Raw genomic sequence first — 57,671 nt, 5'->3', positions numbered from 1 at the left:
ACCCCCTGGTCCTCGCCCACGCCCGCGCGCTGCTCACCTCCAGCACCGAGGGCGTCACCGCGTACGAGGACCTCAGCCTCTACGAGCCCGACCGCATCCTGGAGGCCGCGGGCCGCACCCTCGACCTCTCCCGGCCCACGGCCCTGATCCTCAGCGGCATCCTCGGCCACGTGGACGGCTACGACCGGGCCCGCGACCTGGTCCGCGCCCTGCTGTCGGGCCTGCCCGCCGGCAGCTACCTCTGCGTCAACGACGGCTCCCGCGGCACCGACCCCGCCTACGAGGCGGCCCAGGACGCCTACAACGAGACCGGCGCGGTCCCCTACTTCCTGCGCCCCATCGAGCAGATCGAGGGCTACTTCGAGGGCCTGGAGCTCGTCGAGCCGGGTGTGGTCTCCGTCCCGCTGTGGCGCCCCGAGCCGGGCACGCACCCCCAGCCGATCGGCCAGCACGGCGGCCTGGGCCGCAAGCCCTGACCCGCACCCCTGGCCGCCCCCAGGAAACCCGGCGACGGGAAAGCCCCCGCGAGTCATGTCCTCGCGGGGGCTTCCTTCCTTCCGCCCGCCGCCGTGAAGGGTGAGAAGACGATCACGAGGCGGGGCGCCTGCCCACCACCTTATTGCACATTGCTCGCAATTGCAGGATGGCATGAAGAAGGCCCCCGCGCGTCTCGCGCACGAGGGCCTCTCCGGGGCGACGGACGAGCGGTCAGGCGGAGCGCCTCCGCTGCCACCCGTACCCCACGACCCCCAGCGCCACCGTCATCGCGCCCGTCGAGTACACCTGCACCCGCGTCCCCGGCTCCCGCAGCATCAGCACGAAGACGGCGGCCATGCCCGCCAGGGCGACCCAGGTCAGGAACGGGAACGCCCACATCCGGACCGTGAGCTTCTCGGGGGTCTCGCGCTCCAGCCGGCCGCGCAGCCGCAGCTGGGAGACCGCGATGAAGATCCAGACGACCAGGATCACCGCGCCGATCATGTTCAGCAGCCAGGGGAAGACGTCGTCCGGCCGCCAGTAGCTGAGGACCACGCAGCCGAAGCCGAAGACACAGGAGGCGAGGACGGCGGGGCGCGGGACCCCGCCCGGCGCCCGGCCCAGCGCCTTCGGGCCGTGCCCCCGCTCCACCAGCGAGTACGCGATGCGCGAGGCACCGTAGACATTGGCGTTCATCGCGCTGAGCAGCGCGGCGAGCACGACCACGTTCATCACCTGGCCGGCGCCCGGGATGCCGAGGTGGTCGAGGGCGGCGACGTACGGGCCCTTCTCGACGACCGCCGCGGAGTCCCAGGGGACCAGGGTGACGATGACCGCCATCGAGCCGATGTAGAACAGCGCGATGCGCCACATCGCCGTCCGGACCGCGCTCGCCACGCCCCGCACCGGGTCCTCGGACTCGGCGGCGGCGATGGTGACGGTCTCCAGGCCGCCGTACGCGAAGACGGAGGCGAGCAGGCCGACGACCAGGCCTTCGGTGCCGTTCGGCAGGAGGTCGCCGAGGTTGTCGGTGCCCGGGGAGTCCGTGCCCGGCAGGACGCCGGCGATCGCCAGGACGCCGAGGACCAGGAAGAGGGTGATCGCGGCGACCTTCAGCGCCGCGAACCAGAACTCGAACTCGCCGAAGTTCTTCACGGCGGCCAGGTTCGTCCCGCAGAACACCAGCATGAACAGGGCGACCCAGAGCCACTCGGGCGTGCCCGGCAGCCAGCCGGTGACGATCTTCGCGGCGCCGATGCCCTCCAGGCCGACGGCCGTGCACAGCAGGATCCAGAAGGCCCAGCCGACGGTGAAGCCCGCCCAGGGGCCGAAGGCGCGCTCGGCGTGCGCCGAGAAGGAGCCGGAGGAGGGGTACGCGGCGGACATCTCGCCCAGCATCCGCATCACCAGCATCACGAGGAGGCCGGAGAGGGTGTAGGCGAGGACGATCGACGGTCCGGCGGCGGCGATGCCCGCGCCCGAACCGACGAAGAGACCCGCGCCGATGACACCGCCGAGGGCGATCATCGACAGATGGCGCTGCTTGAGGCCATGGGACAGAGAGGCGTCCGGCTCTTGTGGAGCCTTGACGGTGGTGCTGGGCATGGGCGCGGTTCGTCCAATGCGTGAGACGGGCAAAAACGCCCACAGTCTGGGCGGCCCCGCCGCTTCCACGGAGGGGCCGCCCACGATCCGGAATCGCCCGGTACGGTCCGTGCCTACGCCGCTACGGGCGAGGCCGCCGCCACCGGCGTGTAGTGCGCCGCGTCCCCCTCGATCGAGTAGCTCTCCCTGCCCTCGACACCGACCGGCACGTCACCGGCGACCGTCACCCGGTGCAGGCGGCGCGGCCGGCGGTCGTAGTTGTCGACGGCGTAGTGCTGGGTGATCCGGTTGTCGAAGAGGACCAGCTGGCTCTCCGACCAGCGGTGGCGCAGGACGTTCTCCGGCCGGACGACGTACGACTGGAGCAGATCGAGCAGCTTGCGGGACTCGCCGACCGACAGGCCCACGATCCGCTGCGCGAACCCGCCGATGAACAGCCCACGCTCACCGGTCAGCGGGTGGACCCGCACGACCGGGTGCGCGGTGCGGTACGTGATGGACGTGAACCGGGCGCGCTGGGCGGCCCGCTCCTCGTCGATCTCCTCGGTCGGCACCGCGTAGTCGTAGTCGTTGCTGTGCTCGGCCCACAGCGTGTCCGCCAGCCGGCGCAGCGGCTCCGGGAGCTGCCGGTACGCGGCGGCCGAGCTGGCGATCAGCGTCTCGCCGCCGTACGGCGGGAGCGTGATGCTGCGCAGGGTGCTGGCCTGCGGCGGGTTGAGGACGAACGTGACGTCGGTGTGCCAGTGGTTGGCGCTGCCCTGCTCGCTGTCGACGGGCAGCACGTTCGGGGCGCCGTCGACCGCGGCGACGGTCGGGTGGGCGGTGGTGAGGTCCCCGAAGTGCCGGGCGAAGGCCTGCTGGCCCGCGTCGTCGAGGCGCACGTCGTCGAAGACCAGGGCCTTGTGGACGTTCAGTGCCTCGCGCAGCGCGGCGACCGTGTCCGCGTCCAGCGGCTCGGAGAGGTCGACGCCGAGGACCTGGGCGCCGATGTGGGCGGTGACCTTGCGGATGTCGAGTGTCATGACCTGGACCTTTCAGACGAGGGCAGCGGTGTGCTGGTTGACGGGGCGGGGGAGGCCGTAGCGCTCCCGCAGGGTGCGGCGCGGGCCGTACTCGGTACGCAGCAGGCCGCGGGCGCGCAGGATCGGGACGACGTGGTCGACGAAGGCGTCGAGGCCGGAGGGCAGGACGGCGGGCATGATGTTGAAGCCGTCGGCGGCGCCCTGTGTGAACCAGGTCTCGATGGCGTCGGCGACCTGCTCGGGCGTGCCCGCGAAGGTGAGGTGACCGCGCCCGCCGCCGAGTCTGCCGATCAGCTGCCGTACGGTGAGCCGCTCGCGCCGGGCCAGCTCCACCACCAGGGTGTAGCGGCTCTTGGCTCCCTCGACGGCGTCCTCGGGCGGCAGATCGGCCGGGAGCGGGCCGTCCAGCTCCAGTGTTCCGGCGGGCAGTTGCAGCAGCCGCTCCAGGTTGGCCACGCCGTGGGTGTGCACGATGTGGTCCTCCAGCACCTGCTCCTCCGCCCGCGCCTCGGCCTCGGTCGAACCGATCACCGGCACGATGCCGGGCAGCACCTTGAGGTGCTCGGGGTCACGGCCGGCCGCCGCCGTGAGCGCCTTGAGGTCGGCGTAGAAGGCCTGTGCGTCGCCGAGGGTCTGCTGCGCGGTGAACACCGCCTCCGCGTACCGGGCCGCGAACGCCTTGCCGTCCGCCGAGGAGCCCGCCTGCACCAGCAGCGGGTAACCCTGCGGCGAACGGGGCACGTTGAGGGCGCCCTCGACACTGAAGTACGTGCCCTTGTGCCGGGGCGGGTGGATCTTGGAGTCGTCGCCCCAGACGCCGGAGGCCTTGTCGGCGAGGATCGCGTCGTCCTCCCAGCTGTCCCAGAGCTTCAGGGCCACGTCGAGGAACTCGGCGGCGCGGGCGTACCGCTCGGCGTGCGCCGGTTCCGCGTCGAGACCGAAGTTGCGGGCGGCCTCCGCGCCGGCCGTGGTGACGATGTTCCAGCCCGCCCGGCCGCCGCTGACGATGTCCAGCGAGGCGAACCGGCGGGCCAGGTTGTAGGGGGAGTTGTAGGAGGTGGACGCGGTGGCGATCAGACCGATGTGCTCGGTCGCCGTCGCGAGTGCGGTGAGCAGCGTGAGCGGCTCCAGCGCGCCGGCCGGGCGCTGCGCGACGCTGCCCCACAGGTGCGGGCCGTCGGCGAGGAAGAGCGAGTCGAAGGTGCCGCGTTCGGCGGCCCGGGCCAGCCGGACGTAGTGGTCCAGCTCCACATGGGCGTACGGGTCGCTCTCGGGGAGCCGCCAGGAGGCCTCGTGGTGACCGGTGTTCATCAGGAAGGCGTTGAGGTGGAGCGTGCGGGGCATGCGGTGTCCTTGGAGGGTGACGAGGGGCGCCGGCCGGTATCACTCAGCCCGTCTGGGGGTGCCCCCTCTGGGGGAGGTTGAGGACGAGGCCCGTTCAGGGCCGAAGCGGGGGTTCGGGGGCGGCGGCCCCCGGGGGACGGCGGCGGCCGACGGTCACCGGATGTCCTCGGTCACCCCGAGCGCCGCCAGCAGCCGCGACCGGTACTCGCCGCGCGCATGCGCGTCGCGGTCGACGGTCAGGTCGAGACCGATCCGGCCGTGGTCGAGGACGAGGATCCGGTCGGCGAGCGCGATCGCCTCGTCCACGTCGTGGGTGACGAGCAGCACGGAGGGCCGGTGGCGCTGCCACAGCTCCCGCAGCAGGGCGTGCATCTTGATCCGGGTGAGCGCGTCCAGTGCCCCGAACGGCTCGTCGGCCAGCAGGAGTTCGGGCTCCCGGACGAGCGAGCGGGCCAGCGCGGCGCGCTGCGCCTCACCGCCGGACAGCTCGTTGGGCCAGGCCCGCTCACGGCCGGCGAGCCCCACCTCGGCGAGGGCCGCCCGCCCCTTCTCCTCCCCGCCCGTCCCCAGCAGTACGTTGTCCAGCACCCGGCGCCAGGGCAGCAGCCGGGAGTCCTGGAAGACGACGGACACCCGCTCCGGAGCCGTGAGCTTCCCGTGGCCCGCGACCTCGTGGTCGAGGCCCGCGACCGCCCGCAGCAGGGTGGACTTGCCGGAGCCGCTGTGTCCGAGGAGGGCGACGAACTGTCCGGCGGGGATGTCGAGGTCGATACCGTCGAGGACCGTGCGTCCCCCGAACGACCGGGTGAGGCCGCGCAGTTGGACGGCCGGACGGGTCAGCTGCTCAGTGTGCGGCGCCACGACAGCACCCTCCGTTCGACGAGACGGACCGCGCTGTCGGAGATCAGGCCGAAGACGCCGTAGATGAGGAGGCCGACCAGGATGACGTCCGACTGGCCGTAGTTCTGGGCCTGGAACATCATGTAGCCGAGGCCGCTGGTGGCGTTGATCTGCTCCAGGACGACCAGGCCGAGCCAGGATCCGGTGACACCGAGCCGGAGTCCCACGAAGAATCCGGGCAGCGCGCCGGGGATCACGATCTCCCGGATGAACCGGACCCTCGACAGGCCCTGCACCTCGGCGAGTTCGACGAACCGGTGGTCGATGCCGGACAGCGCTGCATGCGTGTTCAGATAGATCGGGATGTAGACGACGATCGCGATGATCGCGATCTTGAAGGTCTCGCCGATGCCCAGCCAGAGGATGAACAGCGGGATCAGACCCAGGGTCGGGATCGCCCGGTTGAGCTGTACCGTCCCGTCGATCAGCGCCTCCCCGGTCCGGCTGAGCCCGGACGCGAGGGCGAGCGCCACACCGGCGGTGAGGCCGATCGCGAAACCGTATCCCGCGCGTTCCAGCGAGGTGACGATGTCGGTGGGCAGGGTCCCGTCGGTCCACAGGCGGACCCCGGTGTCCAGCACGGTCCAGGGCGAGGGGATCGCGCCGGGGTCCAGCCGGCCGGCGGCGGAGGCGCCGGCCCACAGGACGAGCACCACGAGCGGGCCGACGAGCCGGGCGGCGGGAAGGCGTTTGCCGGGGGCCAGTCCGCGCCGGCGTTTCCGGGAGGGTTCGGGAGGGGCGGCGACCGGGGCGGCCGCGGTCACGGTCGTTGTCATGGCGGTCACTTCCGGTACTCGGCGGTCACGGTCGTTGTCATGGCGTCACTTCCGGTACTCGGCCGGCACGGCCTCGGCGGCGAGGGCCTCGAAGCGGTGGTCGAAGAGGGAGGACACGTCGAACTTCTTCACGAAGCCGCCCTCCGCGAGCAGATCCGCGGTCTCCTGCTCCCAGGCGATGGCCTCGTCCCAGCTCGGCGGGAACAGCGGCTTGTTGGCGAGCGCGGTGATCGCCTCGGCCTGGGCGAGGGTCAGGTTCTGCGTCCCGACGTAGAACTCCTTGTTCCAGATGTCGGGGTTCTCGTACTGCCAGACCTGGCCCCGCGCCCACTGCGGGATGTACGCGGCGACGGCGGCGGCCTTCGCCCGGTCGTTCAGCACGGACACCGGCGCCCACAGCAGGTTGAGCAGGTCGACGACGTCGGTGGTGATGGTGCGGGCGCCCTTCGACGCGTACTGCTGGAGGTAGGCGGGCGCCTGGCTGTTGCCGAGCGGGGCGATGTCGACCTGCCCGGACTGGAGCGCGGTGAGGAACTGGTTGCTGGTCAGCGGGACGAGCTTCACGTCGTCGTACGCCAGGCCCGCCTGCTTCAGCGCCCGCAGCAGGACGACACCCTGCGCCTGTCCCTGGGAGAACGCGAGCCGCTTTCCCTCGAAGTCCGCGACCGAACGGATGTCGCTGCCGGGCTTGGTGGCGAAGAGATAGTTCGGCTTACGGGTGACGTTGATCGCGACGATTTTCGCGTCGAAACCCTGGTAATGCGCCTGGATCGGCGGAATGCCGGCGTTGTTGGCCAGGTCCAGGGATTTCGCGCGGAAGGCGTTGATGACGTCCGGTCCGGCGCCGATGTTCAGCCAGCTCGACACCGTGAAAGGCAGTTCGGGCAGTTTCGCCAGCTTGAACTGGAGTTGCTGGACGTTCTGGAAGGAGGCGATCTTCAGGCTGGTGCCGGCCGGCACCTTGCCGGCGAGCGGGGCGGAGGAAGCGCCCTTGGCGCTCGTGGCGGCGCTGCTCTCGGCGCAGCCGCTGAGACCGGCGACGCCCGCCGCGGCACCGAGCACAGAGGTGAGGAAAAGCCGACGGTCATAGGTCGAAGGCATGGAGAACCCCTAGGGGGAAGCGGTGAAAAAAGGCAGGCGTAATTCCGGGCAGCGCCAAGGGAATTCACGCGTGAGAAGACAGGCAGAAGGGTGCGCTCCCGGCGCACCGGGGCGTCAGCAACAGAGAGTGCGACAGCTCATGGAACGATGGTCCTGTTCTCGTGCGGGGCCTGTCAACATTCGGAGTTTCTGAATTAATTCGGGTCGGGGGACACGGTGAGCGGATCGCGGTAGAGGACGTCCAGGGCCACCGCACCGCCCGCCACGGCCAGCACGGAGTCCCCGAAACTCGTCGGCACCACGGACCGTGCCCGCTCGGCCCCGACCTCCTCCCGCAGCGCGGCGAGGCAGTCCTCCCGGTGGAGGACACCGACCTCGGTGACGACGACCCGCTCCGGATTGAGGACGTCCAGCAGCAGCCCCGCCGCCCGCCCCGTCATCCGCGCCCGCTCCCGCAGCAGCCGCGCGGCCACCGGGTCCCCGGCGTCCGCCGCGGCGAGGACGTGCATCGGGTTCACCCCGTCGACGATCCCCGCCTCCCGGGCCCGCCGGCACAACGTCCGCTCGCTCAGTTCCACCTGGAGGCAGCCCACCCGCCCGCAGTCGCACGGCTCCGTCCCGCCGGCCAGCGGCAGATGCGCGACGGCCCCCGACTGGGAGCGGGGGCCGTGGTGCACCTCGTCATGGGTGGCGAACGCCGCGTCGACCACGTTCCCGACGAACAGATGCAGCACACTGCGGCTGCCGCGCGCCCGCCCGAACAGCCGCTCCGCGTTCACCAGCGCCCGCGCGTGCCCGTCCACCCGGACCGGCAGCCCGGTGCCCGCCGCGACGAGGTCCCCCGCCGGCACGTCCCGCCAGCCGAGCAGCGGATGCTCGACCACGGTCCCGGAGTCCCGGTCCACCCAGCCGCCGGCGGCCAGACCGACGCCGAGCGGACGGCCGCGCCCGGAGCGGGCGAGCAGCTCCGCCAGCCCGTCGGCGGCCCGCGCCAGCACCTCGTACGGCTCGGTGCCGCGGTGCTTCAACTCCCGCCGGGCCAGCACCCGGCCGCGCAGATCGAGCAGCGCGACCGTGGTGTACGGGACCGCCACGTGTACCCCGCCGACCACGAACCGCGAGTCGTCCAGGTCGACCGGCACATGCGGCCGGCCGACCCCGTTGGACCGGCGCGGGGCGGCCGACTCCCGGATCAGCCCGAGGCCGCTGAGCCGGGCGCAGTGGTCGGTGACGGCGGCCGGGGACAGCCCGGTGAGCCGGGCGATGGTGGAGCGGGCCACCGGTCCGTGCTCCAGCACGGATCGCAGGACCACACTGGCGCTGGTGCGCCGCCGGTCGCTGTCGGCGACACGGGGGACCGGGGACGTCGTACGGACAGGAAGTGCCGCGGTGCGGGGCATGGTTGACCGTCCTCCAGAACGGGGCCGACACGTCTCGGGAGCCGAGGCGCGCCGGGTCCGCGCCTCAGGCCGGGCGGCGACAGGTGGCCGTGCCCTGGCGTCGCAGGTCGACATAGCGACGCGACGTGAAGTTCCGGGCCTGGGCGGTCATGGCTGGAAGGGTAGGGCAGGAAAGGTGAATCCGACCAGAGCACTAGGATTCCTTTGGTGAGAACACACAATGCCGTCGTCCCGCGGAAAGGTGAGCGAAACATCCCCACCTCAGTGATCGGTGTCACGCCGTACCGGGTGTAACCGGCATCCTTTGTCCGGAGCCGACCAAGGTCACGTTCCCGCCTTTGTCGATCGCTGACGGTGAGCGGCCCGCCGACGCTGGGATAGCGTCGCGGTGTTCCGAACCGTCCCCCTCCCGCGGAGTCCCCATGAGCACCGCCGTCGCCACCCCCGCTCGCACCGGACAGGTCCTCGCCGACCTGATCCCCGCCTCCCGAGTCCGGGACATCGCGCTCGTGCTCGGTGGCGCCGCGCTCACCGGCCTCGCGGCCCAGATCGCGGTCCCGATCCCCGGCTCCCCGGTGCCGGTGACCGGCCAGACCTTCGCCGCCCTCCTCGTCGGCACCACGCTCGGCGCCGGCCGCGGCTTCCTCTCCCTCGCCCTGTACGCGCTGGCCGGCGTCGTCGGTGTGCCGTGGTTCGCGAGCGGCACCTCGGGCGCCGGCGCCGTCTCCTTCGGCTACATCCTCGGCATGATCCTCGCCTCCACGGTCGTGGGCGCCCTGGCCCGCCGCGGCGCCGACCGCACCATGTGGCGGATGGCGGGCGCGATGCTGCTCGGCGAGGCGATCATCTACGCCGTCGGCGTCCCCTACCTGGCCTACGCCGCCGACCTCTCCGCCTTCACCGCGATCGAGGCCGGCCTCACCCCGTTCCTGATCGGCGACGCCCTCAAGGCCGCCCTCGCGATGGGTCTGCTGCCCAGCGCCTGGAAGTTCGCCAAGCGCTGACACACGCTCAGCCGCCGTGCGGGAGGCCCGCCGGGATGATCCCGGCGGGCCTCCCGCGCGTTTTCGAGGTCGTACGGCGCTCAGGGCCTGTCCGGCGGATCATGCCGGAGGCGCGGGGCCTGGCACGCCCTCCCCCAGAGGGGGTACCCCCAGCGGCGTTGTCGTCGGTCGCCGACTCCCCCACGCTCGGCTGCGCTCGCGCGGGGGGGACCCCCATCGCGTCGACGCCCTCCTCCGCCTTGCGGTTGGACGCACCATGCCCCGCTCACGTGCGCTGATCAGGCGCCGCAGGTTTCCTCCGACTTGATCCGCCGGACAGGCCCTGGCCCGCCTCCCCTTCCGGACGCCGGCGCCCGGCCCGCCACAGCCCGGCCGCGCCCGCCGCGAGCAGCGAGACACCGGCCGCGCCCAGCGGCAGCAGGTCGCGTTCGACGCCGGTCCTGGGCAGTTCGCCCGGCGCCACGGGGGTGTTGTCGGTGCCGAGGAGCAGCGGGGTGGCCGGCGCGTTCGGCGACGGGTTCGTCGTACCGAAGGGCACCGGGCCCTGCTGCCAGAACGTCTTCTTCCCGTCCGTGGTCTGGACGGGCAGACAGATCTTTCCGGTCTTGCTCAGATCGAAGGCCGCGTCGACGTCGTACGATTTCGAGGCGCCTGCCGCGAGATTTCCGACGGGGCAGGAGAAACCGCTGTTCGAACCCTCCGGGAGATCCGCTTTTGCGATCGCGGCACACCCCTGGACGCTTTTTACGGTCAGCCCGTCGAAACCGACGACGAGCATCCTGATGTCTCCGCTTTCCTTGGTTCCCTCATTCTTCACCGTGGCGGTGATCGCCGTTTCCTGTGAGCCGTTGTCGACCGAGATCCGCTCGGGCAGCAGCGTGGTCAGCCTCACGCCGGCCGGTGCCTCGTCGACGGCCTTTCCCCCCTTGCCGCTGCCGGGCCCCTCGTCGTCCGCCCCGGCCGGGGCGGAGAGGATCATCACGGCCGAGAAAGATGCCGCGACGAGTGATCCGGTGATGGTCGTCGTACGACGAGAACTCATGTTCGTCCCCCTTGGCTGCGCCTGAATTCGCAGTACTTGAAGAGGTACCACAAGATTTCTCCGCACTATGCTGGTGCGGCATGAATTGGTAGGGCCGGGCAATGGAGGGGGTGTAGCGAATTGCCGGGGAATTCGGAGAGCGGCGGTGTTCCAGGTCTTCTGGTGACGGGGCGCTACCGGCTGGTCGAAAGCATCGGCCAGGGGGGAATGGGGCGGGTGTGGCGGGCGACCGACGAGATGCTCGACCGGCCGGTCGCCGTGAAGGAGATGCGCATCGACGGCCTCGACCCGGAGGACACCCGCACCCGCCGCGAACGCACCCTGCGCGAGGCCAGGGCCACGGCCCGCATCGACCACCCGAACGTCGTCCGCGTCTACGACGTCGTCGACGAGGGCGAACGCCTGTGGATCGTCATGGAGTTGGTGGCCGGCCGCTCGCTGGAACGGGTCATGGCGGAGGACGGCCCGCTGGCGCCGGGGGAGACGGCCCGCATCGGCCTCGGTCTGGTCGCGGCGCTGCGCCAGGTGCACGCGCGGGGCGTCCTGCACCGGGACATCAAGCCGGGCAACGTCCTGGTGGAGGAAACGGGCGGCGGGGAGTCCGGCGGTGAGGGGGCTGGTGGTGGGGGGTCCGGCGGCGGGAGGTCCGGCTTCGGGGGGTCCCGTGCCGGGGCGTCCGGCCCCGGAGAGGCCGGTGTCGGAGAGGCCGGTGTCGGAGGAGCCGGTGTCGGAGCGGCCGGTGTCGGGCGGGTCGTCCTCACCGACTTCGGCATCGCCGCGATCCAGGACGCCAAGGCGCTGACCATGGTCGGCATGCTGGTCGGCTCCCCCGACTACATGGCCCCCGAGCGGGTCTCCGGCCGCCCCCAGGGTCCGCCGTCCGACGTCTGGTCCCTCGGCGCGACCCTCTGCGCCGCCCTGGCCGGCCACTCCCCCTTCTCCCGCGACACCACCCTGGCCACCCTGCACGCCGTCCTCTACGAGGAACCCGTACTCCCGCCCGGCGCGGGTCCGTTGCGGGAGATCCTGGCGCGGCTGCTGGAGAAGGAACCGACGGTCCGGGCGTCCCTGGCCGACGTCGAGGCGGCCCTGCGGCCGGTGGCCTTCCCGGCGCCGCCGCCCGCGCCGACCGCTAGAAACGGCGACGGCGAGTCGGGCGCCGCACCGGAGGAACCCGGTCCGCGGGAGTCTCCGACGCGGGTCCTGCGCACCCCCACCCGGGCGGCCGGACCCTACGATCCCCGGCTGCCGGCCGCATCCGGGGCCCCGGCGGAGGCCGTCTCGGAGATGCGTTCGGAGGCCGGTGCCGAGCCGCCGTCCCCCAGCCCGGCGGGCGGCGGCACCGGGCCGCGCCGCTCCGGTGTCTCCTTCACCCGGGCCGGGGCGGAGACCGAACGCCGGCCCGCGCCGGGCGAGCCGCCGGGCCCCCCGCTCCCCGCGTTCCCCGCCACCGCCCCGACCCGCACCGGTCGTCGCAGGGGAGCCGTCGCGGCCGCGGCCGTCGTCGTCGCCGTGGGCACGGTCGTCGCGGTCGTGCTGGCCCTCGCCCCCGGAGGAGGGGGCGACGAGGACACGGCCGGGGGCACGCCCCAGCCGTCCACGACGGTGTCGACGCCCGGCACGGTCACCCCGTCGTCCACCGTCGAGGGCACCTCCCGGCCCCGGAGCCTGCCGCCGGGCACACACCCCGAGGCGGGCGGGTTCGCGTGGGCGACGCCCCGGGGATGGCAGCGGGACGTGAAGACGGGCGCGGAGGTGCACTACACCTCCCCCGACGGCACCCAGGAGCTGGTCGCCAAGTCCTCGCTGGCCCGCGGCGACCTGATGGACACCTGGGAGACCTCCGAGCACAACGCCCGCCAGGGCGAGGACTACGAGAAGATCCGGCTGGAGGAGACGACGTTCCACGGCCGCCCGGCGGTCCTCTGGGAGTACACCTTCACCCTCCGGGGCACCCGCTGGCACGCCCGGCTCCTCGGCTTCGACGAGCGCGGGAAGTCGTACCAGATCAACACCTGGTACCAGCCGCGGATCGAGGCCGAGGCGCTGAAGATCTACGAGACGGTCAAGGACAGCTTCACCGTGCTGTGAACCCTGTGAACCCTGTGAACCCTATGAACCCTGTGAACCCCTTGAGAGCACATGAAGAAGGGGCCCGCCGATGTCAGGGATACGGCGGGCCCCTCGCACAGGTGACCGGGTGTTACTCGGCGGCGGCGTCCGCGGTCACGGCCTCCGGCGCGGCCGCCCGCTCACGGGGCGCCAGCCGCTGCTTCACGACGGCGACGGCGATGACGAGCGCCGCGACGAGCAGCGACAGCAGCACGGTCGTGCGTCCGCTGCTCTCGCCCTTGGTGTCGGTCAGCATGTAGCCGAGGACGAACACGATCAGCGCGGCCGTCGCCCAGGTCAGGTACGGGTACAGCCACATCCGCACGACCAGCTTCTCCGGCGCCTCACGCTGGATGATCTTCCGCATGCGCAGCTGCGAGAAGCAGATGACCAGCCAGACGAACAGGGCGACCGCGCCGCTGGAGTTGACCAGGAAGAGGAAGACCGAGTCCGGGAACTTGTAGTTGAAGAACACGGCGACGAATCCGAACACCACCGACGCGACGATCGCCGTCATCGGCACACCGCGGGAGGTGGTGCGGGCGAACGCCTTGGGCGCGTCGCCCCGCTCGCCGAGCGAGAAGGCCATGCGGGAGGCGGTGTAGAGGCCGGAGTTCAGGCAGGACAGCACCGAGGTCAGCACGATGAAGTTCATGATCTGACCGGCGTGCGCGATGCCGAGGGAGTCGAGGGCGGCGACGTAGGAGCCCTGCTCCTTGATGGCGGGGTCGTTCCACGGCAGCAGCGTCACGACGACGAAGATCGAGCCGAGGTAGAAGACGCCGATCCGCCAGATGATGCTGTTGGTGGACTTGGTGACGGCCCGCTGCGGGTCCTCGGACTCGCCGGCCGCCAGGGTCGCGATCTCGCTGCCCATGAAGGAGAAGACGACGAGCAGGACGCCGGTGAGGATGGCGCCCGGCCCGTGGGGCAGGAATCCGCCCTCGCCGGTGAGGTTGGCCAGGCCCGCCTTCTCGCTGTCGACACCCGGCAGCACGCCGAACACGGCCAGTCCGCCGATGACGATGAACGCGCCGATCGCCACGACCTTGATCCCGGCGAACCAGAACTCGAACTCGCCGTAGGAGCCGACGGAGACCAGGTTGGTGGCGGTCAGCACCACCATCACGATGAGCGCCCACGCCCACTGCGGTACGGAGGGGATCCACCCTTCGAGGATCGCGGCACCGGCGGTGGCCTCGACGGCCAGCACGACCACCCAGAAGAACCAGTAGAGCCAGCCGATGGAGAAGCCGGCCCACGGGCCGAGCGCCCGGTCGGCGTGCGCGGAGAAGGAGCCCGAGGTGGGGTTGGCCGCGGACATCTCGCCCAGCATCCGCATCACCAGCACCACGAGCGTGCCGACGAGGGCGTAGGAGAGCAGGATGCCGGGTCCGGCGGTGGCGATACCGGAGCTGGACCCGACGAAGAGTCCGGCACCGATGACACCGCCGATGGCGATCATCGACAGATGGCGGTTCTTGAGACCTGCCTGGAGGCCGGAGCGGGGTTCTCCGGGTTCTTCAGGGCCGCGGTCGGCCTTGGTGAGGGTCGGCTGCGAAGTCATGGGGATGGATTTCCTTTGCGCCGTGTAACAAGTCGGTCCAGTGAAACGGAGGCGAAGGGATTCGTGAACCTCTGAATCCGGATCGTTACTTGAGGTTTCCCTGAGGTTCCATGGTGTTGCCCGGGTTTTTCGAGCCGTCCACCCCGCGCTGCTGCCCCGCAACACCCATGTCACACTCATCCCATGCGCGTGTATCTCGGCTCGGACCATGCCGGCTTCGAACTCAAGAACCACCTCGTCGAATGGCTCAAGGCGGCGGGCCACGACCCGGTCGACTGCGGCCCCCACATCTACGACGCCCAGGACGACTACCCGCCCTTCTGCCTCCGCGCGGCGGAGAAGACGGCCGCGGACCCCGACTCCCTCGGCATCGTGATCGGCGGCTCCGGCAACGGCGAGCAGATCGCGGCGAACAAGGTGAAGGGCGTCCGTGCGGCCCTGGCCTGGAGCGAGGAGACCGCGTCCCTCGGCCGCCAGCACAACAACGCCAACGTCGTCGCCGTCGGCGCCCGGATGCACACCACCGAGGAGGCGACGAAGTTCGTCGAGACCTTCCTGGGCACCCCGTTCTCGGGTGACGAGCGGCACATCCGCCGGATCGACATGCTGGCCGACTACGAGACGACCGGCGACCTCCCGGCGATCCCGGCCCACCACCCGCAGCAGGACTGACCGCTCCCGGCGGGGGCTGGACTCCCGGTGGGGGCCGGCCCCCCGGCGGGGCCCGGAAAGGAACACGCATCGTGCCAGAGGGGCACACGATCCACCGGCTGGCATCGGACTACGCCGACCGCTTCGCCGGTATCGCACCACGCGTGACCAGCCCCCAGGGCAAGTTCTCCGACGCCGCCGCGCTCCTGGACGGCGTCGGACTCACCCGTACCGAGGCCCACGGCAAGCACCTCTTCCTGGGCTTCCGGGACGGCGAGTGGGTCCACATCCACCTCGGCCTCTTCGGCAAGGTCGCCTTCGGCGACGCGCCGGCGCCCCCGCCCACGGACACCGTCCGGCTGCGCCTCGCGGGCGACACCGGGTACGTCGACCTCCGCGGCCCCACCACCTGCGCCCTGATCACGGACGCCGAGAAGCGGGCCGTGCACGCCCGCCTCGGCCCCGACCCGCTGCGCGCCGACGCCGACCCCGCCCAGGCCTACGTCCGTGTCTCCCGCAGCCGGGCGACGATCGCCGCCCTCCTCATGGACCAGAAGATCATCGCCGGCGTCGGCAACGTCTACCGCGCCGAGGTCCTCTTCCGGCACGGCATCGACCCCTACCGCCCCGGCAGGGACGTCACCCCCGCCGAGTGGGACGCGATCTGGCACGACCTCGTCGCCCTCATGCGCGAGGGCGTCCGCAACAACCGCATCGACACGGTCCGCCCGGAGCACACCCCGGAGGCCATGGGCCGCCCGCCCCGGGTCGACGACCACGGCGGCGAGGTGTACGTCTACCGCCGCACGCACCAGCCCTGCCACCTCTGCGGCACCGAGATCCGCACCGCCGACCTCGCCGCCCGCAACCTCTTCTGGTGCCCGACCTGCCAGCGGAACTGACGGCACCCCAACCGGCGCCGCCCCCATTGACGGCACCCCAACCGGCGCCGCCCCCATTGACGGCGCCCTGACCGACGGCGCGCCCTGACCGGCGGCGCCCTAGAAGCCGTGCGGCAGCCAGGGTGCCGTCGGTGCCCCGAACCCCACGGCCGCCTCCGCCAGCGCCCCCGGCCGCAACTCCCGCACCCGACCCGCCGCGGCCAGCGCGGCGAGGCTCACGCCGCCCAGGTACGCCGAGCCCAACTCCCGTACCGACAGGGCGAGATCGGCCGCGTCCGCCGTACGCCCGCAGGCCGCCCCCTTGGTGTCGCCGGTCAGCCGCCAACGGCCCTCGTTCCAGGGGCAGAAGGCGTCCTCGACCTCCAGCACCACATCCACCGGCGCCTGGTAGGTGCGCGCCTCCAGCGCCGCGCCCACCTCCACCAGCCGCACGTGCAGGGAGTCCCGCACCCGCAGCTGACAGCGCCGGATGTCCGACACGAGGTACTGCCACGCCTCGTCCAGCGGCCGCCCCCGCACCTTCAGCGAGGTCGTCAGATCGATCCCGAACAGGAACCGCCACAGCGCCGCCTCCGTCACCGGGTCGGCTCCCGCCAGATCCTGGAGCAGCACCTGACCGTTGTGCCCGGCGTCCGTCCACTCCGGACGGACCCGGAAACGGGCGTACCCGGTGACCTCCCCGTCCCGCTCGGCGACCACGCACTGGAGGGCCGACGCGCCGTCCCGCTCGGTCTCCGCCTCCAGCACCCCGAGCCGCTCCCACCCGGGCCGCCGCGCCAGCATCCCGGCCCGCCCGGCCACCGTCCGCGCGTACACGGCCTCGCACGCGTCCAGCTCCGCGACGGGATCGGCGTACCGCAGTCCTACGTCGTCCACGCCGTCCGGCACGGACAGCCGGACCCGGCTCGTGTCGATCTCGGCGTGCAGCCCGAACGTCGCCGCGCCGTACCCGAACCGCCCGTAGATCATGGGCTCGGAGGCGGTGAGGACGGCCAGCGGCTCGCCCCACGCGCGTACGTCGTCCAGCTGCCGCCGCATCATCGCCGTGAGCAGCCCGCGCCGCCGGTGCGTCTGGCTCACCCCGACCATCGTCACGCCGGCCGCCGGTACGGACGCCCCGCCCGGCACGGTCAGCCGGAAGTCGAACGCCCCGGCGGTGCCCACGACCCGCTCGCCGTCCCACGCGCCGACCGACCGCTCGCAGGGGGTCAGCGTCCGCCACAGCTCCCGTTCGTCGGCCGACTCCGCGACCCCTCCGAAGGCCCGCAGCAGGGTGTCGTACCAGCCGTCCCATTCGTCCTGCCGCAGGATCCGTACCTCGGCCGCGGAAGAGGTCGCCCGCCCCGTCGGCCTTGCCGTCGCCCCCGCCGTCGTCGCACCAGTCGTCATGGATCCATGCCTAGCAGCACATTGCGGGGCGAGCCAGGGAATTTCTCTCTCTCGGCGACGCGAGCGCTTTCCGTGAAGTTCACTGTGAAGTTGAAGCTCGGACGGGGGACAAGTGGGACCTCCCGTGCCAAGCGGCGGGTTGGATGGATAGGGTCCCGAACTAATGGCATCAGGACGACAGCGGCGCGCGGAAGCCGAGACGTCGACGGCCCGGTTGAAGCACTGGATGCACCGGGTCCGCACCGGCGTGCGCAGAAGCGCGGTGGACTACTTCCGCGGCGACGGCTCGGACTGGATCGCGCTGGCCCTGCTGCTGCTCACCGTTCCGCTGATCGCCGCGACCACCCTCGCCAACTCGGTGTGGTGCTCCCCGGCCGCCCTGGTCCTGCCCATCGTCGCCGGCGGTCTGCTGCTGCGCCCGTCGAGCCTGCTCGGGCTCTACGCCGCCGCGGCCACCGCCCTGATCGTGGAGTCGGTCCAGCTGGGCCCCTACACGGAGGGCCCGTCGCGGGTGACACCGGGTGTCGTCCTGGTGGTCGCGGCATGCGGTTTCTTCGGTCTGCTCATCGCCCAGTTCCGCAGCCGGGTCGGCGTGCCCTGGCGGCGCGGCGGCACCATGCTCTTCGACCTGCGCGAGCGGATCCGGGTGCAGAGCAAGCTGCCGAAGTTGCCGACGGGCTGGCACCGCGAGATGGCGCTGCGGCCCGCCGGGGGCCAGTCGTTCTCCGGTGACTTCGTCGTCGCGGCCCGCACCAACGGCGGCCGCACCATGGAGGTCGTCCTCACCGACGTCTCCGGCAAGGGCATGGACGCGGGCTCCCGTGCCCTGCTGCTGTCCGGCGCCTTCGGCGGCCTGCTCGGCTCGCTGCCGCCGCACGCCTTCCTCCCGGCCGCCAACGGCTATCTGCTCCGCCAGGACTGGGACGAGGGCTTCGCGACCTCCATCCACCTCGTCCTGGACCTCGACTCCGGGGACTACGAGCTGTACTCCGCCGGCCACCCGCCGGGCCTCCAGCTCAGCGCGGGCAGCGGCCGCTGGGAGGAGAAGGCGGCCGAGGGCCCGCTGCTCGGTGTGTACGAAGGCGCGCAGTTCGACCCCGTGAAGGGGTCCCTGCGCCCCGGCGACGTGCTGATGCTGTTCACCGACGGCCTGGTGGAGACCTCCGACCGGGACATCGTCGAGGGCATCGACCGGCTCACCGGCGAGGCCGACCGCTATGTCGCCGGCGGCTTCCAGGGCGCCGCCTGGCATCTGATCGAGGCCGTCGCCAAGGACGTCAACGACGACCGCGCCCTGCTGCTGGTCTGCCGCGAGGGCCCGACGGCCCAGACGGCCTCGCTCGTCTGAGAGGCGGGTCCGCATGCTCACCCTGGCCGAGGTGGAGTCCCTCGCCCGCACCGCCCACGCGGGCCAGACCGACAAGGCGGGCCGCCCCTACGCCGAGCACCTCCGGGCGGTCGCCGAGGGCGTACGGTCCCGGGGCGGTGACGACGAGCAGATCGCCGCGGCCTGGCTGCACGACGCCGTCGAGGACGACGCCCTGACCGGCGCGTGGCTGCGCGACGCCGCGCTGAGCGACCGGACGAAGGCGATCGTCCTGGCGGTCACCAAGCGGGCCGGGGAGCCGCCGGAGGCGTACGCGGCCCGGATCCTCGCGACCCCGGGCGCGCTGCTGGTGAAGGAGGCGGACCTGGCGCACAACGCGGACCCGGCCCGCCTCGCCGTCCTCGACGGGCCGACCCGGACGCGGCTGACCGAGAAGTACGCCCGGATGCGCGCACTCCTCGGTCTGTCACCGCAGGACGTTCCGTAGGGTCAGGCGCCGACCTTCTCGCGCTGCCCCTGCTCCTGGCCCTGCTCCTGCTCCTGCTCCTGTCCTTGCTCCCGCTTGCCCGCCCGCTCGCGTTCCCGGGCCAGCTCGGCCGCGTCCCGCTTGAAGGCCCACTCCATCCGGGGCTCCATGGCGAACCGGAAGACCCGCTGGACCGGCCGGGTGCACAGCAGGGTCACGGCGGCGGCCACGGCGACGCTGACGGCGATCTCGCCGAGCGGCCGGTGCAGCCAGGCGTGGTCGAACCAGCCGCGGTAGTCGGCGCCCTTGAGCAGGAAGCCGTGCAGCAGATAGCCGTACAGGGTGCCCGCGCCGAGGGCCGTGCACCACAGGGTGCGGCCCGGGACCCAGGAGAAGAAGCAGGCGGTCAGCACCAGGGAGCAGCCGAACAGCGCGAGCTGCATGACGGGCCCGGCCCACCAGGGCGCGGCCAGTTCCTGCGCGGAGTCGCGGTGGTAGAACCAGGCGCCGTTCATCCGCGGCACCGCCCACCAGGCGAAGGCCAGCGCGAGGGCGAACACCGGCACGGCCGCGATCCGCACCGAGCGGCGGCGCACCAGCCGGAAGTGCTCGGGCCGCAGGCCCAGGCCGAGCACGAAGAACGGCAGGAACTGAAGGACGCGCTGGAGGTCGAGGTCGTCGCCGATGGCCGGGCTGACGGAGGCCAGCGCGGCGATGCCCAGGGCCAGCGGCAGCGGGTGGCGGACGATCTTCCACAGGGGGGTGGTGAGCCGCCAGAGGAACAGCGCGACCAGGAACCAGGTCAGGTAGTAGGGGTCCAGGAGGCTGATCTCCTGGCCGGGGGAGTGGTCGACGTACCGCTTGAAGAGCGAGTAGGCGACCTCGAAGAGGACGTACGGCACGGCGATCCCGGTCACCAGCCGCCTGACCTTGCCGGGGCTCGCGTCGAAGCTGCGGGAGAAGAACCCGGAGACGACGATGAACGCCGGCATGTGGAACGCGTACACGACCATGTAGGCGGCCTGGAGCACCCGGCTGTCGCCCTTTAGGGGCTCCCAGGAGTGGGCCACGGCCACCAGCACGATCGCCAGGTACTTCGCGTTGTCGAAGAACGCGTCACGCTGCTTGGACCGTCTGTCCGGGGACTCGGGGTGCTGATCTTTCTGGCTCTCGGAGGAGCGCGGACTAGGCACGGGAGACGAAGCGGCGTGGAACATTTGAGGCACCCTAGCGTTGTCTGTGGCTATGCGTAAAACAGCCGAGGTCATTCTGGCTATTGGCTGCGGGTGCCCCGAGATTTACGGAAGTTGCTGTCCGTGATGTCGCGATTCATCCACACTAAAAGGTACATAACGGCCTCTGGGGATGGGCTGTTGTCGTACCTGTGCCCACAATTCGAATTCCCTGCGGGCGTGTTGTGTGGAGAGGGAAACGAGCTCCCTCAATTCCCTGTGGGAGTACGGTTTCGAATTGCTGTGCGGGGTACGGGTGCGCGGGAGGCCGTGGCAATGATGTGTCACGGGCCGCATAGGGAGGCCGGGTTGGTGGCACGATGGACTCTGGCGGGGGTGCGCAGCACTGCGTCCCCGGGCCGGGAGTGCGGACCGACCGAGGGTGTGTGATCAGTGTGGCCATTTCACTGTCAGTGGTGCTGCTGTTGGCGATCATCCTGGTGGTGCTGATCCGGGGCGGGAACATCAAGGCGGGCCCCGCCATCGTCGCCATCCTGTTCGGCTTCTTCCTCGCCTCCACGGGCATGGCGCCGTCGATCAACCGCTTCCTCGACTCGCTCGCCGACACGATCAACTCGATCAGCTTCTGATCGGCTCCTGATCGGTCCGATCAGAAGCTGATCAGCTCCGATCGGCTCCTGAGGAACGCCGAAGGCCCGGGCGGAGGAGCTGACCTCCGCCCGGGCCCCGGGCGTGTGGAGCGGGCGACGGGAATCGAACCCGCGTAGCCAGTTTGGAAGACTGGGGCTCTACCATTGAGCTACGCCCGCACAGGTGCGCCGCGCGTCGGGCGACCGCGGCACTGCACGCATCGTAGCGGGTCGGCACCCTCGCCCGCACACCCGTTGCGGCCCGCGCCGCCGCCCGCGCCCTCGCGCCCCCGTGCGCTCCATGAAAGCGGCGGTCAGGCGGCCTGTGGCCATGTACCCTACGTGTCGCACCAGACGGGGTGTGGCGCAGCTTGGTAGCGCGTCCGCTTTGGGAGCGGAAGGCCGTGGGTTCAAATCCCGCCACCCCGACCACCTGCGCGATCACGTTGTGCGCCTGGCCGGTGATCGTCTTTTGGGCGGCCCGGCGGCTGCGGTTACTATGCAAGCTGCGCGCCCGTGTGTCCGTGTCCGGCCTGATAGCCCCACGAACACCTCCGGGCGGCGAATCACCGGACCTGTCAGGCTCCGGCGAACACCAAGATGTCAGCCACAAGGAGACCGAACCGTGAAGAGCGCCGTGGAGACCCTGAACCCGACTCGGGTTCGGCTCAGCATCGAGGTGCCCTTCGAGGAGCTCAAGGACAGCCTCGACGCGGCGTACAAGAAGATCAACCAGCAGGTCACGGTGAAGGGCTTCCGTAAGGGCAAGATCCCGGCGCGCGTCATCGACCAGCGGTTCGGCCGCGGTGCGGTTCTGGAGGAGGCGGTCAACGACGCCCTTCCGAAGTTCTACACCGAGGCGGTCAACGAGGCGGAGATCGACGTCCTCGGCCAGCCCGAGGTCGACATCACCGAGCTGAAGGACGGCGAGACGCTGAACTTCACCGCCGAGGTCGACGTCCGCCCCGCCCTGGAGCTTCCCGAGGACTTCTCCTCCATCGAGGTCGAGGTCGACGCCGTCGAGGTGACCGACGAGGACATCGCGAAGTCCGTCGAGCAGCTCCGTGAGCGCTTCGCCTCCACCTCCCCGGTCGAGCGCGCCGCCGAGGACGGCGACGTCGTGACCGTGGACCTCGAGGCCAAGGTCGAGGGCGAGGTCCTCGAGGACGGCGTCGCCAGCGGCGTCTCCTACACGATCGGCTCCGGCGAGCTGCTGGACGGCATCGACGACGCCGTGAAGGGCCTGGAGGCCGGTGGCGAGGCCACCTTCACCTCCGAGCTGAAGGGCGGCTCGGCGGCCGGCAAGGAGGCCGAGGTCACCGTCAAGGTCACCCAGGTCGCCGCCCGCGAACTGCCCGAGCTGGACGACGAGTTCGCGCAGCTCGCCTCCGAGTTCGACACCCTCGACGAGCTGAAGGCGGACAGCCGCAAGCGCCTCGAGAACATGAAGCAGTACGACCAGGCCACGCAGGCCCAGGAGCGCGTCCTGGAGAAGCTGCTGGAGCTGGTCGAGGTGCCCGTCCCCGAGAAGCTGCTCGAGGACGAGATCAACACCCGCAAGCACAACCTGGAGCACCACCAGCTCGGCCAGATGGGCCTCGACCTCGACAAGTACCTGGAGATCCAGGGCAAGACCGCCGAGGAGTTCGACACCGAGACCCGTGAGGCCGCGGTCAAGGGCATCAAGACCCAGTTCGTCCTCGACGAGCTGGTCAAGCGCGAGAAGCTGAACGTCAACCAGGAGGAGCTCACCGAGCACCTCATGCGCCGTGCCGCCTCCTCGGGCATGTCCCCCGACCAGTTCGCCCAGGCGGTCGTCGAGGGCGGCCAGGTTCCGCTGCTCGTCGGCGAGGTCGCCCGCGGCAAGGCCCTGGCCACGGTCGTCGAGGCCGCCACGGTCAAGGACACCAACGGCGAGGTCATCGACCTGGACGACGAGGAGGAGACGGAGGAGGCCGCCGAGGCCGCCACCGAGACCTCCGAGGCCGCCCCGGAGGCCGACGCGGCCGCCGAGACCGGCGAGGAGAAGAACGAGGCCTGAGCCTCGTCTCCGACGCTTGTGCGACGGGCCCCGGAACCCTGTGTTCCGGGGCCCGTCCCCGTTCCGGCCGCTACGCCCCCGGCGAACACCCAGCTCTCCGGGATTCCCCGAAGGGACCCGCGCGTTAGGGTCCATGAATACGAGGGCAGGGGAGTCCCCGTTGCCCCCGGCAGTACACGTGAGACGGCCCGGCGCCGTCGTAAGACGAGCAGGTGGATACGTGACGAATCTGATGCCCTCCGCCGCCGGCGAGCCTTCCATCGGTGGTGGCCTCGGCGACCAGGTCTACAACCGGCTGCTCAACGAGCGGATCATCTTCCTCGGCCAGCCGGTCGACGACGACATCGCGAACAAGATCACCGCACAGCTGCTGCTCCTTGCCGCCGACCCGGACAAGGACATCTACCTCTACATCAACAGCCCCGGCGGTTCGATCACGGCGGGTATGGCGATCTACGACACCATGCAGTTCATCAAGAACGACGTGGTGACCATCGCCATGGGCCTCGCGGCCTCGATGGGCCAGTTCCTGCTCAGCGCGGGCACCCCCGGCAAGCGCTTCGCGCTGCCGAACGCCGAGATCCTGATCCACCAGCCCTCCGCGGGTCTGGCCGGTTCGGCCTCGGACATCAAGATCCACGCCGAGCGGCTGCTGCACACCAAGAGGCGCATGGCCGAGCTGACCTCGCAGCACACCGGCCAGACGGTCGAGCAGGTCACCCGTGACTCGGACCGCGACCGCTGGTTCGACGCGTTCGAGGCCAAGGAGTACGGCCTCATCGACGACGTCATCCCGACGGCCGCCGGCATGCCGGGCGGCGGCGGCACCGGGGCGGCGTAAGCCACGCACGACGGCAGGGCCGCACAGGTCCCCGAGCGGGGACCCGAGCGACCCCCTCCGGCAGGGCCGCCCACCAGGCAGGGGCCGCAAGCCCCGCAGGGTCCCAAGCCTCCGCAGGGTCGCAAGCCCCGTAGGGCCGTAGGGCTCCGCAGGGCCGTAGGGCTCCGCGAAGGCCGTGCAGCCCCCGCGGGTCGGACCGGTCAGGCAGGGTTGTGAGAGCCCCGCAGGGCCTCGCGGCCCCGGCGGGCTCGCGAAGCCCCGCAGAGGGCGCACCGGCCCGGCGGGCCCGAGCGGCCCGGACGGGATCGCAGCGCCCCCGGACGGGCGTCGCAGCCCCGCAAGGATCGCCACGGCCCGCCCGCCGGACCCCGCGAACCCCGCGAGGCCGCCGCACGGCACCTGCAAGGGCCCGCCAGGCCCCCGCAAGCGCCCCGGAGGCCCCACAGGGCTCACGAGGCCCGGCAGCGGCCACCAGGCCCCGCAGAGGCCGCACGGCCCCCGCGGAGTCTCAGGGCCCCGCAGAGGCCGCGAGGCCCCGGCAGAGGTCTTCGGGCCTCGGGCATCCGGACCTCCGGGACCCGAGGGCCCCGGAAGCCGGCCAAAGCCCCGCAGGGACTCGCAAGGACCCGTCCGGACCCCGCCGTCAAACGCTCCGCCCAGCCCCTCCAGCCACCGCCCCAGCCCCTTTTCCAGGAGACACCGTGAACGACTTCCCCGGCAGCGGCCTCTACGCCCGTACGGAGGCCGAGTACACCGGCCCCCGCGCCGAGTCCCGCTACGTCATCCCGCGCTTCGTCGAGCGCACCTCGCAGGGCATCCGCGAGTACGACCCGTACGCGAAGCTCTTCGAGGAGCGCGTGATCTTCCTCGGCGTGCAGATCGACGACGCCTCCGCCAACGACGTCATGGCACAGCTGCTGTGCCTGGAGTCGATGGACCCCGACCGGGACATCTCGGTCTACATCAACAGCCCCGGCGGCTCCTTCACGGCGCTGACCGCGATCTACGACACGATGCAGTTCGTGAAGCCCGACATCCAGACGGTCTGCATGGGCCAGGCGGCCTCCGCCGCCGCGATCCTGCTCGCCGCCGGTACGCCGGGCAAGCGCATGGCGCTGCCGAACGCGCGCGTGCTGATCCACCAGCCGTACAGTGAGACGGGCCGCGGCCAGGTCTCCGACCTGGAGATCGCCGCCAACGAGATCCTCCGGATGCGCGCGCAGCTGGAGGAGATGCTGGCCAAGCACTCCACCACGCCGATCGAGAAGATCCGCGAGGACATCGAGCGCGACAAGATCCTCACGGCCGAGGACGCGCTCTCGTACGGCCTGATCGACCAGATCATCTCCACCCGCAAGATGAACAACAACTCTCTGCGTTGACGCGCGGGGCACTCTCGTCCGTACCCCTTGGCACGGTGTGACACGGTCCACGTGGAAGTGAACCGTGCCAAGGGGGGCCCGAACGGGGGTCCCGGCAAGGTACCGTCGGAATAAGGCAGCACCAGGAGCCGCTGGACTCGAAAGTGTCCAGGCGTCTCCCAGGCGAAGGGGAAGCACACCGTGGCACGCATCGGTGACGGCGGCGATCTGCTCAAGTGCTCGTTCTGCGGCAAGAGCCAGAAGCAGGTCAAGAAGCTCATCGCAGGGCCCGGTGTGTACATCTGCGACGAGTGCATCGATCTCTGCAACGAGATCATCGAGGAAGAACTCGCGGAGACCAGCGAGGTCCGCTGGGAGGAACTCCCGAAGCCGCGCGAGATCTACGAGTTCCTCGAGGGCTACGTGGTCGGCCAGGAGGCCGCCAAGAAGGCCCTGTCGGTCGCGGTGTACAACCACTACAAGCGCGTCCAGGCCGGCGAGAACGGCGGTGGTCAAAGCCGCGAGGACGCCATCGAGTTGGCGAAGTCCAACATCCTCCTGCTCGGCCCCACGGGCTCGGGCAAGACGCTCCTCGCCCAGACCCTCGCGCGCATGCTGAACGTTCCGTTCGCCATCGCCGACGCCACCGCGCTGACGGAGGCGGGCTATGTGGGCGAGGACGTCGAGAACATCCTGCTGAAGCTGATCCAGGCCGCCGACTACGACGTCAAGAAGGCCGAGACCGGGATCATCTACATCGACGAGATCGACAAGGTCGCCCGCAAGAGCGAGAACCCCTCGATCACGCGTGATGTCTCGGGCGAGGGTGTGCAGCAGGCCCTGCTGAAGATCCTGGAGGGCACCACGGCCTCCGTCCCGCCGCAGGGCGGACGCAAGCACCCGCACCAGGAGTTCATCCAGATCGACACGACGAACGTCCTGTTCATCGTGGGCGGCGCGTTCGCCGGTCTGGAGAAGATCATCGAGACCCGGGCCGGTGCCAAGGGCATCGGCTTCGGCGCGACGATCCGCTCCAAGCGCGAGCTGGAGGCCAAGGACCAGTTCGAGGACGTCATGCCCGAGGACCTGGTCAAGTTCGGCATGATCCCCGAGTTCATCGGCCGCCTCCCGGTCATCACCTCGGTGCACAACCTGGACCGCGAGGCCCTGCTCCAGATCCTCATCGAGCCGCGCAACGCGCTGGTGAAGCAGTACCAGCGCCTCTTCGAACTCGACGGCGTGGAGCTGGACTTCGAGCGCGAGGCCCTGGAGGCCATCGCCGACCAGGCCATCCTCCGCCAGACCGGCGCCCGCGGCCTGCGCGCCATCATGGAGGAGGTCCTGATGTCGGTGATGTACGAGGTCCCGTCCCGCAAGGACGTGGCCCGTGTGGTCATCACCGCCGACGTCGTCCACTCCAACGTCAACCCGACCCTGATCCCGCGCGAGGCCCGCGGCGGCCGCGGCCCGGGCGAGCAGAAGACGGCATAGGCGAGCAGCCCGACACACCGAACGAGACATCGAAGGGGCCCCGGTCGACCGACCGGGGCCCCTTCGTGGCCTGCAAAATGGGAGACCGCCCGGCAAATGTGCCGCGGGCGGCCTCTGCGTCTAGCACATGAGCGCGGTTACGCCCACTCACAAGCCCTTATCGCGTGCGCGTTGGTCACGCCGATGCCAATGAGCTTGGTCACGCAGAGGGAGTGGGGTACGGACGTCCCGAAGACGACACTGTGCGGGTAGCCACAGGCAGTGGTCGACTTGGCTCCTACCGCGTACCCGAAGCTGTGCAGGACGCCCGTACATTGTGCGACCGTGGCGGATGCGGGTGTCGCCATCGCCAGAGGGGCGATGGCCCCTGCGATGATGAGCCCGGTGACGGCGATTGCTCGCTTGAGCATGAAGATCTCCTCGATTGTCCAACAGCTCATGACGTCATGATCATGACGGGACGGGAATCTAACAGTCGACCGACGGGATACTCGGGCGTCCCGGAGAACATGGCCGAGAACGAGCCCGCTGGCGCATTCCGGCATCGATGTCCTTCGGGAGAGTCCAGATGCCGTGTCGCTGCGGTCACCGACTTCCGCCGACGACGGCGCGGCCGTCTCCGTCGTACGCATGCGAAAGGGCCCCGGTCGAGCGATCGGAGCCCCTTGGCGGTCGCGGGGTCAGGCCTTGACCCGGACTTCCTCGCGCAGCTTCGTGGTGATGTCGATAGCCGCGTCCTTGGTGATGTTCTTCGTGTTGTCGCCCGGGGACACCATGGCGATCGTGCTGTAGTCGGACCAGACGCAGAACCAGTCGGTCGACTCCTTCTTGGTCAGCGAGTTGGTGCTCTTCGCCGACTGGCATTTCATGAGCGCGCCGTCGATGTCGGCCTCCTCGGGCTGGCCGATCAGCTCGGTCTTGCCCTGGGTGCTGCTCGACGAGCTGGAGGAGTTGCTGTCCTCGAGTTCCTTCTGGATGGCAGCGAAGTACCTGTCCAGGGCCGTCTTGGGGTCCGCGATCTCGCCGTAACCGCCCAGCATCGTGATGCCCTTGGCGGTGAGCAGCTCCGCCTCGTCGGGCAGGTCGGCGGCGTCGGGGTTCTCCGGGTCGTAGTCGCCGAAGTCGGCTGTCGACCATTGCCCGACGACCGCCTTACCGCCCTTGACGCCGCTGGCCGTCAGATACTGGGTGGTGTCCGAGTCGCCGCTCTCGGCGCCTTTGCCGACCTGCTTGTACTCGGTGATCACGGTCGCCGGGGTGTCCAGCTTGTGCGCGCCGTCGTCCTCCAGGCCGCCGCCGCCGCTTCCGCCGAGCACGAGGTACGCGCCCACGCCGATCGCGGCGACGACCGCGACCGCGCCGATGATGATGCCCACCTTCTTGCCGCCACTGCTCGGTGCCGGGGGCTGCGGGACGCCGTAGGGAGGCTGACCGTAGGGGGCCTGGCCGTACGGCGGCTGCTGGCCGTAGGGCGGGGTCTGCGGCGGGACGCCCTGCGGGGGCTGGCCCGGGTAGCCGTAGCCGGGTTGGGGGGCCGGGGGCTGCTGGGGGTAGCCGTAGCCGGGCTGCGGGGCCTGCGGCTGCTGGCCGTACGGGCCGGGCTGGCCGTACGGTCCGGGCTGCTGGGGCTGACCGCCGTACGGGCCCGGCTGGTTGTGACTCATCTCTGGGTTCCCCTCCAGATGCTTATGTGATTTTCACATCCTGGCTCAAAGGCAACACCCGGAGAGCGGCGGGGCCCCCACCGTTACAGAGCAAACACGTTTCGGGACGGCGCCGTGACACCCCTAAACTGGCTCCGTGACCGAGAACGCTCAGCAGCAGCCATCAGCGCCCCACACCGAACTGCCGACCCAGTACGCGCCGGCCGATGTAGAGGGGCCGCTGTACGAGCGCTGGGTAGAGCGCGGTTACTTCGAGGCCGACGCCAAGAGCGACAAGCCTCCGTACACCGTCGTCATCCCGCCGCCGAACGTCACGGGCAGCCTGCACCTCGGGCACGCCTTCGAGCACACGCTCATCGACGCCCTGACCCGCCGCAAGCGCATGCAGGGGTACGAGACGCTGTGGCAGCCCGGCATGGACCACGCCGGTATCGCCACGCAGAACGTCGTCGAGCGCGAGCTGGGCAAGGAGGGCAAGTCCCGCCACGACCTGGGCCGCGAGGCGTTCGTCGAGCGTGTCTGGCAGTGGAAGGGCGAGTCCGGCGGCCAGATCAGCGGCCAGATGCGCCGCCTCGGCGACGGCGTCGCGTGGTCCCGCGAGCGCTTCACCATGGACGAGGGGCTCTCCCAGGCCGTCCAGACCATCTTCAAGCGGCTCTACGACGACGAGCTGATCTACCGCGCCGAGCGCATCATCAACTGGTGCCCGCGCTGTCTGACCGCCATCTCGGACATCGAGGTGGAGTACCAGGACGACGACGGCGAGCTCGTCTCGATGAAGTACGGCGAAGGGGACGACACCATCGTCGTCGCCACCACCCGCGCCGAGACGATGCTCGGTGACACCGCCGTCGCCGTCCACCCCGACGACGAGCGCTACCGCCACCTGGTCGGCAAGGAGATCCGCCTCCCGCTGACCGAACGCTTCATCCCGGTCGTCGCCGACACCCACGTCGACCCGGAGTTCGGCACGGGCGCCGTCAAGGTCACCCCGGCCCACGACCCGAACGACTTCGAGATCGGCCAGCGCCACAACCTGCCGTCCCTGACCATCATGGACGAGCACGCGGTCATCACGGCCCACGGTCCCTTCCAGGGCCTGGACCGCCTGGAGGCCCGCTCCGCGATCGTCGCCGCGCTGCGCGCCGAGGGCCGGATCGTCGCCGAGAAGCGCCCGTACGTCCACTCCGTCGGCCACTGCTCGCGCTGCAAGACCACCATCGAGCCGCGCCTGTCGATGCAGTGGTGGGTCAAGGTCGGCCCGCTGGCGAAGGCCGCCGGTGACGCGGTCCGCGACGGCCGCGTCAAGATCCACCCGCAGGAGATGGAGAAGCGGTACTTCGACTGGGTCGACAACCTCCACGACTGGTGCATCTCGCGGCAGTTGTGGTGGGGCCACCGCATCCCGGTCTGGTACGGCCCGAACGGTGAGGTCGTCTGCGTCGGCCCCGACGACGAGGCCCCGACCGGCGAGGGCTGGCGTCAGGACACCGACGTCCTCGACACCTGGTTCTCCTCCGGCCTGTGGCCGTTCTCCACGCTCGGCTGGCCCGAACAGACCGAGTCGCTCGCGAAGTTCTACCCGAACTCCGTCCTGGTCACCGGCTACGACATCCTCTTCTTCTGGGTCGCCCGGATGATGATGTTCGGCCTGTACGCGATGGACGGCACCCCGCCGTTCCACACCATCGCCCTGCACGGCATGGTCCGCGACCAGTTCGGCAAGAAGATGTCGAAGTCCTTCGGCAACGCGGTCAACCCGCTGGACTGGATGGACAAGTACGGCTCCGACGCGCTCCGCTTCACCCTCGCGCGCGGCGCCAACCCGGGCGTCGACGTCCCGATCGGCGAGGACTGGGTCCAGGGCTCCCGCAACTTCGCCAACAAGATCTGGAACGCCACCCGCTTCGCGCTGATGAACGGCGCCACGGTCGAGGGCCCGCTGCCGGACGCCGCCGAGATGTCGGCGACCGACCGCTGGATCCTCTCCCGCCTCAACGCCACGGTCGCCGAAGTCGACGCGCTCTACGAGGACTTCCAGTTCGCGAAGCTCTCCGACGCGCTGTTCCACTTCGCGTGGGACGAGGTCTTCGACTGGTACGTCGAGCTGTCCAAGACCACGTTCCAGGCGGGCGGCGCGCCGGCCGAGGTCAGCAAGCGGGTCCTGGGCGAGGTCCTCGACGTCACGCTGAAGCTGCTGCACCCGGTCGTCCCGTTCGTCACCGAGACCCTGTGGACCACGCTGACCGGCGGCGAGTCGGTCGTCGTCGCCGAGTGGCCGACGGACTCGGGCTTCCGGGACACGAGCGCCGAGCGGGAGATCGAGAGCCTCCAGTCGGTGATCACCGAGGTCCGCCGGTTCCGCGCCGACCAGGGCCTCCAGCCCGGCCAGCGGGTCCCGGCCCGTCTGGACCTGGACGGCACGCCGTTCGCGGCGCACGAGGCGGCCATCCGCCAGCTGCTCCGCCTCCAGCCGGAGGGCGAGGCCTTCTCCGCCACGGCGTCCCTGCCGGTCGCGGGCGCCACGGTCGCGCTGGACCTGTCCGGCACGATCGACGTGGCCGCCGAGCGCAAGCGCCTCGCGAAGGACCTCGCGGCCGCGCAGAAGGAGCGCCAGCAGGCTCAGGCCAAGCTCGGCAACGAGGCGTTCCTCGCGAAGGCCCCGGACAACGTCGTGGAGGGCATCCGCGGCCGGCTCGCCAAGGCGGACGAGGACATCGCCCGCATCGAGGCCCAGCTGGAGCGCCTGCCGCAGGCGTAGCGGCCGGTAGAACGCGGAAGGCCCCCGGGACCAGGACGGTTCCGGGGGCCTTTGCCTCTGTCTGTCGGTGCGGCTCCGTAGACTGGCCCCGTGACCGAGTTCCCCCAGAACGGCAACCACGACCCCTTCGACGAGATCATCGAGGCCGAGACGGACCGAGACCCCGATCTCGCCGTCATCGAGGCCGGCAGCCGCACCCTGCGCTCCCAGGGCGCCGCGCCGAGCGCGGACGTCCCCACGCGTCCCGAGGACCCCGAGGTCGACAAGGCCCTGCGCGAGGTCGAGACGGAGCTGGCCACCCGTTGGGGCGAGACCAAGCTGGAGCCCTCCGTCGGCCGGATCGCCGCGCTGATGGACGTCCTGGGCGAGCCGCAGCGGTCGTACCCCTCGATCCACATCACGGGGACGAACGGCAAGACGTCCACGGCCCGCATGATCGAGGCCCTCCTCGGCGCCTTCGAGCTGCGCACCGGGCGCTACACGAGCCCGCACGTCCAGTCGATCACCGAGCGGATCAGCCTGGACGGCGCCTCGATCTCCGCCGAGCGCTTCATCGAGACCTACCAGGACATCAAGCCGTACGTCGAGATGGTCGACGCCCAGCAGGAGTACCGGCTGTCCTTCTTCGAGGTGCTCACGGGCATGGCGTACGCCGCGTTCGCGGACGCCCCCGTCGACGTGGCGGTCGTGGAAGTGGGGATGGGCGGCTCCTGGGACGCCACCAACGTCATCGACGGCGATGTCGCCGTGGTCACGCCCATCGACCTCGACCACACCGACCGGCTGGGGGAGACCCCGGCCGAGATCGCGGGCGAGAAGGGCGGCGTCATCAAGCAGGACGCGACGGTCATCCTGGCCCAGCAGCCGGTGGACGCGGCGCAGGTGCTGCTGAAGAAGGCCGTCGAGGTCGACGCGACCGTGGCCCGCGAGGGCCTGGAGTTCGGCGTCGTGGCCCGGCAGGTCGCCGTCGGCGGCCAGCTGATGACCCTGCGCGGGCTGGGCGGCGAGTACCCCGAGGTGTACCTCCCGCTGCACGGCGCCCACCAGGCGCACAACGCGGCCGTCGCGCTCGCCGCCGTCGAGGCGTTCTTCGGCGTGGGCGCCCAGCGGGCCGAGCCGCTCGACATCGACACCGTCCGCAAGGCGTTCGCCGCCGTGTCCTCGCCGGGCCGGCTGGAGGTCGTGCGCCGCTCGCCGACGATCGTGCTGGACGCCGCCCACAACCCGGCGGGCGCCCGGGTCACCGCCGAGGCGGTGGGCGAGGCCTTCGACTTCAGCCGGCTGATCGGGGTCGTCGGCGCGAGCGGCGACAAGAACGTACGAGGGCTGCTGGAGGCCTTCGAGCCGATCTTCGCGGAGATCGTCGTCACCCAGAACTCCAGCCATCGCGCGATGGACGCGGACGAGCTGGCCGCGATCGCCGTCGAGGTGTTCGGCGACGAGCGGGTCCAGGTCGAGCCGCGGCTGCCCGACGCTCTGGACGCGGCGATCACGCTCGCCGAGGAGGAGGGCGAGTTCACCGGCGGCGGTGTGCTGGTCACCGGTTCCGTCATCACGGTCGGCGAGGCCCGACTGCTCCTCGGGAAGGGCTGAGGCCCCAGACATGCGTACGCTCTGCTCCTCGACCCTGATCGGCGAGTTCTTCATCATCGGCTTCGCCGGACTGGTCGCCATGAAGGACCCCGACCTGGCCATGTCCACGGTGTGGACGGTGTGCGGGGTCGCGATGTTCTTCTGTGTGCTGCTGTGCGGTGTGGTCACCCGGCCCGCGGGCGTGACCCTCGGCTGGGCGCTCCAGGTCGCCCTGGTCGCCGCCGGCTTCGTCGTCCCCATGATGTTCGTCCTGGGCGTGCTCTTCGGCGCCCTGTGGTGGGCGTCGGTGCACTACGGCCGGAAGATCGACGAGGCGAAGGCCCGCTTCGCCGCACAGGCCGAAGCCTCCTCCGCGGATACCGCTGACGCTGTGTGACAGGGGCGCGGACACGCCCTGTAATCTCGTCCCACCGCACCCCGGCAGTAGTGCACACCCGCAGTCGTAAGGAGCCCCTCGTGAGCCAGCGCACCCTCGTCCTGCTCAAGCCCGACGCCGTCCGTCGTGGCCTGACCGGCGAGATCATCAGCCGTATCGAGCGCAAGGCGGGCTGGCAGATCACCGCGCTGGAGCTGCGCACCTTGGACCAGGACACGCTGGAGCAGCACTACGGCGAGCACAAGGGCAAGCCGTTCTACGAGCCGCTGGTGGAGTTCATGGCCTCCGGTCCGGTCGTGGCGCTGATCGTCGAGGGCGAGCGGGTCATCGAGGGCCTGCGCGCCCTCGCCGGCCCGACCGACCCGATCGCCGCCGCGCCGGGCTCGATCCGCGGTGACTTCGGCGTCATCGTCCGGGAGAACCTGATCCACGCCTCCGACTCCGAGGAGTCCGCCGAGCGCGAGGTGAAGATCTTCTTCCCGGGCCGCGCGTAGGACCGTTCAGGCCCTGAGGGCCTGTCCGGGGGTTGAGCCGCTGAGCACGTCGGGGTCGGCCTCCCGCCGAGGCCTCCGAGAATCTTTCGTGGAAAGTTCTGAGTGCCTGTCAGCTCGCTCCTCCGTCTGACCTGGGGCGGCCGTACCTTTTCGGCCGTCCCTCGGCATATGCGTGCCGATCGGGGGAACGTGTGCCCCCGATGGACCGTCTGCAGAAGCGGGGCGGCCCAGCGCATGCTGACAATGGCGAAGACCCTCGCGCAGTGTTCGGGAAGGCGCGTCTACGATGGAACCCTTCACGTCACAGCACCCACCTCGCCGACCTGAAAAGCCCTCAAGCTCATGGGAAGGCCAGTCGAATCCTGATGGGGAACTCAATGTCGTTCATCGGCCGTGACATGGCTGTCGACCTCGGGACCGCCAACACGCTGGTGTACGTCAGGGGTCGCGGGATCGTACTCAACGAGCCGTCCGTCGTCGCGATCAACACCAACACCGGTGGCATCCTCGCGGTCGGCGCGGAGGCGAAGAAGATGATCGGGCGGACGCCGGGCAACATCGTCGCCGTGCGTCCGCTGAAGGACGGCGTCATCGCCGACTTCGAGATCACCGAGCGGATGCTCCGCTACTTCATTCTGAAGATCCACAAGCGGCGGTATCTCGCCCGGCCGCGGGTCGTCGTCTGTGTGCCCTCGGGCATCACCGGCGTCGAGCGCCGTGCCGTCATCGAGGCGTCGACCCAGGCCGGCGCCCGTCAGGTGCACATCATCGAGGAGCCCATGGCCGCGGCCATCGGCTCCGGCCTGCCGGTCCACGAGGCCACGGGCAACATGGTCGTGGACATCGGCGGCGGCACCACGGAGGTCGCGGTCATCTCGCTCGGCGGCATCGTCACCGCGCAGTCCATCCGCGTCGCGGGCGACGAACTGGACAACGCGATCATCCAGCACATCAAGAAGGAGTACAGCCTTCTTCTCGGTGAGCGGACGGCCGAGCAGATCAAGATCACCATCGGCTCGGCGTACGACCTCGACTCCGACGAGCACACCGAAATCCGCGGCCGGGACCTCGTCTCCGGGCTGCCCAAGACCGTCGTGATCTCGGCCGCCGAGGTGCGCAAGGCGATCGAGGAACCGGTCAACGCGATCGTCGACGCCGTGAAGACCACCCTCGACAAGTGTCCGCCGGAGCTGTCCGGCGACATCATGGACCGCGGAATCGTTCTGACCGGCGGCGGAGCGCTGCTGCGCGGTCTGGACGAGCGGCTTCGCCGGGAGACCGGCATGCCCATCCACATCGCCGAGGACCCGCTGGACAGCGTGGCGCTCGGCTCCGGCAAGTGTGTCGAGGAGTTCGAGGCGCTCCAGCAGGTCCTGGACGCCGCGCCCCGCAGATGACGTAACGCTTCGATTCCGCCGTACGAGATGATCTCTCCTCGTGCGGCGGATCGTTGATATCGAGGCATAGGCTCCGACACAGCGCCCTTGGCCGTTCCGGCCAGGGGCTACCCGAATTCCTGAATCCTGGTTCCTGATTTCCTATCGAGGAAGGGCACGGCCGCCGCACGTGAGGGACACACGAGAGAGCCGGCTGCTCCTGGTGCTGCTGGTCGCCGTCGCGTTCGCGCTGATCACGGTCGACATCCGGGGCGGTGAGGACTCCCCGGTCGACGGTGCCCGGCAGGCCGCGGCCGCGGTCTTCGGCCCGATCGAGGACGGCGTGTCGTCGGCGGTGAACCCCGTCGGCAACGCCGTCTCCGCCGTCCGTGACTCCAACGAGCGCCACGACCGGCTCGCCGAACTGGAGACGGAGAACGCGGCCCTCAAGGCGAAGCTCGGCAGCGACGACCGCAACCGCAGCCGCCTCGCCCAGCTCGACAAGATGCTGAAGGTCGCGGGCGCCGGCCAGTACGGCATCAAGGGCGCGGAGGTCATCGCGATAGGCGCGGCCCAGGGCTTCTCCTGGACGATCACCATCGACGTCGGCGCCCGCGACGGCGTCACCCGCGACATGACGGTCCTCAACGGGGACGGGCTGGTCGGGCGGGTCACCACCGTCGGCCCGAACACCGCGACCGTACTGCTCGCCAACGACCCCGACTTCACCGTCGGCACCCGGATGGAAGCCTCCGACGAACTGGGCTTCGCCTCCGGGCAGGGCGACCAGCCCCTGCGGGTCGAACTGCTCAACGGCAAGGCGGACGTGAAGAAGGGAGACCGGCTGGTCACCTTCGGCTCGCAGGCCGACCGGCCCTTCGTACCGGGCGTTCCCGTGGGCGTGGTCTCCCGGGTCGACCCCTCCGGCGGCGACCTCACCCGCACCCTCTACGTCACGCCGTACGTCAGCTTCACCCAGCTCGACGTCGTCGGTGTGGTCGTCCAGGCGCCGAAGAAGGACCCGCGCGACACCGTGCTGCCGGCCAAGCCCAAGCCGGTGCCCACCCCGACGGTCACCGTCACGGTGACCCCGAACGCCGACGGCCAGCAGCAAGAGCAGCAGTAGGAGCTGACACACCCCATGCGCGTCAACCGGATCCTGCTCTCCGTCCCGTTGGTCGTCGTCGCCTTGGTGATCCAGGTGAGCGTCCTCGCCCGTCTCCATCTGCCCGGCGCCGTCCCCGACCTCCTGCTGCTCACGGTCCTGGGCCTCGCCATGGTCTACGGCCATGTCGGCGGCGCCCTCATCGGCTTCGGCGCCGGTCTCCTCGCCGACCTCGCCCCGCCCGCCGACCACGCGGCCGGCCGCTACGCGCTGGTGCTGTGCGTGATCGGCTACCTCGCCGGACTGATCAAGCCGGAGAACGGGCAGATCAAGTCGGCCACCGGCCCGATGCTGGTCGTGGTCGGCGCCGCGATCGGCTCCACCCTGCTCTACGCGGGCGTGGGCGCCCTGGTCGGCGACACCGCGGCCCGCCATGTCGGCCTGACCGGCCTGCTGTTCACGGCCGCCCTGTACGACCTGCTGCTCGCCCCGTTCATCGTCCCCGGGGTGATGTTCCTGGCCCGGCGCGCCGAGAACGACCCGCTCGGCGAGAGCGGCTCCGCGGGCAAGGCCTCGGACCTCTCCTCCGGCTGGCTCTCCTCCGGTACCGGGCTGCGGATCGGCGGCCAGCGCGGCGGACTGAAGATGAAGGTCACCAAGGCCCGGGTGGCCCGGGCCGGTCGCATCAAGGGGGTCAAGCGGCTGTGACCACACCGTGGCCGGGCCTCACAGGTCCGTCGGATATGACACCTGCACAGTTCTGAGAGGGGGAGGCAGCACCAGTGACCAATGCCCACCCGTCTCCCACCACCACCCTTGAAGGAATGGGCTTCGCCCATGACTAACATTCCGGAGACCGGACGGACCCCACGGGTCCAGACCCGGCTCGTCGTGATCCAGATCCTTGTCCTCTCCCTCCTCGGCACCCTCGGCGGACGCCTGTGGTACCTCCAGATCCGCGAGGGCGCGGAGTACGCCAAGGAGGCCTCCGGCAACCACGTCCAGCAGGTCGTCGAGCCCGCCGTCCGCGGCTCCATCCTGGACGCGCGCGGGGTCGCCCTCGCGGACAACGAGACGCGCCTGGTGGTCTCCGCCTCCCGCACCGAGCTGCTGAAGCAGAAGGACGACGGCAAGGCGGTACTGACCAAGCTCGCGGGCGTCCTCGGCATGGACCCCGAGGAGGTCAGGCAGAAGGTCCGCCTGTGCGACGCCGAGACCCCCCAGCCCTGCTGGAACGGCTCGCCCTACCAGCCGATCCCCATCACCGACGAGGCCACCGCCAAGCAGGCCCTCCAGATCCGTGAGCGCGCCGAGGACTTCCCCGGCATCACCGCCGAGCCGGAGGCCGTCCGCCGCTACCCGGCCCCCGGCAAGTCCAACACCGCCCAGGTCCTCGGCTACCTCTCCCCGGTCACCGACGAGGAGATCACCAAGGCCCAGGACACCGACTCGCCCTTCCTGCGCTCCGACCAGGTCGGCCGCTCCGGCCTGGAGCGGGAGTACGACAAGGAGCTGCGCGGCAAGGCCGGCGTCACCCGCTACGAGGTCGACAACCTCGGCCGGGTCATCGGCCAGGCCGAGGCGGACGCGGCCGAGCCCGGCTCCAACCTCGTCACCAGCATCGACTCCCGCGTCCAGCGCGTCGCCGAGTACGAGCTGAACGAGGCGATGAAAGAAGCCCGCAAGCAGTGGGACCGCAACACCCAGGAGAAGTACAAGGCCGACTCCGGCGCCGTCGTCGTGATGGAGGCGAAGACGGGCCGGATCGTCGCCATGGCGTCCAACCCGACCTACGACCCCAACGCCTGGGTCGGCGGCATCTCCGCCAAGGACTACACGCGGCTCACCGGCAAGTCCTCCAACTACCCGCTGCTCAACAGGGCCATACAGGGGCAGGCGGCGCCCGGCTCCGTGTTCAAGGTGGTCTCGACGGCCGCCGCGGTCCAGGCCGGCTACGACTTCGACGGCCGCTACAACTGCTCCAGCTCGTACTCGGTCGGCGGCCAGGTCTTCAAGAACTTCGAGTCCCAGAACCACGGCCCGATCAGCCTCGGCCGCGCCCTGGAGGTCTCCTGCGACACCGTCTACTACGGACTCGCGCACCGCGAGTGGCAGAAGGACGGCGGCATCGACCCGAAGAAGAAGCCCAACGACTACTTCTACAAGACCGCCCACCAGTTCGGTCTCGGCGCGGAGACCGGCATCGACCTGCCCAACGAGGTCACCGGCCGCGTCCCCGACCGCCAGTGGAAGCAGTCGTACTGGCAGGCCAACAAGGACGCCTGGTGCAAGTCCGGCAAGAAGGACGGCAGTTACGTCGAGAAGATCGCGTACGAGAACTGCCTCGAAGGCAACAAGATGCGCGCCGGTGACGAGATCAACTACTCCATCGGCCAGGGCGACACCCTCGTGACCCCGATCCAGATGGCCACGATCTACGCGGCCATCTCCAACGGCGGCACCCTGTACGACCCGACGGTCGGCAAGGCGATCGTCAGCGCCGACGGCAGGACCGTCCAGGAGATCGAGCCGAAGGCGCACGGCAAACTGCCCGTCAGCAAGCAGACGCTGGCCCAGATGGACGAGGCCCTCGCGGGCGTCGCCACCCGCGGTACCGCCGCCTGGCGTTTCGCCCAGGTCGGCTGGCCGCAGGACAAGATCGCGATGCACGCCAAGACGGGTACCGCCGAGGTCTACGGCAAGCAGACGACGTCCTGGTTCGCCACGTACACCAAGGACTACGCGATCGTGATGACGATCTCCCAGGGTGGTACGGGCTCCGGCGCCTCCGGCCCGGCCGTGCGCAACATATACGACGCGTTGTACGGCGTCTCCGACGACGGCGCGATCGACAAGAAGAACGCCCTGCTGCCGACCCCGCAGAAGGACCTGCCGAAGGTCCGCACGGACGGCACGATCAAGTCCCCGAAGGTCGCCAAGGACCCGGCCAAGGAGCAGCGCCTGAGCCAGGAGGGCGCCCCCGAGCCGGACGAGTCGCAGCCGGCCGGCACCGTCCAGCAGACCGGCACCAGCAACCGTGACACCCGCAGGCGACGGCGGAGGCGGGGAAGCCGGAGGATGTGCACATGAGCGGCGCGAACAGCTTCTCCGTCTCCGGATACGGGCCCGAGCGGGCCGGCTGGACCCGGGTCTTCGCCCGTGACTCGCTGGCCCGGCGGCTGGACTGGCCGATACTCCTGTCGGCCGTCGCCCTGTCGCTGATCGGCTCGCTGCTGGTCTTCTCGGCGACCCGCAACCGCACCGAGATCAACCAGGGCGACCCGTACTACTTCCTGATCCGGCACCTGATGAACACCGGCATCGGCGTCGCCCTGATGATCGGCACGGTCTGGCTCGGCCACCGCACCCTGCGCAACGCGGTCCCGTTCCTCTACGGCCTGTCGGTGCTGCTGATCCTGCTGGTGCTGACGCCGCTGGGCTCCACGGTCAACGGCGCGCACTCCTGGATCGTGCTGGGCGGCGGCTTCTCGCTCCAGCCCTCGGAGTTCGTGAAGATCACGATCATCCTGGGCATGGCGATGCTCCTGGCCGCCCGGGTCGACGCGGGGGACAAGCCGTACCCCGACCACCGCACGGTCGTCCAGGCGCTCGGCCTGGCGGCGGTCCCCATGCTGGTCGTGATGCTCATGCCCGACCTCGGGTCGGTCATGGTCATGGTGATGATCGTGCTGGGCGTGCTGCTGGCCTCCGGCGCCTCCAACCGCTGGATCTTCGGGCTGCTCGGCGCGGGCGCGGCCGGCGCGATCACCGTCTGGCAGCTGCACATCCTGGACGAGTACCAGATCGCCCGGTTCGCCGCCTTCGCCAACCCGAGCCTCGACCCGGCGGGCGTCGGCTACAACACCAACCAGGCGCGCATCGCGATCGGCTCCGGCGGACTGACCGGCGCGGGCCTGTTCCACGGCTCGCAGACCACCGGCCAGTTCGTCCCCGAGCAGCAGACGGACTTCGTGTTCACGGTCGCGGGCGAGGAGCTGGGCTTCGTCGGCGCGGGACTGATCGTCCTGCTGCTCGGCGTGGTCCTGTGGCGCGCCTGCCGCATCGCCCGCGAGACGACCGAGCTGTACGGCACGATCGTGGCCGCCGGGATCGTGGCGTGGTTCGCGTTCCAGTCGTTCGAGAACATCGGCATGACCCTCGGCATCATGCCGGTGACCGGCCTTCCGCTGCCGTTCGTGTCGTACGGCGGCTCGTCGATGTTCGCGGTGTGGGTGGCCGTGGGCCTGTTGCAGTCCATCCGGGTGCAGCGGCCGATGTCGGCGTAGGAAGCGTCAGCAGAGAGCGCGAACAGAGAGCTTGGGGCGACGGACACCTCGTCGTTCACCGGCGTCAAACAGCCAATCGGGCCCGGCGGGCACTGCCCTCCGGGCCCGAGTGCGACTAGATTCAATTCATGGCGGAGACGAAACGCGAGATCGAGCGCAAGTACGAAGCCGACGACAGCGGGCTGCCCGACCTGACCGGCGTCGCCGGGGTCGCCGATGTCCTCGACAAGGGCACCGCGGAACTGGACGCGACCTACTACGACACCTCGGACCTGCGCCTGGCCACGGCCTCCATCACTCTGCGCCGCAGGACCGGCGGCTCCGACGCCGGCTGGCACCTGAAACTCCCGGTCGGCCCCGGCGTCCGCGACGAGATCCAGGTCCCGCTCTCCGACGACCTCCCCGAGGAACTGGCCGGACTGGTCCGCGCCCGGGTGCGCGAGGGACAGCTGGTGCCCGTGGTGCGGCTGCGCTCCGCGCGGGACGTACGCGACCTGGTCGACGCCGACGGACGGCAGCTCGCCGAGATCGGCGTGGACACCGTACGCGCGCAGCGGCTGTTCGGCGGCAAGGGCCGCACTCAGTGGACCGAGATCGAGGTGGAGCTGGCCGACGACGGTGATCCGGCCTTCCTCGACAAGGTCGACAAGCGGCTGCGCAAGGCGGGCGTACGCCCGTCGAAGTCCCCCTCGAAGCTGGCGCGGGCGCTCGCCGAGACCAAGGGCGGGCACCCGCGACGCAAGGACGAGGGGCCCGCCGAGCCCGTCACCGCCGGCGACCACGTCCTGGCGTACGTCCGCGCCCAGCGGGACGCGATCGTGGCGCTGGACCCGGCCGTGCGCCGGGACGCCGAGGAGTCCGTGCACGACATGCGGGTCGCCACCCGGCGGCTGCGCTCCACCTTCCGCTCGTTCGGGAAGGTCCTCGACCGGGAGGTCACCGACCCGGTCGCCGACGAGCTGAAGTGGCTCGCCGGCGAGCTGGGCGTGGGCCGCGACCAGGAGGTGCTCGCCGAACGCCTCGCCGCGGGTCTCGACGAACTGCCCGCCACCCTGGTCGACGGCCCCGTCTCCCAGCGGCTGCACACCTGGGCGAAGGCCGGCCACGGCGGATCGCGGCGCCGGCTGCTCGCCGTCCTGGACTCCGCGCGCTATCTGACGCTCCTGGACACCCTGGACGCCCTGGTCGCCGACCCGCCGGTGCTCAAGGCGGCCGCCGGCAAGCCGGAGAAGGTGCTCCCCAAGGCCGTACGCAAGGGCTTCGGGAAGGTGTCCGCGCTGGTCGAGGAGGCCATCGAGCAGCCGCCCGGGCACGACCGCGACCTCGCGCTGCACGAGGCCCGCAAGAAGGCCAAGCGCACCCGCTACGCGGCCGAGGCCACCGCCCCCGCCCTGGGCGGGGCGGCCAAGACCCTGGTCAAGTCCATGAAGTCGCTCCAGAGCCTGCTCGGCGACCACCAGGACAGCGTGATGGCCCGCACCACCCTGCGCGAGCTGTCCGCCGTGGCGCACGCGGCGGGGGAGAACACCTTCACGTACGGGTTGCTGTTCGGCCGGGAGGAGCGACGGTCGGCGGCCGTCGAGGCCCAGGTGCCGGACGCCTGGAAGTCCATCCGAAAGTCCATGGAGGTTTAGAACCGGAAATTTCCGGGGCGGGGGAGTGCTCCGGGCGGGTTACGCTAGATGGTCACTCCCGTCAGCTCACGAAGGTAACGCCGCGATGTCTGTCGAGTCGGTCTTCCCGCAGCTCGAAGCCTTGCTCCCGCACGTGCAGAAGCCGATCCAGTACGTCGGAGGCGAGCTCAACTCCACGGTCAAGCCCTGGGAGGCCTCCGACGTCCGCTGGGCGCTCATGTACCCGGACGCCTACGAGGTCGGCCTGCCCAACCAGGGCGTCATGATCCTCTACGAGGTGCTCAACGAACAGGAGGGCGTCCTCGCCGAGCGCACCTACAGCGTGTGGCCGGACCTGGAGGCGCTGATGCGGGAGCACGGCGTCCCCCAGTTCACCGTGGACAGCCACCGCCCGGTGAAGGCCTTCGACGTGTTCGGCCTGTCCTTCTCCACGGAACTGGGCTACACCAACATGCTGACCGCCCTGGACCTGGCGGGCATCCCGCTGGAGTCCAGGAACCGCACGATCGACGACCCGATCGTCCTCGCGGGCGGCCACGCGGCCTTCAACCCCGAGCCGATCGCCGACTTCATCGACGCGGCGGTCATCGGCGACGGCGAGCAGGCCGTGCTCGACATGACGCGGATCATCAAGGAGTGGAAGGCCGAGGGCCGCCCCGGCGGCCGCGAGGAGGTCCTCTTCCGCCTCGCCAAGACGGGCGGGGTGTACATCCCGGCCTTCTACGACGTCGAGTACCTCCCCGACGGCCGTATCGCCCGCATGGTCCCCAACAAGTCGGGCGTCCCGTGGCGTGTGTCCAAGCACACCGTCATGGACCTCGACGAATGGCCCTACCCCAAGCAGCCCCTGGTCCCGCTCGCCGAGACGGTCCACGAGCGCATGTCCGTGGAGATCTTCCGCGGCTGCACCCGCGGCTGCCGCTTCTGCCAGGCCGGCATGATCACCCGCCCGGTGCGCGAGCGCTCGATCACCGGCATCGGCGACATGGTGGAGAAGGGCCTGAAGGCGACCGGCTTCGAGGAGGTCGGCCTGCTGTCGCTGTCCTCCGCGGACCACAGCGAGATCGGCGACATCGCCAAGGGCCTGGCGGACCGCTACGAGGAGGACAAGATCGGCCTGTCCCTCCCCTCGACCCGCGTGGACGCCTTCAACGTCGACCTGGCGAACGAGCTGACGAGGAACGGCCGCCGCTCCGGCCTCACCTTCGCCCCCGAGGGCGGCTCCGAGCGCATGCGCAAGGTCATCAACAAGATGGTCTCCGAAGAGGACCTGATCCGGACCGTCGCGACCGCGTACGGCAACGGCTGGCGCCAGGTGAAGCTGTACTTCATGTGCGGCCTGCCGACGGAGACCGACGACGACGTCCTCCAGATCGCCGACATGGCGATGAGCGTCATCCAGAAGGGCCGCGAGGTCTCCCGCTCCAACGACATCCGCTGCACGGTGTCGATCGGCGGCTTCGTGCCCAAGCCGCACACGCCGTTCCAGTGGGCGCCCCAGCTCTCCGCCGAGGAGACCGACGCCCGCCTGGAGAAGCTCCGGGACCGGATCCGTGGCGACAAGAAGTACGGCCGCTCGATCGGCTTCCGCTACCACGACGGCAAGCCCGGCATCGTGGAGGGCCTGCTGTCGCGCGGCGACCGGCGGGTGGGCGCGGTGATCCGCGCGGTCTACGAGGACGGCGGCCGCTTCGACGGCTGGCGCGAGCACTTCTCCTACGACCGCTGGATGAGCTGCGCCGACAAGGCGCTGGCCGAGTTCGGCGTCGACGTCGACTGGTACACCACCCGCGAGCGCACCTACGAGGAGGTCCTGCCCTGGGACCACCTGGACTCGGGCCTCGACAAGGAGTGGCTCTGGGAGGACTGGCAGGACGCCCTCGACGAGACCGAGGTCGAGGACTGCCGCTGGACGCCGTGCTTCGACTGCGGTGTCTGTCCCGCGATGGACACCAGCATCCAGATCGGCCCGACGGGCAAGAAGCTGCTGCCGCTGACGGTGAAGCAGCCGGCGGGGAGTGGCGCGCACAACCACTGAGCCGGAGGTCGCCGAGCCCCCTTCCCGGACGGGACGGGGGCTCGGTGCATCCATGGGGGCCGTCGTGGCGTCTACACCGGTATGGACCTGGAGAAACGCCCCGTCGAACCCCGGCAGCCGGAGGGGTGTCTCGTCGTCGCGATCCGGCTGCCCGTGCGGATCGTGGTGCTGGTGCTGGTCGTGCCCGTACGGATGGCCTGGGACGCGCTCGTCGTCGTGGGCCGGTTCCTCATGGACACCCTGCTGCGGCCGCTGGGCCGTGCCCTGCTGTGGCTGGGGCGGGCCCTGTTCGTCTGGCCGCTGGTGGGGCTGTGGCGGTACGTCGTCGTCCCCGTCGGCACGGCGCTCGCCTGGCTCGGCAAGGTGCTCCTGGTCGTCCCGGCCGTCTGGTTCCACCGGACCGTTCTGACGCCGATCGGGCACGGCCTCGCCTGGCTGGGGCGGGGGATCTGGGCCGGCCTGACCTGGCTGGCGCGCGGCTTCCGGGCGGGGGTGACCTGGCTGGCGCTCGGCCTCTGGGCGGGGGTGAGCTGGCTGGGGCGGGGGATCGGGGCCGGGCTGGCGTGGGTGTACGCGCGCGTGCTGACGCCCGTCGGACACGCGGTGCTCTGGCTGGTGCACCATCTCGTCGTCGTACCGGCCCGATGGCTGTACGAGTGGATCCTCGCGCCCGCCGGACGGGCGGCCGCGTGGTGCGTGGGGGCGTTGGTCACCGGCGTCGGCCTGGCCGTGTACTGGACGGTCCGGGTGCTGCTCGTGCTGCCGGCGCTCGCCCTGTGGCGCTGGGTGCTGGCCCCCGTCGGCCGTTTCCTCGCCGTCGTCGCACGTGAGGTGGGGGAGGCGCTCGGGCACGCCTGGCGGGTCGCCGGACGGATCTCGCTCGCTGTCGGACGGTTCCTCGCGACCCTCTTCCGGTGGATCTTCGTGGAGCCCGTGCGCTGGGTGTACCGCACCGTCCTCACCCCCGTGGGGCACGCCGTGCGTGACGCAGTCCTGCGGCCGGTCGCCGAGGCCGTGCGCGCCGTGGGCCGGAGCACCCGGGAGGCCCTGGCCGCCGCCCGCGAAACGGTCCGGCAGACCCGCGCCGACGTGCGGCGGGCGCTCTTCGGAGTGCCCCGGGAGAGGGAGAAGGTCGCCCGGCGGGAACCGACGCCGCTCGGCACACGTACTCTTGATAGCAGTACGACCGCTCTCACGAAGGACTGAACGACACTGGGCAAGCGACAGCCCGAAGGCCCGCCGCCCGCACCCGCGGTGCAGCGCATCCGACTGCGTTACACCAAGCGCGGCCGCCTCCGGTTCACCAGCCACCGTGACTTCCAGCGTGCCTTCGAGCGCGCGTTGCGCCGTGCCGAGGTGCCGATGGCCTACTCGGCGGGGTTCACGCCGCACCCGAAGGTGTCGTACGCCAATGCCGCACCCACCGGCACGGGCAGTGAGGCGGAGTACCTGGAGATCGCGCTCACCGCGGCGCGAGACCCGGAGAAGCTGAGAGCCCTGCTCGACGAGTCGCTGCCGACCGGGCTCGACATCGTGGACGCGGTCGAGGCCCGTACCTCGGGCCTGGCCGACCGCCTCACGGCCTCCGTGTGGGAGCTGCGGCTCGACGGAGTGGAGGCGGCCGACGCCGAAAGGGCCGTCCAGGCCTTCAACGCCGCCGAGTCCGTCGAGGTCCAGCGCATGACCAAGAACGGCGTGCGCACCTTCGACGCCCGCCCGGCGGTCGTACAACTCGAAACGGACACTGAACCGGCTGATAGGCCGACCGACCAGGCCTGTGCGATACTGCGCCTGGTTGTTCGGCACGTGACGCCTGCCGTACGACCCGACGACGTCCTGTCCGGTCTCCGCGCCGTGGCCGACCTGGCGCCGCCGGTCCCCGCAGCGGTGACCAGGCTGGCGCAGGGGCTGTTCGATGAAGAGACCGGCGCGGTGACCGACCCGCTCGCGCCCGACCGCGAGGCAGCCGCGGCCCTTACGGCCGATCCGACTGCCGCCGCGAAGGCGCCGGCGTAAGGAAGGCTCCGCACAGGGACGGACGTCGTAGCGCCGCCCTCGTACTCGGGAGCCACCTGGGTCGGGCAGCGCACCGACCAGAAGACTTTCGCCAGGCCGTACGCAACACGGCGTACGGAACCGGCGAGACAAGACACAGAGAGCTCCCGTGCGGCGGCCGCGCCCCGGACGGCGGCACCGCGCAACGCGCGAGCCGCGGACGTCAGCGGTGACCGATCCCCAGTGATCGGCGCCGGAACCAGCGCGGCGCCCGGGAGCCTGACGGGAGACACACCCGCATGCTCGAGCCGACCGAACCCACCCAGGGTTCCGAAGAACAGAACAACAGCCCCAGCGACACCCTGCCGCCGCGTCGTCGGCGCCGTGCCGCTTCCCGGCCCGCCGGTCCGCCGGCCGCCGGGGCCGAGGCCTCCGCCGAGATCACCGCGCCGGCCATACCGGCCGCGGAGTCCGTCGAGGCGTTGGCGGAGGAAGAGGTCGAGGACCTCGAGGACATCAAGGTCGATGAGACCCTCGCGGACGCCGAAGCCGAGGAGGCCGTCGTCGCCGAGGAGCCCGTCGTCGCCGAGCCCGCGCCGCGTACGCGCCGTCGGGCCACGCGCCGGGCGTCCGCCCCGGCCGGGGCTCCGGCCTCCGCCGAGACCGTCGAGGCCGCTGAGACGGTGGTCGTGGCCGACGAGGAGGCCGTGGCGGCCGATGCCGCCGAGGCGGCGCCCGCGCCGCGTACGCGCCGTCGGGCCACCCGTCGGGCGGCCGCGCCCGCCGGTGCGCCCGCCGCCGCCGAAGAGGTCGTGGAGGCAGTGGCGCCGGTGAGCGCCGACGACGCCGAGAAGACCGCCGCCGTCGCCGCCGAGGTCTCTGCCGAGGTCGCCGCCGACGAGCCCGTGTCCGCGCCGCGTGCCCGTCGTCGGGCCACGCGTCGGGTGACCGCGCCCGCCGGTGTGCCCGCCGAGGCCGAGGCCGAGGTGCCCGTGCCCGCCGTCGCCGCCGAGGCGCCCGCTGTCCAGGCCCCCGCCCCCGAGGCCGCCGCCGACGAGGACACCGGCTCCCGGCGCCCGCGCCGGCGTGTGGTGCGGCGTGCCGCCGGTGGGTTCTCCGAGCCCGCGCCCGCGAAGGGTGGCGACGAGGGTGACTCCCCGCGTCGCCCGGCGCGGCCCGCGGTCGCCGTGTTCCAGGCGCCCGTGTTCGCCGAGCCGCAGTTCCAGACGCCGCAGCGCGCCGCCGCCGAGGCGGCCGCCGCCGTGGCCGAGGAGGTCGAGGAGCCCGCCGAGGTCGAGGAGACCGAGGAGCCCGTGGTGGAGGAGCCGGCCGGCTCGCGCCGCCGCCGTCGCCGTCGGGGCGCCCCCTCCGGCGAGGAGACCGAGGCCGCCCGGCCCGCCGCCGCGCCCGTCGCAGAGGAGGAGCCGGAGCCGGAGGAAGAGCCCGACGAGGGCGCCGAGGACGGTGTCGAGGGTGACGACGACGCCGAGGAGACCGGCTCCCGTCGTCGCCGCCGCCGCGGTGGCCGCCGTCGCCGTCGCGGCGAGGCCGCCGAGGGCGAGGGCGACTCCGGGGACGACGCCGACGAACTCGCCGCCGAGCAGGCCGAGCAGGACGCCGAGGACACCGCCGAGCAGGAGGAGGAGGACGCCGAGGACGACTCCGCGGGCTCCACCGCCGGCTCCCGTCGCCGCCGTCGCCGTCGTCGCCGTGCCGGTGACAGCTCCACCGACGCCGAGCCCGGTGACGGCGACCCGGAGCGCACGGTCGTCAAGGTCCGTGAGCCGCGCAAGCCGTCCGAGCCGTCCGACGAGGTGCAGTCCATCAAGGGCTCGACCCGTCTGGAGGCCAAGAAGCAGCGCCGCCGCGAAGGCCGTGAGCAGGGCCGCCGCCGCGTCCCGATCATCACCGAGGCCGAGTTCCTGGCCCGCCGTGAGGCCGTCGAGCGCGTGATGGTCGTCCGCCAGAGCGGCGAGCGCACGCAGATCGGCGTCCTGGAGGACGGCGTGCTCGTCGAGCACTACGTCAACAAGGAGCAGGCCACCTCGTACGTCGGCAACGTCTACCTGGGCAAGGTCCAGAACGTGCTGCCGTCGATGGAGGCCGCCTTCATCGACATCGGCAAGGGACGCAACGCCGTCCTGTACGCCGGTGAGGTCAACTTCGAGGCGCTGGGCATGGCCAACGGGCCGCGCCGGATCGAGGCGGCCCTGAAGTCCGGTCAGTCCGTGCTCGTCCAGGTGACGAAGGACCCGATCGGTCACAAGGGTGCCCGACTGACCAGCCAGGTCTCCCTCCCCGGCCGCTACCTCGTGTACGTGCCCGAGGGCTCGATGACCGGGATCAGCCGCAAGCTGCCCGACACCGAGCGCGCCCGGCTGAAGACGATCCTCAAGAAGATCGTCCCCGAGGACGCGGGTGTCATCGTGCGCACCGCCGCTGAGGGCGCGAGCGAGGACGAACTGCGCCGTGACGTCGAGCGGCTCCAGGCGCAGTGGGAGGACATTCAGAAGAAGGCCAAGAGCGGCAACGCGCCGACGCTGCTGTACGGCGAGCCGGACATGACCGTCCGGGTCGTCCGCGACATCTTCAACGAGGACTTCTCGAAGGTCGTCGTCAGCGGCGACGACGCCTGGTCGACCATCCACGGGTACGTCTCGCACGTCGCGCCCGACCTGGCCGAGCGGCTGTCGAAGTGGACCTCCGAGGTCGACGTCTTCGCCACCTACCGGATCGACGAGCAGCTCTCCAAGGCGCTGGACCGCAAGGTCTGGCTGCCCAGCGGCGGTTCGCTGGTGATCGACCGCACCGAGGCGATGGTCGTCGTCGACGTCAACACCGGCAAGTTCACCGGCCAGGGCGGCAACCTCGAGGAGACGGTCACCAGGAACAACCTGGAGGCGGCCGAGGAGATCGTGCGTCAGCTGCGGCTGCGCGACCTCGGCGGCATTATCGTCATCGACTTCATCGACATGGTCCTGGAGTCCAACCGCGACCTGGTGCTGCGCCGTCTGCTGGAGTGCCTGGGCCGTGACCGTACGAAGCACCAGGTCGCCGAGGTGACCTCGCTGGGCCTGGTGCAGATGACCCGCAAGCGGGTCGGCCAGGGTCTGCTGGAGTCGTTCTCCGAGACCTGTGTGCACTGCAACGGGCGCGGTGTCATCGTCCACATGGAGCAGCCGACCTCCGTCGGTGGCGGCGGCAAGCGCAAGAAGCGCGGCCGTGGCGGTGACGCGCAGGCCCCCGACCACGAGCACGAGCACGAGACGGTGGCCGCCGAACTGGTCGAGTCCGTGGTGAGCGTCGAGGAGGAGGCCGAGACCGAGGCCGAGGTCGCCGCCGAGGCGGCCGAGCCGATCGCGCTCTCCGCCCCCGAGTTCGCCCTCGACGAGGAGCTGTACAGCAGCGTCGCCGAGGCGGAGGCCGCGGCCTCGCGCGGGCGGGGCCGCCGTCGGGCGAGCCGCCGGGCGTCCGCTCCGGCGGGTGCGCCGAGGGCGGGTGCGTCGAGGCGGGCGGGCGGTTTCACCGCCGAGGCGGAGGCCGAGCGTCCGGTGCAGCCGGCCGACGCGGTCGCCGCTTACGCGGAGCCGGTCGCCGTGGAGGACCCGGTTGTCGAGGCGCCGGAGGCTGCTGAGGCTCCGGTCGCCGAGGCTCCGGCCGTCGAGGCTCCGGTCGTCGACGAGGCCGCGCCCAAGGGGCGTACGCGTCGGCGTGCCACCCGGAAGGTGTCCGCACCGGCCGGTTCGCCCGCCGGGGCGGAGGCCGCCGTCGCCGTGGTGACGGTCGCCGAGCCCGCGGAGGCTCCGGTTGCTTCGGTCGCTCCGGTGGAGCAGGCCGAGCCGGCGGTCGCCGAGTCGGTCGCCGAGCCCGTCGTCGAGAGCGCGGCCCCGGCCCGCCCGCGGCGTCGCGCCGTGCGCAAGGCCACCGCGCCGACCGCGTCCGAGGAGACGGCCGTCGTGGTCGTCCCGTCGGCCGCGGCGGAGGCTACGACTGCGGAGGTCACGACTGCGGCGGCTCCGGCCGAGGCGGCCGCGGACGATGTGACCGCCGAGGCCCCGGAGGCCGCTCCGGCCAAGAAGACCGCCGCCCGCAAGACGGCCAAGAAGGCCACGGCGAAGAAGGCCGCCACGAAGAAGACGGCCGCGACCGCCGCGAAGAAGACGGCCGCGAAGAAGACCGTCGCCAAGAAGACGACGGCCAAGAAGGCCGCCAAGGCGACCACGGCGAAGAAGACCGCGGCGGCGCAGCAGAGCGCGCCGTCGGTGTCGGCCTCCACGGAGGACTGACCCGGTCGCACATCCCGCTGACGGCGCGGGCACCCGGACACCACCGGGCGCCCGCGCCGTCGCGCGTGGGGTGTTGCGCGTGGGGCGTCGCGTTCGAGCGGCCGTCGGATCCGAGCGGCCGTCGGATCCGAGCGGCCGTCGGATCCGAGCCGCCGTCGGATTCGAGCCACCGTGTTTGAGACACCCCTTTCGAGCTGCTGTGTTCGAGCTGCCGTACGCCCCCCACGTACTCGCGTCGCAGTGTGTTCACCGGGGAGTTACTCTGTGTCTTGTTTGTGATGGAGCGCACCTGAGCCCTGGGTTTCTCTGTGGTAACACTCGGGAAAATTGCCGTCCCCGTGCTGGTAACGTGCAGTCTGGTCCCGGTGGCCAAAGACATGCACACCGTGACCACAGCCGATGAGCACATCCGGTCTTCCGGCCTGGACACGGCTGACTTCCCGCCAGGAACCCACGGGGGGCGGGCTCCTGTGTACAACCCGTCCACCGGCCCACAGGCGTCGGTGGACACAGGGATGCGGTCGTGCTGAGCATCGGCAGGGCCCCTTCCCGACCCTGCATGACGTGGTGCGCCTTCGAGGTCGCCGTAGAGGAGGGGATGTCGATGACCGACGCCCATGAGTTCATACCGGCAGCCAGACCAGTGATCGCCGAGGAGGAGATCGAGGCCGCGGTGCGCGTGCTGCGCAGTGGCATGGTCGTCCAGGGTCCCGAGGTGGCCGCCTTCGAGGAGGAGTTCTCGGAGTTGGTCGACGGGCGTCACTGTGTCGCGGTCAACTCCGGCACCTCCGCCCTGCACCTGGCCCTGATGGCGCTGAACATCGGCCCGGGCGACGAGGTCATCGTGCCGTCGTTCTCCTTCGCGGCCTCCGCGAACGTCGTACGGCTGGTCGGCGCGGACGTGGTCTTCGCCGACATCGAGGCCGACACCTTCTGTCTGGACCCCGCCGCGGTCGAGGCGGCCATCACGCCGCGCACCGCCGCGATCATGCCGGTCCACCTGTACGGCCACCCCGCCGCCATGGACCGCATCATGGCGATCGCTCAGAAGCACGGCCTCGCCGTCGTCGAGGACGCCTGCCAGGCCCACGCGGCCGCGCTGAACGGCACCCCGGTCGGCGCCTTCGGTGCCGCGGGCACGTTCAGCTTCTACCCGACGAAGAACATGCACAGCCTCGAGGGCGGCATGATCTCCACCGGTGACGCCGAGGTCGCCCGCACCCTGCGCCTGCTGCGCAACCAGGGCATGGAGCAGCGCTACGCCAACGAGATCGTCGGCGCCAACGTGCGGATGACGGACGTCTCCGCCGCGATCGGCCGCGTCCAGCGCCGCAAGCTCGACGGCTGGACCGAGCAGCGCATCGCCAACGCCGCGTACCTCACCGAGCACATCACCGCGCCGAACGTGGTCACGCCGAAGGTCGCCGAGGGCGCCCGGCACATCTACCACCAGTACACCGTGCGCATCCAGGGCGACCGCGACGCCGCCATGGCCCGCCTCACCGAGGCCGGGGTCGGCAACGCCGTGTACTACCCGACTCCCATCCACCGGCTGAAGCCGTACTGGGAGCCGGACCAGAAGGCGGGCCGCACCTGGGACCTGCCCGAGACCGAGCGCGCCGCCGCCGAGGTCGTGTCGCTGCCGGTCCACCCGGCGCTGTCCGGATCCGACCTCGAGCGCATCGTCGCCGCCGTGAACGCGCTGGGGGAGCAGCTGTGAGCACCGGGAAGACGCTGCGGGCGGGACTCGTCGGCCTTGGTTCGATGGGGCGTCACCACGCCCGCGTGCTGTCGGGTCTGGAGGGCGTCGACCTGGTCGGCGTCGTCGACCCGATGGGCGACAAGTTCGGCGCCGCCCAGGGCGCGCCGATCCTGGACACCGTCGAGGAGCTGATCGCCCTCGGCGTCGACTACGCCGTCGTCGCCTGCCCCACCGGCCTCCACGAGGAGGTCGGCATGGCGCTCGCCGAGGCCGGCGTGTGCGCGCTCATCGAGAAGCCCCTCGCCGAGTCCGTCGACGGCGCCCGCCGGCTCGTCGAGGCGTTCGAGTCGCGCGGTCTGGTGGCCGGCGTCGGTCACATCGAGCGGTGCAACCCGGCGCTGCGCTCGCTGCGCGCCCGGCTGGAGGCCGGCGAGCTGGGCGACGTCTACCAGGTCGTCACCCGCCGCCAGGGCCCGTTCCCGCACCGCATCGCGGACGTCGGCGTGGTCAAGGACCTCGCCACCCACGACATCGACCTCACCGGCTGGGTGACCGGCCGCGAGTACGTGTCCATCGCCGCGCACACCGTCTCCAAGAGCGGCCGGGTCCACGAGGACATGGTCTCCGCGGTCGGCCGGCTCGACGACGGCACCATGGTGAACCACCTGGTGAACTGGCTGAGCCCGCTCAAGGAGCGCTTCACGTCGGTCACCGGTGAGCGCGGCTGCTTCATCGCCGACACCCTCACCGCCGACCTGACGTTCCACTCCAACGCCGCGGTGACCACCGAGTGGGAGGCGCTCCAGGCGTTCCGCGGGGTCTCCGAGGGCGACATGATCCGGTACGCCATTCCGAAGCGCGAGCCGCTGCTGGTCGAGCACGAACTGTTCCGGGACGCGGTGCTCGGCAAGGACGCCGACATCTGCACCCTGCGCCAGGGGATGCGTACCGTTCAGGTGGCGGCCGCGGTGCTGGAATCGGCGACGCAGAACCGTAGCGTTTCCCTTCAGGTGGAGGACCTGGCAACTCATGGCAGCTGAGAACACGTCGGCGCGCAAGGCGGTGCGGGGTCGCATCGTCATGCTGGTCGACAACGGGGTGAACGGCGACTCGCGCGTGCAGAAGGAAGCACGTTCGGCCGCCGCCGCCGGGTGGGACGTCGTCCTGCTCGGCAAGGGCAGGGGGAAGCAGGAGACGACCTGGGAGATCGGCGAGGCGCAGGTGCGTCTGCTGCCGGTGCCCGGGCCGCTGCACCGCCGCCGCCACGAGTACCGCCGGGCCGTGCTGCGTTCGCCGCTGGCCTACCGGCCCGGGCCGCTGGCGGCGTACCGCAGGCAGAAGGTCAAGGCGTGGCGCGCCGATCTCAACATCCGGCTGATCCTCGCCCAGCAGGAGGGCTCCTTCCTGGGCAAGCTGCGGCTGCTGCTGCCGCGGCTGACGTCCCGGTTCGCGCAGAACTGGGTGAACCTGCGGGCGCGCAAGACCTCCAAGCTGGAGAAGCGCCGCAAGGACATGGACGGCCCGCTGGACCGGTTCACCACCGCGTTCTGGCACAAGACGATGGGCACCCGCAGCTGGCGCAGGCTCGACCCGCACCTGTGGGACATGGAGCTGGCGTACGGCAAGGTCATCGACGAGCTGGACCCGGACCTCATCCACGCCAACGACTTCCGGATGCTGGGCGTCGGCGCCCGCGCCACCCTGCGCGCCCGGGCCCGCGGCCGTAACGTCAAGCTGGTCTGGGACGCCCACGAGTTCCTGCCCGGCATCAAGCCGTGGAACTCGCACCCGCGCTGGCACATCGCGCAGTGCGCGCACGAGCTGGAGTACTCGCGCCACGCCGACGCCGTGACCACGGTGTCCGACACCCTCGCCGGGATGCTCCAGGAGCGGCACTCGCTCAAGGAGCGCCCCGCCGTCGTGCTCAACGCGCCCGACGCCGAGGTCTCCCCGGAGCAGGCCGCCGAGCCGGTCCCGGACCTGCGCGAGATGTGCGGCATCGGCCACGACGTGCCGCTCACCGTGTACAGCGGTGCCGCCGCCCCGCAGCGCGGCCTCGACATCATGGTCGAGTCGCTGCCGCAGCTGCCGGACGTGCACACCGCGTTCGTCGTGCTCAACACCGAGTCCGAGTACATGCGGACGCTGCGCGAGCGCGCCGAGGAGCTGGGCGTCTCCGAGCGGCTGCACATCCTGCCGTACGTCCCGCACTACCAGGTGGTGCGCTTCCTGGCGGCCGCGGACCTCGGGGTCATCCCGATCCACCACTGGCCGAACCACGAGATCGCGCTCATCACCAAGTTCTTCGAGTACTCCCACGCCCGGCTGCCGCTGATCGTGAGCGATGTGAAGACGATGGGCGAGATGGTCCAGAGCACCGGCCAGGGCGAGGTGTTCCGGGCCGAGGACATCGAGGACTACGTGCGTGCCGTGAAGTCGGTACTCGGCGACGCGGACCGCTACCGCGGCGTGTACGACAAGGACGGCCTGCTCGAGGAGTGGACCTGGGAGGCCCAGGCCGAGCTGCTCGACAAGGTGTACACCCGGCTGGTTCCCGGCAGCGCGGTCCGCCCGGCGGCCGAGCGCAGACCGGTGGAGGCGGGCGCATGAGCGGCACACCGGACGTCAGTGTCGTCGTCGCGGTGTACAACACGATGCCCTACCTGACGGAGTGTCTGAACTCCCTGATCGGGCAGAGCATCGGCAGAGAGCGCCTGGAGGTCGTCGCGGTCGACGACGGCTCCACGGACGACAGCGGCCGCGAACTGGACCGGTTCGCGGCGCTGTACCCGGACACCGTCAAGGTGATCCACCAGCCGAACTCCGGCGGCCCGGCCGCGCCCAGCAACCGTGCGCTGGACGTGGCCACCGGCCGTTACGTGTACTTCATCGGCTCCGACGACTTCCTCGGCGAGGAGGCGCTGGAGCGCATGGTGAGGTGCGCCGACGAGAACGACTCGGACGTCGTCGTCGGCAAGATGGTCGGCACCAACGGCCGGTACGTGCACCAGGCGCTCTACAAGGAGAACGCCGTGCACGTCGGGCTGACCGACTCGGCGCTGCCGTTCACCCTCGCCAACACCAAGCTGTTCCGGCGGGACATGGTCGAGAAGCACAAGCTGCGCTTCCCCGAGCACCTGCCGGTGGGCAGCGACCAGCCGTTCACCATCGAGGCGTGCGTGCGCGCCCGGAAGATCTCGGTGGTGGGCGACTACACCTGCTACTACGCGGTCAAGCGGGGCGACGCCAGCAACATCACCTACCGCGCCGACCATCTGGCGCGGCTGCGGGCGGCGGCCGAGATCATGGACTTCACGGCCGGCCTCATCGAGGCGGGCCCGGAGCGCGACGCCGTGCTGCGCCGCCACTTCACCTGGGAGCTGGCCAAGCTCGTCCAGGACGACTTCCCGTCCCTGGACCGGGAGTTGCGGCGGCAGCTCTGCGCGGGCATCGCGCGGCTCGCCGACACGTACTTCACCGACGGCATCCGGGACGCCATGGACGTCAAGCGCCGGGTGCGGATCGCCCTCGCGCAGGCGGGCGCGGTCGACGAGCTGACCGAGGCGATCTCGTCGGAGAAGGAGCACGGGGCGCCCCCGTTCGTCCTCGACGGCGAGCGTGCCTTCGCCCGCTACCCCGGCTTCCGCGACGCGCTCGTCGGTGTCCCCGACCGGGTCTACGAGCTGGTCGGGGAGAAGGTCCCGGGCCGGCTCGCCAACGGCACCGAACTGGTGGCCTCCGGCTGGGACCAGCAGGGCGAGTCCCTCGCGTACACCGCGTCCGTGCGGCTGCCCGTCCTCGGTGACGTCGACGGCGCCGTCCTGCGGCTGGTCAAGGGCGCGATGCCCAAGTCGGCGGACAAGCCGGGCGCGCGCCGGCTGAAGGACGACCACGAACTGTCCGCCGTGGCGGGCACGATGAGGCTGGAGACGGCCGCCGACGGCGCCGCCACCGTGCTGCACGCCCGGGTCCCGCTGGAGCCGGCCACCGGCAAGCGGGGCGTGCGCGTGTACGTCGACGTGGCGGGTGACACGTACGAGATACCCGTGCGCGGCAAGGGCCTGCCCATGCCGCTGGCCCGTCGGTGGGGCCGGGACGGCGACCCGTACCGGGCGTCGGCCGTGGTCAACCCGAAGGGGCGCGTGGTGATCGACACCGCCCAGCTGAACCCCCCGAAGAGGACTGTCGTCCGGCGAGTGCTGGGGGGCCTTGTCCGGAAACTGAAGCCCCGTTCCAAAAGGAAGAAGTAGCGACCCTCCATGAACATCTGTGTAGTAGCGCTCGGCAAGATCGGGCTCCCGCTGGCGGTGCAGTTCGCCTCCAAGGGCCACCGGGTCATCGGCGCGGACGTCAACGAGAAGGTCGTCGAGCTGGTCAACGCCGGTGTCGAGCCGTTCCCCGGTGAGCACGACCTGGACGTCAAGCTGAAGCAGGCCGTCGACGCCGGTCTGCTGAGCGCGACCACGGACACCGCGTCCGCGGTCGCCGAGTCCGAGGCCGTCGTCGTGGTCGTCCCGCTGTTCGTCGACGCCGAGGGCACGCCGGACTTCGGCTGGATGGACTCCGCGACGAAGGCGATCGCCCAGGGCCTCAAGCCCGGCACGCTGGTCTCGTACGAGACGACCCTGCCGGTCGGCACCACCCGCACCCGCTGGGCGCCGATGCTGGCCGAGGGCTCGGGCCTGACCGCGGGCGAGGACTTCCACCTCGTCTTCTCCCCGGAGCGCGTCCTCACCGGCCGGGTCTTCGCCGACCTGCGCCGCTACCCCAAGCTGGTCGGCGGCATCGACGAGGCGTCGACGGCCCGTGGCGTGGAGTTCTACGAGCAGGTCCTCGACTTCGACGAGCGTGCCGACCTGCCGCAGGCCAACGGCGTCTGGGACCTGGTCACCGCCGAGGCCTCCGAGCTGGCGAAGCTGGCCGAGACGACCTACCGGGACGTCAACATCGGTCTGGCGAACCAGTTCGCGCGCTTCGCCGACCAGAACGGCATCGACGTCAAGAAGGTCATCGAGGCCTGCAACTCGCAGCCGTACAGCCACATCCACCAGCCGGGCATCGCCGTCGGCGGCCACTGCATCCCGATCTACCCGCGGATGTACCTGTGGAACGACCCGTCGGCGACCGTCGTGCGCTCCGCCCGCGAGGCGAACGCCGCGATGCCGGAGTACGCCGTCGACCTGCTGGCCGCCGCCTACGGCGACCTGACGGGCGTCAACGTCCTCGTCCTGGGCGCCGCCTACCGCGGTGGCGTGAAGGAGACGGCCTTCTCGGGCGTCTTCCCGACCGTCGAGGCGCTCAAGGCGCGCGGCGCGGTCCCGTTCGTCTCCGACCCGATGTACACGGCGGAGGAGCTGGCCGCGCACGGCCTCACCCCGCACGCCGGTGAGAAGGTCACCGCGGCGATCCTCCAGGCCGACCACGCCGAGTACCGCACCCTGACCCCGGCGGACCTGCCGGACGTCACGGTCCTCGTCGACGGCCGCCGCACCACCGACCCGGAGGCCTGGAAGGGCGTCCGCCGCGTGGTCATCGGGGGCTGACACCCCGGCATCGGGGGCTGACACCCCCGCTTGTCACAGCCGCACGAAGCGGCCCCGGCCGGGTGGCGGGGGCCGCTTCGTCGTGCGTGGCGGGCGTGGGGGGGGGGGGGGGGGGGGGGGGGACAAGAAAAGAAACCGGAGCAAGGATAGGTCTCAAGAGGTGGATATTGCGAGGAG

At 70.9% G+C, this 57,671-nt stretch carries 44 protein-coding genes and 2 tRNA genes (1 of these 46 only partly in view); 32 read left to right on the top strand and 14 right to left on the bottom strand.

What is annotated here, in order from left to right; all coding sequences use genetic code 11:
* Positions 1 to 476: the 3' portion of an SAM-dependent methyltransferase gene (locus ACZ6D7_RS01560; protein ID WP_469482187.1), read on the top strand. The gene continues 301 nt to the left of window position 1, outside the view; only the last 476 of its 777 coding nucleotides appear in the window; its start codon lies beyond the left edge, outside the window; the stop codon is at positions 474 to 476.
* Between the two features lie 232 nt (positions 477 to 708).
* On the opposite strand, the gene ACZ6D7_RS01555 is transcribed toward ACZ6D7_RS01560, so the two are convergent.
* From ACZ6D7_RS01555 to ACZ6D7_RS01525, 7 genes are all read right to left on the bottom strand, one after another.
* The gene (locus ACZ6D7_RS01555) at positions 709 to 2,082 is read right to left on the bottom strand and encodes an amino acid permease (RefSeq protein WP_469482185.1); all 1,374 of its coding nucleotides are present in this window, start codon (positions 2,080 to 2,082) and stop codon (positions 709 to 711) included.
* Positions 2,083 to 2,195: 113 nt separating this feature from the next.
* Positions 2,196 to 3,104: a TauD/TfdA dioxygenase family protein gene (locus ACZ6D7_RS01550; protein ID WP_469482183.1), complete on the bottom strand. Its 909-nt coding sequence runs from the start codon at positions 3,102 to 3,104 to the stop codon at positions 2,196 to 2,198.
* 12 nt (positions 3,105 to 3,116) lie between these two features.
* On the bottom strand, positions 3,117 to 4,448 hold the full coding sequence (locus ACZ6D7_RS01545) for an LLM class flavin-dependent oxidoreductase (RefSeq protein ID WP_469482181.1): 1,332 nt from the start codon (positions 4,446 to 4,448) through the stop codon (positions 3,117 to 3,119).
* Positions 4,449 to 4,601: 153 nt separating this feature from the next.
* A complete protein-coding gene (locus ACZ6D7_RS01540; RefSeq protein ID WP_469482179.1) occupies positions 4,602 to 5,309 on the bottom strand; it encodes an ABC transporter ATP-binding protein in 708 nt (235 codons plus the stop codon).
* On the bottom strand, positions 5,285 to 6,124 hold the full coding sequence (locus ACZ6D7_RS01535) for an ABC transporter permease (protein ID WP_469482177.1): 840 nt from the start codon (positions 6,122 to 6,124) through the stop codon (positions 5,285 to 5,287). The genes ACZ6D7_RS01540 and ACZ6D7_RS01535 overlap by 25 nt, the downstream gene beginning before the upstream one ends.
* 45 nt (positions 6,125 to 6,169) lie before the next feature.
* Positions 6,170 to 7,225 (bottom strand): ABC transporter substrate-binding protein, encoded by a 1,056-nt coding sequence (locus ACZ6D7_RS01530; RefSeq protein WP_469482175.1) that lies wholly within the window; start codon positions 7,223 to 7,225, stop codon positions 6,170 to 6,172.
* A 194-nt stretch (positions 7,226 to 7,419) separates the two neighbouring features.
* On the bottom strand, positions 7,420 to 8,625 hold the full coding sequence (locus tag ACZ6D7_RS01525) for an ROK family protein (RefSeq protein ID WP_469482173.1): 1,206 nt from the start codon (positions 8,623 to 8,625) through the stop codon (positions 7,420 to 7,422).
* Between the two features lie 422 nt (positions 8,626 to 9,047).
* On the opposite strand from ACZ6D7_RS01525, the gene ACZ6D7_RS01520 reads away from it, so the two are divergent.
* Entirely contained in the window at positions 9,048 to 9,629 is a 582-nt protein-coding gene (locus tag ACZ6D7_RS01520) for a biotin transporter BioY (RefSeq protein WP_469482171.1), read from the top strand.
* A 265-nt stretch (positions 9,630 to 9,894) separates the two neighbouring features.
* On the opposite strand, the gene ACZ6D7_RS01515 is transcribed toward ACZ6D7_RS01520, so the two are convergent.
* Positions 9,895 to 10,671: a hypothetical protein gene (locus tag ACZ6D7_RS01515; RefSeq protein WP_469482169.1), complete on the bottom strand. Its 777-nt coding sequence runs from the start codon at positions 10,669 to 10,671 to the stop codon at positions 9,895 to 9,897.
* A gap of 162 nt (positions 10,672 to 10,833) precedes the next feature.
* On the opposite strand from ACZ6D7_RS01515, the gene ACZ6D7_RS01510 reads away from it, so the two are divergent.
* Positions 10,834 to 12,762 (top strand): protein kinase domain-containing protein, encoded by a 1,929-nt coding sequence (locus ACZ6D7_RS01510; RefSeq protein ID WP_469482167.1) that lies wholly within the window; start codon positions 10,834 to 10,836, stop codon positions 12,760 to 12,762.
* A 112-nt stretch (positions 12,763 to 12,874) separates the two neighbouring features.
* Here ACZ6D7_RS01510 and ACZ6D7_RS01505 read toward each other — a convergent pair whose 3' ends face one another.
* A complete protein-coding gene (locus ACZ6D7_RS01505) occupies positions 12,875 to 14,350 on the bottom strand; it encodes an amino acid permease (RefSeq protein WP_469482165.1) in 1,476 nt (491 codons plus the stop codon).
* Between the two features lie 183 nt (positions 14,351 to 14,533).
* Here ACZ6D7_RS01505 and ACZ6D7_RS01500 point away from each other — a divergent pair, with 183 nt between their 5' ends.
* Together ACZ6D7_RS01500 and ACZ6D7_RS01495 are read left to right on the top strand one after the other, a co-directional pair.
* The gene (locus ACZ6D7_RS01500) at positions 14,534 to 15,022 is read left to right on the top strand and encodes a ribose-5-phosphate isomerase (protein WP_469482163.1); all 489 of its coding nucleotides are present in this window, start codon (positions 14,534 to 14,536) and stop codon (positions 15,020 to 15,022) included.
* A 71-nt stretch (positions 15,023 to 15,093) separates the two neighbouring features.
* Positions 15,094 to 15,903, top strand: coding sequence for an Fpg/Nei family DNA glycosylase (locus ACZ6D7_RS01495; RefSeq protein ID WP_469482161.1), 810 nt, complete (start codon positions 15,094 to 15,096; stop codon positions 15,901 to 15,903).
* A 99-nt stretch (positions 15,904 to 16,002) separates the two neighbouring features.
* On the opposite strand, the gene ACZ6D7_RS01490 is transcribed toward ACZ6D7_RS01495, so the two are convergent.
* Positions 16,003 to 17,292 carry a GNAT family N-acetyltransferase gene (locus ACZ6D7_RS01490; RefSeq protein WP_469482159.1) on the bottom strand — a complete coding sequence of 430 codons (1,290 nt, stop codon included), beginning with the start codon at positions 17,290 to 17,292 and terminating at the stop codon, positions 16,003 to 16,005.
* A 163-nt stretch (positions 17,293 to 17,455) separates the two neighbouring features.
* On the opposite strand from ACZ6D7_RS01490, the gene ACZ6D7_RS01485 reads away from it, so the two are divergent.
* Together ACZ6D7_RS01485 and ACZ6D7_RS01480 are read left to right on the top strand one after the other, a co-directional pair.
* Positions 17,456 to 18,640, top strand: coding sequence for a SpoIIE family protein phosphatase (locus ACZ6D7_RS01485; RefSeq protein ID WP_469482157.1), 1,185 nt, complete (start codon positions 17,456 to 17,458; stop codon positions 18,638 to 18,640).
* Positions 18,641 to 18,653: 13 nt separating this feature from the next.
* Positions 18,654 to 19,106 (top strand): HD domain-containing protein, encoded by a 453-nt coding sequence (locus ACZ6D7_RS01480; protein ID WP_469482155.1) that lies wholly within the window; start codon positions 18,654 to 18,656, stop codon positions 19,104 to 19,106.
* A 2-nt stretch (positions 19,107 to 19,108) separates the two neighbouring features.
* Here the strand turns inward: ACZ6D7_RS01480 and ACZ6D7_RS01475 are convergent, their stop codons facing one another.
* Positions 19,109 to 20,302, bottom strand: coding sequence for an acyltransferase family protein (locus tag ACZ6D7_RS01475; RefSeq protein WP_469482154.1), 1,194 nt, complete (start codon positions 20,300 to 20,302; stop codon positions 19,109 to 19,111).
* A gap of 410 nt (positions 20,303 to 20,712) precedes the next feature.
* On the opposite strand from ACZ6D7_RS01475, the gene ACZ6D7_RS01470 reads away from it, so the two are divergent.
* Complete coding sequence (locus ACZ6D7_RS01470) at positions 20,713 to 20,907, top strand: hypothetical protein (protein WP_469482152.1); 195 nt, start codon at positions 20,713 to 20,715, stop codon at positions 20,905 to 20,907.
* Positions 20,908 to 21,013: 106 nt separating this feature from the next.
* On the opposite strand, the gene ACZ6D7_RS01465 is transcribed toward ACZ6D7_RS01470, so the two are convergent.
* Positions 21,014 to 21,087, bottom strand: a tRNA-Gly gene (locus ACZ6D7_RS01465).
* Positions 21,088 to 21,262: 175 nt separating this feature from the next.
* Between ACZ6D7_RS01465 and ACZ6D7_RS01460 the strand changes: the two genes are divergently transcribed.
* The 5 genes from ACZ6D7_RS01460 to clpX all read left to right on the top strand — a co-directional run bounded on the left by ACZ6D7_RS01460 (position 21,263) and on the right by clpX (position 26,641).
* A tRNA-Pro gene (locus tag ACZ6D7_RS01460) sits at positions 21,263 to 21,339 on the top strand.
* Positions 21,340 to 21,532: 193 nt separating this feature from the next.
* A complete protein-coding gene (tig, locus tag ACZ6D7_RS01455) occupies positions 21,533 to 22,948 on the top strand; it encodes a trigger factor (RefSeq protein ID WP_469482150.1) in 1,416 nt (471 codons plus the stop codon).
* A 232-nt stretch (positions 22,949 to 23,180) separates the two neighbouring features.
* Positions 23,181 to 23,789, top strand: a complete 609-nt coding sequence (locus ACZ6D7_RS01450; RefSeq protein WP_469482984.1) for an ATP-dependent Clp protease proteolytic subunit — start codon at positions 23,181 to 23,183, stop codon at positions 23,787 to 23,789.
* A gap of 701 nt (positions 23,790 to 24,490) precedes the next feature.
* Complete coding sequence (locus ACZ6D7_RS01445; protein ID WP_175524988.1) at positions 24,491 to 25,171, top strand: ATP-dependent Clp protease proteolytic subunit; 681 nt, start codon at positions 24,491 to 24,493, stop codon at positions 25,169 to 25,171.
* A gap of 180 nt (positions 25,172 to 25,351) precedes the next feature.
* Positions 25,352 to 26,641: an ATP-dependent Clp protease ATP-binding subunit ClpX gene (gene clpX, locus ACZ6D7_RS01440; protein WP_469482147.1), complete on the top strand. Its 1,290-nt coding sequence runs from the start codon at positions 25,352 to 25,354 to the stop codon at positions 26,639 to 26,641.
* 137 nt (positions 26,642 to 26,778) lie between these two features.
* Here clpX and ACZ6D7_RS01435 read toward each other — a convergent pair whose 3' ends face one another.
* Both ACZ6D7_RS01435 and ACZ6D7_RS01430 read right to left on the bottom strand, forming a co-directional pair.
* Positions 26,779 to 27,081 (bottom strand): hypothetical protein, encoded by a 303-nt coding sequence (locus tag ACZ6D7_RS01435; RefSeq protein ID WP_469482145.1) that lies wholly within the window; start codon positions 27,079 to 27,081, stop codon positions 26,779 to 26,781.
* A gap of 240 nt (positions 27,082 to 27,321) precedes the next feature.
* Entirely contained in the window at positions 27,322 to 28,305 is a 984-nt protein-coding gene (locus ACZ6D7_RS01430; protein ID WP_469482143.1) for a hypothetical protein, read from the bottom strand.
* A 136-nt stretch (positions 28,306 to 28,441) separates the two neighbouring features.
* Here ACZ6D7_RS01430 and ACZ6D7_RS01425 point away from each other — a divergent pair, with 136 nt between their 5' ends.
* From ACZ6D7_RS01425 to ACZ6D7_RS01335, 19 genes are all read left to right on the top strand, one after another.
* Positions 28,442 to 31,066 carry a valine--tRNA ligase gene (locus ACZ6D7_RS01425; RefSeq protein WP_469482141.1) on the top strand — a complete coding sequence of 875 codons (2,625 nt, stop codon included), beginning with the start codon at positions 28,442 to 28,444 and terminating at the stop codon, positions 31,064 to 31,066.
* A gap of 90 nt (positions 31,067 to 31,156) precedes the next feature.
* Positions 31,157 to 32,659 (top strand): bifunctional tetrahydrofolate synthase/dihydrofolate synthase, encoded by a 1,503-nt coding sequence (folC, locus tag ACZ6D7_RS01420; protein ID WP_469482139.1) that lies wholly within the window; start codon positions 31,157 to 31,159, stop codon positions 32,657 to 32,659.
* A 10-nt stretch (positions 32,660 to 32,669) separates the two neighbouring features.
* Positions 32,670 to 33,035: a DUF4233 domain-containing protein gene (locus ACZ6D7_RS01415; RefSeq protein WP_469482137.1), complete on the top strand. Its 366-nt coding sequence runs from the start codon at positions 32,670 to 32,672 to the stop codon at positions 33,033 to 33,035.
* Between the two features lie 80 nt (positions 33,036 to 33,115).
* Complete coding sequence (gene ndk, locus ACZ6D7_RS01410; RefSeq protein ID WP_469482135.1) at positions 33,116 to 33,529, top strand: nucleoside-diphosphate kinase; 414 nt, start codon at positions 33,116 to 33,118, stop codon at positions 33,527 to 33,529.
* A gap of 377 nt (positions 33,530 to 33,906) precedes the next feature.
* Positions 33,907 to 34,926, top strand: a complete 1,020-nt coding sequence (locus ACZ6D7_RS01405; RefSeq protein WP_030779466.1) for a rod shape-determining protein — start codon at positions 33,907 to 33,909, stop codon at positions 34,924 to 34,926.
* Between the two features lie 169 nt (positions 34,927 to 35,095).
* The gene (mreC, locus tag ACZ6D7_RS01400; protein WP_469482133.1) at positions 35,096 to 36,031 is read left to right on the top strand and encodes a rod shape-determining protein MreC; all 936 of its coding nucleotides are present in this window, start codon (positions 35,096 to 35,098) and stop codon (positions 36,029 to 36,031) included.
* Positions 36,032 to 36,046: 15 nt separating this feature from the next.
* Positions 36,047 to 36,718 (top strand): rod shape-determining protein MreD, encoded by a 672-nt coding sequence (gene mreD / locus ACZ6D7_RS01395; RefSeq protein WP_469482131.1) that lies wholly within the window; start codon positions 36,047 to 36,049, stop codon positions 36,716 to 36,718.
* A 129-nt stretch (positions 36,719 to 36,847) separates the two neighbouring features.
* Positions 36,848 to 39,100 (top strand): penicillin-binding protein 2, encoded by a 2,253-nt coding sequence (gene mrdA / locus ACZ6D7_RS01390; RefSeq protein WP_469482128.1) that lies wholly within the window; start codon positions 36,848 to 36,850, stop codon positions 39,098 to 39,100.
* The gene (gene rodA / locus ACZ6D7_RS01385) at positions 39,097 to 40,296 is read left to right on the top strand and encodes a rod shape-determining protein RodA (protein ID WP_469482126.1); all 1,200 of its coding nucleotides are present in this window, start codon (positions 39,097 to 39,099) and stop codon (positions 40,294 to 40,296) included. Before mrdA ends, rodA begins: the two co-directional genes overlap by 4 nt.
* Before the next feature lie 128 nt (positions 40,297 to 40,424).
* Positions 40,425 to 41,930 (top strand): CYTH and CHAD domain-containing protein, encoded by a 1,506-nt coding sequence (locus tag ACZ6D7_RS01380; RefSeq protein ID WP_469482124.1) that lies wholly within the window; start codon positions 40,425 to 40,427, stop codon positions 41,928 to 41,930.
* Between the two features lie 85 nt (positions 41,931 to 42,015).
* Positions 42,016 to 43,968 (top strand): TIGR03960 family B12-binding radical SAM protein, encoded by a 1,953-nt coding sequence (locus ACZ6D7_RS01375; protein WP_469482122.1) that lies wholly within the window; start codon positions 42,016 to 42,018, stop codon positions 43,966 to 43,968.
* Between the two features lie 81 nt (positions 43,969 to 44,049).
* Positions 44,050 to 45,174, top strand: a complete 1,125-nt coding sequence (locus ACZ6D7_RS01370) for a hypothetical protein (RefSeq protein WP_469482118.1) — start codon at positions 44,050 to 44,052, stop codon at positions 45,172 to 45,174.
* A 48-nt stretch (positions 45,175 to 45,222) separates the two neighbouring features.
* Complete coding sequence (locus tag ACZ6D7_RS01365) at positions 45,223 to 45,984, top strand: TIGR03936 family radical SAM-associated protein (protein WP_469482115.1); 762 nt, start codon at positions 45,223 to 45,225, stop codon at positions 45,982 to 45,984.
* Positions 45,985 to 46,262: 278 nt separating this feature from the next.
* Positions 46,263 to 50,249, top strand: coding sequence for an Rne/Rng family ribonuclease (locus tag ACZ6D7_RS01360; protein ID WP_469482112.1), 3,987 nt, complete (start codon positions 46,263 to 46,265; stop codon positions 50,247 to 50,249).
* 604 nt (positions 50,250 to 50,853) lie between these two features.
* Entirely contained in the window at positions 50,854 to 51,969 is a 1,116-nt protein-coding gene (locus ACZ6D7_RS01355) for a DegT/DnrJ/EryC1/StrS family aminotransferase (RefSeq protein ID WP_469482110.1), read from the top strand.
* The gene (locus tag ACZ6D7_RS01350; protein ID WP_469482108.1) at positions 51,966 to 52,991 is read left to right on the top strand and encodes a Gfo/Idh/MocA family protein; all 1,026 of its coding nucleotides are present in this window, start codon (positions 51,966 to 51,968) and stop codon (positions 52,989 to 52,991) included. Before ACZ6D7_RS01355 ends, ACZ6D7_RS01350 begins: the two co-directional genes overlap by 4 nt.
* Positions 52,981 to 54,561, top strand: a complete 1,581-nt coding sequence (locus ACZ6D7_RS01345) for a glycosyltransferase family 4 protein (protein ID WP_469482106.1) — start codon at positions 52,981 to 52,983, stop codon at positions 54,559 to 54,561. The genes ACZ6D7_RS01350 and ACZ6D7_RS01345 overlap by 11 nt, the downstream gene beginning before the upstream one ends.
* A complete protein-coding gene (locus tag ACZ6D7_RS01340; protein WP_469482104.1) occupies positions 54,558 to 56,201 on the top strand; it encodes a glycosyltransferase family 2 protein in 1,644 nt (547 codons plus the stop codon). The genes ACZ6D7_RS01345 and ACZ6D7_RS01340 overlap by 4 nt, the downstream gene beginning before the upstream one ends.
* 9 nt (positions 56,202 to 56,210) lie before the next feature.
* The gene (locus tag ACZ6D7_RS01335) at positions 56,211 to 57,494 is read left to right on the top strand and encodes a nucleotide sugar dehydrogenase (RefSeq protein ID WP_469482102.1); all 1,284 of its coding nucleotides are present in this window, start codon (positions 56,211 to 56,213) and stop codon (positions 57,492 to 57,494) included.
* The last annotated feature ends 177 nt before the right edge of the window (positions 57,495 to 57,671 follow it).

The organism is Streptomyces sp. NPDC041784, from assembly GCF_055591025.1.
This window is presented reverse-complemented; position numbering and strand designations above follow the sequence as displayed.

What these genes read in the sequence shown, in the direction of transcription:
- ACZ6D7_RS01555 (WP_469482185.1), bottom strand. Translation starts at nt 2,082, where the DNA reads ATGCCCAGCACCACCGTCAAGGCTCCACAAGAGCCGGACGCCTCTCTG.
- ACZ6D7_RS01550 (WP_469482183.1), bottom strand. Translation starts at nt 3,104, where the DNA reads ATGACACTCGACATCCGCAAGGTCACCGCCCACATCGGCGCCCAGGTC.
- ACZ6D7_RS01545 (WP_469482181.1), bottom strand. Translation starts at nt 4,448, where the DNA reads ATGCCCCGCACGCTCCACCTCAACGCCTTCCTGATGAACACCGGTCAC.
- ACZ6D7_RS01535 (WP_469482177.1), bottom strand. Translation starts at nt 6,124, where the DNA reads ATGACAACGACCGTGACCGCGGCCGCCCCGGTCGCCGCCCCTCCCGAA.
- ACZ6D7_RS01530 (WP_469482175.1), bottom strand. Translation starts at nt 7,225, where the DNA reads ATGCCTTCGACCTATGACCGTCGGCTTTTCCTCACCTCTGTGCTCGGT.
- ACZ6D7_RS01525 (WP_469482173.1), bottom strand. Translation starts at nt 8,625, where the DNA reads ATGCCCCGCACCGCGGCACTTCCTGTCCGTACGACGTCCCCGGTCCCC.
- ACZ6D7_RS01520 (WP_469482171.1), top strand. Translation starts at nt 9,048, where the DNA reads ATGAGCACCGCCGTCGCCACCCCCGCTCGCACCGGACAGGTCCTCGCC.
- ACZ6D7_RS01515 (WP_469482169.1), bottom strand. Translation starts at nt 10,671, where the DNA reads ATGAGTTCTCGTCGTACGACGACCATCACCGGATCACTCGTCGCGGCA.
- ACZ6D7_RS01505 (WP_469482165.1), bottom strand. Translation starts at nt 14,350, where the DNA reads ATGACTTCGCAGCCGACCCTCACCAAGGCCGACCGCGGCCCTGAAGAA.
- ACZ6D7_RS01500 (WP_469482163.1), top strand. Translation starts at nt 14,534, where the DNA reads ATGCGCGTGTATCTCGGCTCGGACCATGCCGGCTTCGAACTCAAGAAC.
- ACZ6D7_RS01490 (WP_469482159.1), bottom strand. Translation starts at nt 17,292, where the DNA reads ATGACGACTGGTGCGACGACGGCGGGGGCGACGGCAAGGCCGACGGGG.
- ACZ6D7_RS01485 (WP_469482157.1), top strand. Translation starts at nt 17,456, where the DNA reads ATGGCATCAGGACGACAGCGGCGCGCGGAAGCCGAGACGTCGACGGCC.
- ACZ6D7_RS01480 (WP_469482155.1), top strand. Translation starts at nt 18,654, where the DNA reads ATGCTCACCCTGGCCGAGGTGGAGTCCCTCGCCCGCACCGCCCACGCG.
- ACZ6D7_RS01475 (WP_469482154.1), bottom strand. Translation starts at nt 20,302, where the DNA reads ATGTTCCACGCCGCTTCGTCTCCCGTGCCTAGTCCGCGCTCCTCCGAG.
- ACZ6D7_RS01450 (WP_469482984.1), top strand. Translation starts at nt 23,181, where the DNA reads ATGCCCTCCGCCGCCGGCGAGCCTTCCATCGGTGGTGGCCTCGGCGAC.
- ACZ6D7_RS01435 (WP_469482145.1), bottom strand. Translation starts at nt 27,081, where the DNA reads ATGAGCTGTTGGACAATCGAGGAGATCTTCATGCTCAAGCGAGCAATC.
- ACZ6D7_RS01430 (WP_469482143.1), bottom strand. Translation starts at nt 28,305, where the DNA reads ATGAGTCACAACCAGCCGGGCCCGTACGGCGGTCAGCCCCAGCAGCCC.
- ACZ6D7_RS01415 (WP_469482137.1), top strand. Translation starts at nt 32,670, where the DNA reads ATGCGTACGCTCTGCTCCTCGACCCTGATCGGCGAGTTCTTCATCATC.
- ACZ6D7_RS01405 (WP_030779466.1), top strand. Translation starts at nt 33,907, where the DNA reads ATGTCGTTCATCGGCCGTGACATGGCTGTCGACCTCGGGACCGCCAAC.
- mreD (WP_469482131.1), top strand. Translation starts at nt 36,047, where the DNA reads ATGCGCGTCAACCGGATCCTGCTCTCCGTCCCGTTGGTCGTCGTCGCC.
- mrdA (WP_469482128.1), top strand. Translation starts at nt 36,848, where the DNA reads ATGACTAACATTCCGGAGACCGGACGGACCCCACGGGTCCAGACCCGG.
- rodA (WP_469482126.1), top strand. Translation starts at nt 39,097, where the DNA reads ATGAGCGGCGCGAACAGCTTCTCCGTCTCCGGATACGGGCCCGAGCGG.
- ACZ6D7_RS01380 (WP_469482124.1), top strand. Translation starts at nt 40,425, where the DNA reads ATGGCGGAGACGAAACGCGAGATCGAGCGCAAGTACGAAGCCGACGAC.
- ACZ6D7_RS01375 (WP_469482122.1), top strand. Translation starts at nt 42,016, where the DNA reads ATGTCTGTCGAGTCGGTCTTCCCGCAGCTCGAAGCCTTGCTCCCGCAC.
- ACZ6D7_RS01370 (WP_469482118.1), top strand. Translation starts at nt 44,050, where the DNA reads ATGGACCTGGAGAAACGCCCCGTCGAACCCCGGCAGCCGGAGGGGTGT.
- ACZ6D7_RS01360 (WP_469482112.1), top strand. Translation starts at nt 46,263, where the DNA reads ATGCTCGAGCCGACCGAACCCACCCAGGGTTCCGAAGAACAGAACAAC.
- ACZ6D7_RS01355 (WP_469482110.1), top strand. Translation starts at nt 50,854, where the DNA reads ATGACCGACGCCCATGAGTTCATACCGGCAGCCAGACCAGTGATCGCC.
- ACZ6D7_RS01345 (WP_469482106.1), top strand. Translation starts at nt 52,981, where the DNA reads ATGGCAGCTGAGAACACGTCGGCGCGCAAGGCGGTGCGGGGTCGCATC.
- ACZ6D7_RS01340 (WP_469482104.1), top strand. Translation starts at nt 54,558, where the DNA reads ATGAGCGGCACACCGGACGTCAGTGTCGTCGTCGCGGTGTACAACACG.
- ACZ6D7_RS01335 (WP_469482102.1), top strand. Translation starts at nt 56,211, where the DNA reads ATGAACATCTGTGTAGTAGCGCTCGGCAAGATCGGGCTCCCGCTGGCG.